The organism is Chryseobacterium cupriresistens (assembly GCF_046614675.1).
In the GTDB taxonomy this organism is placed as follows: Bacteria; Bacteroidota; Bacteroidia; order Flavobacteriales; family Weeksellaceae; genus Chryseobacterium; species Chryseobacterium cupriresistens.
In genome coordinates this window covers 1-57671 of the sequence record NZ_JBKKJT010000002.1, presented here as the reverse complement: position 1 = coordinate 57671, position 57671 = coordinate 1, and the positions used below count along the sequence as shown (strand labels likewise).

45 protein-coding genes and 2 rRNA genes (1 of these 47 running past the window's edge) are annotated in these 57671 nt (G+C 37.0%); 26 read left to right on the top strand and 21 right to left on the bottom strand.

Annotation, left to right across the window (positions count from 1 at the left end):
* The 5 genes from ACLI50_RS05495 to ACLI50_RS05475 form a co-directional block, all read left to right on the top strand.
* Positions 1-48: the end of a hypothetical protein gene (locus ACLI50_RS05495; protein WP_047435683.1), read on the top strand. 351 nt of this gene lie to the left of the window's left edge; only the last 48 of its 399 coding nucleotides appear in the window; its start codon lies off the left edge, out of view; it ends in the stop codon at positions 46-48.
* Positions 45-1292 (top strand): hypothetical protein, encoded by a 1248-nt coding sequence (locus tag ACLI50_RS05490; RefSeq protein WP_411413342.1) that lies wholly within the window; start codon positions 45-47, stop codon positions 1290-1292. Before ACLI50_RS05495 ends, ACLI50_RS05490 begins: the two co-directional genes overlap by 4 nt.
* 257 nt (positions 1293-1549) lie before the next feature.
* Entirely contained in the window at positions 1550-4897 is a 3348-nt protein-coding gene (locus tag ACLI50_RS05485) for a methylmalonyl-CoA mutase family protein (protein WP_202841592.1), read from the top strand.
* Between the two features lie 154 nt (positions 4898-5051).
* Positions 5052-5762 carry a Dph6-related ATP pyrophosphatase gene (locus tag ACLI50_RS05480; RefSeq protein ID WP_411413341.1) on the top strand — a complete coding sequence of 237 codons (711 nt, stop codon included), beginning with the start codon at positions 5052-5054 and terminating at the stop codon, positions 5760-5762.
* Positions 5763-5973: 211 nt separating this feature from the next.
* Positions 5974-7086, top strand: a complete 1113-nt coding sequence (locus ACLI50_RS05475; RefSeq protein WP_411413340.1) for a serine hydrolase domain-containing protein — start codon at positions 5974-5976, stop codon at positions 7084-7086.
* Between the two features lie 17 nt (positions 7087-7103).
* Here ACLI50_RS05475 and ACLI50_RS05470 read toward each other — a convergent pair whose 3' ends face one another.
* Positions 7104-7823, bottom strand: a complete 720-nt coding sequence (locus tag ACLI50_RS05470) for a hypothetical protein (protein ID WP_411413339.1) — start codon at positions 7821-7823, stop codon at positions 7104-7106.
* The gene (locus tag ACLI50_RS05465; protein WP_123279028.1) at positions 7820-8143 is read right to left on the bottom strand and encodes a PadR family transcriptional regulator; all 324 of its coding nucleotides are present in this window, start codon (positions 8141-8143) and stop codon (positions 7820-7822) included. The genes ACLI50_RS05470 and ACLI50_RS05465 overlap by 4 nt, the downstream gene beginning before the upstream one ends.
* 81 nt (positions 8144-8224) lie before the next feature.
* Here ACLI50_RS05465 and ACLI50_RS05460 point away from each other — a divergent pair, with 81 nt between their 5' ends.
* Complete coding sequence (locus tag ACLI50_RS05460) at positions 8225-8749, top strand: 2'-5' RNA ligase family protein (protein WP_411413338.1); 525 nt, start codon at positions 8225-8227, stop codon at positions 8747-8749.
* A 29-nt stretch (positions 8750-8778) separates the two neighbouring features.
* On the opposite strand, the gene ACLI50_RS05455 is transcribed toward ACLI50_RS05460, so the two are convergent.
* Together ACLI50_RS05455 and ACLI50_RS05450 are read right to left on the bottom strand one after the other, a co-directional pair.
* The gene (locus tag ACLI50_RS05455; RefSeq protein WP_411413337.1) at positions 8779-10137 is read right to left on the bottom strand and encodes a T9SS type A sorting domain-containing protein; all 1359 of its coding nucleotides are present in this window, start codon (positions 10135-10137) and stop codon (positions 8779-8781) included.
* A 2-nt stretch (positions 10138-10139) separates the two neighbouring features.
* Entirely contained in the window at positions 10140-10625 is a 486-nt protein-coding gene (locus ACLI50_RS05450) for a hypothetical protein (protein WP_137905656.1), read from the bottom strand.
* A gap of 101 nt (positions 10626-10726) precedes the next feature.
* On the opposite strand from ACLI50_RS05450, the gene ruvC reads away from it, so the two are divergent.
* The 5 genes from ruvC (at position 10727) to ACLI50_RS05425 (ending at position 14265) form a co-directional block, all read left to right on the top strand.
* Positions 10727-11281, top strand: coding sequence for a crossover junction endodeoxyribonuclease RuvC (gene ruvC, locus ACLI50_RS05445; RefSeq protein ID WP_034692903.1), 555 nt, complete (start codon positions 10727-10729; stop codon positions 11279-11281).
* A 152-nt stretch (positions 11282-11433) separates the two neighbouring features.
* Entirely contained in the window at positions 11434-12504 is a 1071-nt protein-coding gene (locus tag ACLI50_RS05440; protein WP_202841599.1) for a DUF4407 domain-containing protein, read from the top strand.
* A gap of 173 nt (positions 12505-12677) precedes the next feature.
* Positions 12678-13271, top strand: a complete 594-nt coding sequence (locus tag ACLI50_RS05435; protein WP_137905655.1) for a phage tail protein — start codon at positions 12678-12680, stop codon at positions 13269-13271.
* A 5-nt stretch (positions 13272-13276) separates the two neighbouring features.
* On the top strand, positions 13277-13969 hold the full coding sequence (locus tag ACLI50_RS05430; RefSeq protein WP_411413336.1) for a T9SS type A sorting domain-containing protein: 693 nt from the start codon (positions 13277-13279) through the stop codon (positions 13967-13969).
* A 98-nt stretch (positions 13970-14067) separates the two neighbouring features.
* On the top strand, positions 14068-14265 hold the full coding sequence (locus ACLI50_RS05425; protein ID WP_110011496.1) for a KTSC domain-containing protein: 198 nt from the start codon (positions 14068-14070) through the stop codon (positions 14263-14265).
* Between the two features lie 53 nt (positions 14266-14318).
* Here the strand turns inward: ACLI50_RS05425 and ACLI50_RS05420 are convergent, their stop codons facing one another.
* From ACLI50_RS05420 to ACLI50_RS05385, 8 genes are all read right to left on the bottom strand, one after another.
* Entirely contained in the window at positions 14319-16187 is a 1869-nt protein-coding gene (locus ACLI50_RS05420; RefSeq protein WP_411413335.1) for a GEVED domain-containing protein, read from the bottom strand.
* A 349-nt stretch (positions 16188-16536) separates the two neighbouring features.
* Positions 16537-17997, bottom strand: a complete 1461-nt coding sequence (gene guaB, locus ACLI50_RS05415) for an IMP dehydrogenase (RefSeq protein ID WP_110011687.1) — start codon at positions 17995-17997, stop codon at positions 16537-16539.
* Between the two features lie 188 nt (positions 17998-18185).
* Complete coding sequence (locus tag ACLI50_RS05410; protein WP_411413334.1) at positions 18186-18890, bottom strand: hypothetical protein; 705 nt, start codon at positions 18888-18890, stop codon at positions 18186-18188.
* Between the two features lie 87 nt (positions 18891-18977).
* On the bottom strand, positions 18978-20264 hold the full coding sequence (locus ACLI50_RS05405) for a DUF4252 domain-containing protein (RefSeq protein WP_228406597.1): 1287 nt from the start codon (positions 20262-20264) through the stop codon (positions 18978-18980).
* A 16-nt stretch (positions 20265-20280) separates the two neighbouring features.
* On the bottom strand, positions 20281-20970 hold the full coding sequence (locus tag ACLI50_RS05400) for a hypothetical protein (RefSeq protein WP_343642415.1): 690 nt from the start codon (positions 20968-20970) through the stop codon (positions 20281-20283).
* Complete coding sequence (locus ACLI50_RS05395) at positions 20945-21454, bottom strand: RNA polymerase sigma factor (protein WP_002976192.1); 510 nt, start codon at positions 21452-21454, stop codon at positions 20945-20947. Before ACLI50_RS05395 ends, ACLI50_RS05400 begins: the two co-directional genes overlap by 26 nt.
* A gap of 99 nt (positions 21455-21553) precedes the next feature.
* Complete coding sequence (locus ACLI50_RS05390) at positions 21554-22714, bottom strand: putative sugar nucleotidyl transferase (protein ID WP_202844178.1); 1161 nt, start codon at positions 22712-22714, stop codon at positions 21554-21556.
* 104 nt (positions 22715-22818) lie between these two features.
* Positions 22819-23070 carry a type B 50S ribosomal protein L31 gene (locus ACLI50_RS05385; RefSeq protein ID WP_062702555.1) on the bottom strand — a complete coding sequence of 84 codons (252 nt, stop codon included), beginning with the start codon at positions 23068-23070 and terminating at the stop codon, positions 22819-22821.
* Between the two features lie 185 nt (positions 23071-23255).
* On the opposite strand from ACLI50_RS05385, the gene ACLI50_RS05380 reads away from it, so the two are divergent.
* The 5 genes from ACLI50_RS05380 (at position 23256) to ACLI50_RS05360 (ending at position 28428) form a co-directional block, all read left to right on the top strand.
* Positions 23256-24665, top strand: coding sequence for a hypothetical protein (locus tag ACLI50_RS05380; protein ID WP_395971839.1), 1410 nt, complete (start codon positions 23256-23258; stop codon positions 24663-24665).
* On the top strand, positions 24665-24991 hold the full coding sequence (locus tag ACLI50_RS05375) for a nucleotide pyrophosphohydrolase (RefSeq protein WP_047385875.1): 327 nt from the start codon (positions 24665-24667) through the stop codon (positions 24989-24991). Before ACLI50_RS05380 ends, ACLI50_RS05375 begins: the two co-directional genes overlap by 1 nt.
* A gap of 69 nt (positions 24992-25060) precedes the next feature.
* Positions 25061-26281 (top strand): 3-phosphoshikimate 1-carboxyvinyltransferase, encoded by a 1221-nt coding sequence (locus ACLI50_RS05370; protein ID WP_411413333.1) that lies wholly within the window; start codon positions 25061-25063, stop codon positions 26279-26281.
* Between the two features lie 78 nt (positions 26282-26359).
* Positions 26360-27040 carry a hypothetical protein gene (locus tag ACLI50_RS05365; protein ID WP_411413332.1) on the top strand — a complete coding sequence of 227 codons (681 nt, stop codon included), beginning with the start codon at positions 26360-26362 and terminating at the stop codon, positions 27038-27040.
* A gap of 389 nt (positions 27041-27429) precedes the next feature.
* A complete protein-coding gene (locus ACLI50_RS05360) occupies positions 27430-28428 on the top strand; it encodes a phosphatidylinositol-specific phospholipase C (protein ID WP_411413331.1) in 999 nt (332 codons plus the stop codon).
* A gap of 219 nt (positions 28429-28647) precedes the next feature.
* Here ACLI50_RS05360 and ACLI50_RS05355 read toward each other — a convergent pair whose 3' ends face one another.
* From ACLI50_RS05355 to ACLI50_RS05340, 4 genes are all read right to left on the bottom strand, one after another.
* Entirely contained in the window at positions 28648-30474 is a 1827-nt protein-coding gene (locus ACLI50_RS05355) for an alkaline phosphatase (protein WP_411413330.1), read from the bottom strand.
* Positions 30475-30585: 111 nt separating this feature from the next.
* A complete protein-coding gene (locus tag ACLI50_RS05350) occupies positions 30586-32094 on the bottom strand; it encodes a RagB/SusD family nutrient uptake outer membrane protein (protein WP_330744017.1) in 1509 nt (502 codons plus the stop codon).
* 25 nt (positions 32095-32119) lie between these two features.
* Positions 32120-35008 (bottom strand): SusC/RagA family TonB-linked outer membrane protein, encoded by a 2889-nt coding sequence (locus ACLI50_RS05345; RefSeq protein WP_411413329.1) that lies wholly within the window; start codon positions 35006-35008, stop codon positions 32120-32122.
* Positions 35009-35302: 294 nt separating this feature from the next.
* The gene (locus ACLI50_RS05340; RefSeq protein WP_411413328.1) at positions 35303-36001 is read right to left on the bottom strand and encodes a hypothetical protein; all 699 of its coding nucleotides are present in this window, start codon (positions 35999-36001) and stop codon (positions 35303-35305) included.
* Positions 36002-36253: 252 nt separating this feature from the next.
* Between ACLI50_RS05340 and ACLI50_RS05335 the strand changes: the two genes are divergently transcribed.
* The 10 genes from ACLI50_RS05335 (at position 36254) to ACLI50_RS05290 (ending at position 51699) form a co-directional block, all read left to right on the top strand.
* Entirely contained in the window at positions 36254-37048 is a 795-nt protein-coding gene (locus tag ACLI50_RS05335; protein WP_411413327.1) for an SDR family oxidoreductase, read from the top strand.
* Positions 37049-37170: 122 nt separating this feature from the next.
* The gene (locus tag ACLI50_RS05330) at positions 37171-38775 is read left to right on the top strand and encodes an autotransporter assembly complex protein TamA (RefSeq protein WP_120232918.1); all 1605 of its coding nucleotides are present in this window, start codon (positions 37171-37173) and stop codon (positions 38773-38775) included.
* A gap of 302 nt (positions 38776-39077) precedes the next feature.
* The gene (locus ACLI50_RS05325) at positions 39078-42218 is read left to right on the top strand and encodes a SusC/RagA family TonB-linked outer membrane protein (protein ID WP_411413326.1); all 3141 of its coding nucleotides are present in this window, start codon (positions 39078-39080) and stop codon (positions 42216-42218) included.
* A 20-nt stretch (positions 42219-42238) separates the two neighbouring features.
* The gene (locus tag ACLI50_RS05320) at positions 42239-43759 is read left to right on the top strand and encodes a SusD/RagB family nutrient-binding outer membrane lipoprotein (RefSeq protein ID WP_411413325.1); all 1521 of its coding nucleotides are present in this window, start codon (positions 42239-42241) and stop codon (positions 43757-43759) included.
* 83 nt (positions 43760-43842) lie between these two features.
* Complete coding sequence (locus ACLI50_RS05315; protein WP_411413324.1) at positions 43843-46188, top strand: phosphocholine-specific phospholipase C; 2346 nt, start codon at positions 43843-43845, stop codon at positions 46186-46188.
* 173 nt (positions 46189-46361) lie between these two features.
* Positions 46362-46940 (top strand): hypothetical protein, encoded by a 579-nt coding sequence (locus tag ACLI50_RS05310; RefSeq protein ID WP_110011703.1) that lies wholly within the window; start codon positions 46362-46364, stop codon positions 46938-46940.
* 103 nt (positions 46941-47043) lie between these two features.
* Complete coding sequence (locus tag ACLI50_RS05305; protein WP_202841619.1) at positions 47044-47844, top strand: WxL protein host-binding domain-containing protein; 801 nt, start codon at positions 47044-47046, stop codon at positions 47842-47844.
* On the top strand, positions 47837-50590 hold the full coding sequence (locus ACLI50_RS05300; protein ID WP_411413323.1) for a COG1470 family protein: 2754 nt from the start codon (positions 47837-47839) through the stop codon (positions 50588-50590). The genes ACLI50_RS05305 and ACLI50_RS05300 overlap by 8 nt, the downstream gene beginning before the upstream one ends.
* Complete coding sequence (locus ACLI50_RS05295) at positions 50587-51120, top strand: hypothetical protein (RefSeq protein WP_411413322.1); 534 nt, start codon at positions 50587-50589, stop codon at positions 51118-51120. Before ACLI50_RS05300 ends, ACLI50_RS05295 begins: the two co-directional genes overlap by 4 nt.
* A gap of 9 nt (positions 51121-51129) precedes the next feature.
* On the top strand, positions 51130-51699 hold the full coding sequence (locus ACLI50_RS05290; protein WP_202841621.1) for a hypothetical protein: 570 nt from the start codon (positions 51130-51132) through the stop codon (positions 51697-51699).
* Positions 51700-51838: 139 nt separating this feature from the next.
* On the opposite strand, the gene ACLI50_RS05285 is transcribed toward ACLI50_RS05290, so the two are convergent.
* The 5 genes from ACLI50_RS05285 to ACLI50_RS05265 form a co-directional block, all read right to left on the bottom strand.
* The gene (locus tag ACLI50_RS05285; RefSeq protein WP_411413321.1) at positions 51839-53734 is read right to left on the bottom strand and encodes a SusD/RagB family nutrient-binding outer membrane lipoprotein; all 1896 of its coding nucleotides are present in this window, start codon (positions 53732-53734) and stop codon (positions 51839-51841) included.
* A 15-nt stretch (positions 53735-53749) separates the two neighbouring features.
* Entirely contained in the window at positions 53750-56404 is a 2655-nt protein-coding gene (locus ACLI50_RS05280; RefSeq protein WP_411413320.1) for a SusC/RagA family TonB-linked outer membrane protein, read from the bottom strand.
* Entirely contained in the window at positions 56405-56647 is a 243-nt protein-coding gene (locus ACLI50_RS05275; protein WP_411413319.1) for a hypothetical protein, read from the bottom strand. It lies immediately after the preceding gene.
* A gap of 643 nt (positions 56648-57290) precedes the next feature.
* A 5S ribosomal RNA gene (rrf, locus tag ACLI50_RS05270) occupies positions 57291-57398 on the bottom strand.
* A 144-nt stretch (positions 57399-57542) separates the two neighbouring features.
* Positions 57543-57671 (bottom strand): 23S ribosomal RNA (locus ACLI50_RS05265); the annotation flags it as partial.

Sequence of the window (57671 nt, the reverse complement as noted above, 5' to 3'; positions counted from 1 at the left end):
GGCAAGTTTATCTATGGTGTTTATAAATACATAAAAGTTGAGCTATGAAAAAGATAGTACTACTAGCAGCGCTGATGTCTAATATGACATTATTGTTTGCTCAAAGCAAAGAAATCAGTGCAGAGTTAAACAAACTCGAGCTTTCCAATGCACCAAGTGTAATGCTTCTCGGCCTGGCAAGTTCTGATCTGGAGACCCCGAAATCAAAAAAGGCTTTTATGTCCAGTATTGTCAATTCATTCAGCGAGAACGACGGTCTTCCCAATGCCTATGCAGTAGAACTTACTCCTACTCATTTATTTCCACTGACGGAAATGGATGCTTTAAAGTATGCCGGCATTAAAAGCATTAAAAAAACAGATAATAGTTATGAGTATAAAAATAACATTTTCAGTGAAGCCAAAAACGTTTCTGTCTCATTTGCCTTTCTGAGAAATTATAAAATTGAAGATCTTGACACTGAAAATCCTTCGGTATCTTTTTCATTACGTACCACAGTATTTAAAATAAGAAATAAAAAAAACATAGAGGCTATTACAGACTCAAATAAAAATATTTCAAAGGCCTTAACTGATATTCAGACAGAGTTTGAAAAATCAAAGGAATATAATGATATAGAAGCATCCAATGCCAGTCCGGATGAAAAAAACGAGAAGAAGGCAAAAGCATTTGAAAAATTTGCCACAGAGTATTACAAAGCGGAAACTGAAAAATATAAAAAGTACCTGGACGAAAAACCTGCTTTTCAGCTGGATGTCGCTTCTGCCTACAGTACTTTCTTTTTAGACAATCAGTTTAAGAATAATCAATTCGGGAAATTGGGATTCTGGATGACCATGAGTTCCGGGATCAATCTGGAAAGAACAAAAACTCCACAGAAAAAAGAAGATCAAAATAATGAAAAATCAAAAGTAATCATCAAAGAAGCCTCCACCACAGATGCTTCAAAGATCGAAAAAAGATTAAATTTCTATGCCGTTGCGAGATACATGCAGGATAAAACGGTTTATGATGCAGGCAGCGGATTCAGCAGGACTGATAATTATGATTTCGGTGGCAAAATAGAGCTTGTATACAATAGATTCTCTATTGGCTATGAGTTCATCTACAGAAGCAGCGATCTGGATGATACCTACCGTTCCAATGGAGTCATCAACTATAAAGTGTCTGACAGTGTGTATATCAATGCTGCCTTTGGAAAAAATTATGGTGACAAGAATAATCTTATTACATTTTTAGGATTAAACTGGGGGCTGGACAGCAAAAGAAAAACACTTTTTTCAGAAAAATAATAATAGAGATTTTTTATGAAATAAAGGCCAAACTTCATGACACAAAAGAAAAAATGTCAGCGGGATATTATCTGCTGACATTTATATTTTTACAGAATAGTGTAGTAATCTGTAAAATACAGACCCAGCCTCTAACAAAGTATTTCGAACTTAAAAAACAATTATCATAAACGTTTAAAAATCAGAATTTTACCCTACAATACGAGGTTTTTATTTTATTGCTATATTTGAGAACTTAGAAACTGTCTAGAATTTTTATGGAAACCCAAAAATATACTCCAACCAACAAGGTAAGAATCGTAACTGCTGCCTCATTATTTGATGGGCATGATGCTGCGATCAATATTATGCGTCGTGTCATTCAGGGAACAGGATGCGAAGTGATCCACCTGGGACACGATAAATCAGCAGAGGAAGTTGTAAATACAGCCATCCAGGAAGATGCCAATGCTATTGCATTAACTTCATATCAGGGAGGTCACAATGAATATTTCAAATATATCTATGACCTTTTGAGAGAAAAAAACTCACCGCAGATCAAAATTTTTGGTGGCGGAGGCGGTGTAATCCTTCCGGAAGAAATCAAAGACCTTATGTCTTATGGTATCGACAGGATTTATTCTCCGGATGACGGCCGTGAGCTTGGGCTTCAGGGAATGATTGATGACCTGGTACAACGATCAGATTTTGCAACAGGAAAAGATGTTACAGCAAAAGATCTTGACAATATCAGCTTTGAAAATCCATCAAGTATTGCACAAATCATCTCAGCCGTAGAAAACTTTTCGGAAGAAAAACCTGAACTTGTAAAAGCTATTGACGAAAAGTCTAAAGATCTGACTATTCCAATCATTGGTATTACAGGTACCGGAGGAGCAGGTAAATCTTCATTAACGGATGAACTGGTAAGACGTTTCTTACGTTCCAATACAGACAAAAAAATCGCTATTATTTCCATTGACCCTTCGAAAAAGAAAACCGGAGGTGCTTTATTGGGAGACAGAATCCGTATGAATGCAATCAATGATCCAAGAGTTTATATGCGTTCTATGGCAACCAGAGAAAACAACGTTTCTGTTTCTCCATTTATTCATTCTGCACTGAATGTATTAAAACTGGCTCATCCGGATGTCATCATCCTTGAAACTTCGGGAATCGGGCAGTCTGGTTCAGAAGTTTCTGATTTTGCAGATGTTTCCATGTATGTAATGACTCCTGAATACGGAGCTTCTACTCAGCTGGAAAAAATCGACATGTTAGACTATGCGGATCTGGTAGCATTGAATAAATCTGACAAACGTGGAGCACTGGATGCTCTTCAGGCCGTAAGAAAACAGTTCCAGAGAAACCATTTGCTATGGGAAAGCCCATTAGATGATATGCCGGTGTATGCTACCAAGGCGTCTCAGTTTAATGATCATGGAACAACAGAATTATACAACAGATTAATTTCAAAAGTAAACGATAAATTCTCCGGATTGAATCTAAAAACTTTTGTAGAACAGGAAGTGACAGAAGAAGTAACGATTATTCCTCCAAAAAGAGTCCGTTACCTTTCTGAAATTGTTGAAAACAATAAACAATACGACATCAATATTGAGAAACAGGCTGAACTGGCCAGAAAAATGTATCATATTGAAGGCGTAAAAAATATCATTTCCAATGATATTCTGGATGCTGAATACCAAAAGGCGGAAAAAGAGCTGCAACAAGAAAATATCGATTTCCTGAAGACCTGGGATGATACAAAAAAAGCATTCCATGCAGAGTTTTATTCTTATTTCGTAAGAGGAAAAGAAATTAAAGTTGAAACTTCTACTGAGTCTTTATCTCACCTGAGAATTCCTAAAATTGCATTACCAAAATACAATGACTGGGGTGATCTGATCAGATGGAAAGGCCAGGAAAACCTTCCGGGAAGCTTCCCTTACACGGCAGGTATTTATCCGTTCAAGAGAACCGGTGAAGATCCTACAAGGATGTTTGCAGGAGAAGGAGGCCCTGAAAGAACCAACAGAAGATTCCATTATGTTTCTGCAGAAATGCCTGCAAAACGTTTATCTACTGCATTTGACTCTGTAACCTTATATGGTCAGGATCCTGCTTTACCACCGGATATTTATGGTAAAATCGGGAATGCGGGAGTTTCTATTGCAACACTGGATGATGCTAAGAAATTATATTCCGGATTTGATCTTGTCAACGCACTAACTTCGGTTTCAATGACGATCAACGGTCCTGCACCGATGCTGTTGGCCTTCTTTATGAATGCTGCCATCGATCAGAATGTTGAAAAATATATCAAAGAAAACGGTTTAGAGTCTAAAGTAGAAGCTAAGCTTAAGGAAAAATTTGACGATAAAGGGTTAGAAAGACCTAAATATAACGGTGAACTTCCTCCATCCAACAATGGTTTGGGATTACAGCTTTTAGGATTAACCGGTGATGAAGTGATTCCTGCTGATATATACGCAGAAATTAAAGCTAAAACAATTGCTACGGTTCGTGGTACTGTTCAGGCGGACATCTTAAAAGAAGACCAGGCACAGAACACCTGTATTTTCTCTACAGAATTTGCCTTAAGATTAATGGGTGATGTTCAGGAATATTTCATCAGAGAAAAAGTAAGAAACTTCTACTCTGTTTCTATTTCGGGATACCATATTGCTGAAGCTGGAGCCAATCCGGTTTCCCAATTAGCATTTACACTGGCTAACGGGTTCACTTATGTTGAATATTATTTAAGCCGTGGAATGGATATCAATGATTTTGCACCGAACTTATCTTTCTTCTTCTCCAACGGTATCGATCCTGAATACTCAGTAATCGGACGTGTAGCAAGAAGAATCTGGGCAAAAGCGATGAAATTAAAATACGGAGCAGACGAAAGAAGCCAGATGTTGAAATACCACATCCAGACTTCGGGACGTTCACTGCACGCTCAGGAAATTGATTTCAACGATATCAGAACCACGCTTCAGGCACTGTATGCGATCTACGATAACTGTAATTCACTTCATACCAATGCTTATGATGAAGCGATCACTACTCCTACCGAGCAGTCTGTAAGAAGAGCGATGGCAATCCAGTTAATCATCAATAAAGAATTAGGATTGGCTAAAAACGAGAATCCGCTTCAGGGATCATTCATCATTGAAGAATTAACGGATCTTGTAGAGGAAGCTGTATATACGGAATTCGACAGAATCACAGAAAGAGGCGGTGTTCTCGGAGCGATGGAAACGATGTATCAGCGTTCAAAAATCCAGGAAGAATCTATGCATTACGAATGGCTGAAGCATACCGGTGAATATCCTATTATCGGAGTGAATACCTTCTTAGGAAAAGATGGTTCACCAACCGTTCTACCGGGAGAAGTTATCCGTTCTACGGAAGAGGAGAAACAGGCACAGATTGAGTCTCTTCACAACTTCCAGCAGGCCAATGAAAATAAGTCTGAGGAAGCTTTAAGAAAACTTCAGCATGCAGCCATCAACCAGCAAAACTTATTTGAGGTGATGATGGATGCTGTGAAGTACTGTTCTTTAGGACAAATTACCAACGCTTTATTTGAAGTAGGCGGTAAATACAGAAGAAATATGTAAGGCTATACAGCAAACATTTTTATAAATCAAACCTCAAAGGATTTCTTTGAGGTTTTTATTTTAATTGTAATAAAAACCAAGAACACTATTTCGTCATCTGATTTAATTTCAAAACCCTTCTTAAATCCTTATTTTTGACAGATTTATTTTTACAATGAAACCAAAAGCATTATTCAACTGGAGCAGCGGAAAAGACTCTTCCCTTGCTCTTTATAAAATACTAAAGGAGGATCAATATGAGATTTCTACACTGCTTACCAGCATCAATCAGGAGTTTCAAAGGATTTCTATGCATGGAGTTCATGTATCGCTTTTAGAAAAACAGGCAGAAAGCCTTGGGATTCCTTTGATCAAAATGGAACTTCCAAAAGAACCATCCATGGAAGAATACCAACAGATCATGAGTAAGACAATGACTGAAATTCAGGCTCAGGGCATTACCCATTCCATTTTCGGAGATATTTTTCTGGAAGACCTGCGAAAATACAGGGAAGACCAATTAAATGTTATCGGTATGAAAGCCTTATTTCCTCTATGGAAACAAAATACAACTGACCTCATCCGTGAATTTCTGGACCTTGGTTTTAAAACGATTGTAACATGTGTGAACGGATCTTATTTTGATAAAAGCTTCGCCGGAAGGATTATTGATCAGCAATTCATTGATGACCTTCCTGAAAATGTAGATCCGTGCGGAGAAAACGGAGAGTTCCATACCTTTACTTTTGATGGACCTATTTTCAAAAATCCTGTTGAATTCAAAATCGGGGAAACCGTCAAAAAGACTTATCCTAAGCCTAAAACAAGTCCTGAAGAAGAAGACGGAGAATATGTTTTCTGGTTCAGTGACCTGATATTAAGATAAACCTGCGAGCTTTCTTCCACAGGTTCTTTCAATGTATTATTTCCTCAGCAACACCCTTATTCATAACATTGAAATATTCCACAAAAGCTGATTAAATCTATATAAAGTTGTTCCAGCAGCCTATCCTAGCACGCAATTTGCTTCTCTTAATGCTCTTCAGGATATTTTAGTATCTTTAAGAGTATAATCATCATTTAAAAATACAACACCTGTGATCAAAAATTTATTATTCCTGTCTTTTTTCTGTTTTTTATTTTCCTGTACAACAACTGAGGGTCCAAAAATTGCCCCGGTTGATAAAAAAGCAATTATAGACTCTACCATCTCAGCTTTTCAGAAAACACTTTTGGAACAACAGATTGATTCTGCTTTTAAAAAGTATCATTTCAATGGAAGCATTGCTGTTTTTAAAGACACCATTCCTCTTTACAGAAGAGAAAACGGATATTCTGATTTTAAGAAGAAAACTAAAATTGACAGCAATACCATTTTTGCGATAGGATCTGTGAGCAAACAATTTACCGCTGTTTTAATCTTACTTCAGATGGAGCATGGAAAACTGAATGTGACAGATAAGGCTTCAAAATACCTGAAGGAATTTCAGATCAAAGAATATGAAAACATTACGATTCACCAACTGTTAAACCACACTTCAGGATTGAACCTGATGGGTGGAAAGCTGATGTTTAAAAGCGGATCAGATTTCTATTACTCCAACGATGGTTTTAATGCACTTGGAAAAATTGTGGAAAAAGTCTCCGGAAAATCCTATCATGAAAATGCATTGGAACTTTTTAAAAAAGCAGGAATGTCCCATTCTTCAACAGGAGACATTTTCAAAGGAAATAACTTTGCCAGTGCTTATGTTGGTACTCCTGCTAAATTCTCTGAGGTTCCCAATATGCCGAAAAGATTAGGCGGGTCGGAAATCGGAACACCTGCCGGAGGAATACTATCTACCATTGGGGATCTTCATTTGTGGAATAATGCCCTGTACAACGGGAAAATTCTAAAACCCGAAACTTTGAAGCTCTTCATGGCCAAAAGTGCGGAAAGACACCATGCTATCTTTGGGAAAATGGGTTATGCTTACGGAATTATGCTTAACATCGGCCAGCCCAATTCCTATTTTCACAGTGGTTATGTAAAAGGTTCTCCTTCTTTAAATATTTATTATCCGGACACCAAAACGTCTGTGATTATTCTGTCTAATATTGCAGATGAAGAAAGAGGAAAAGGCGCGATCTTCAGACCTCATATTGAAGTAAAAAAGATCACTGATCATCTTGAGAATACACTGAACCAACTTCGATCAAAACATTAGTTTTAGCACCCATTTGTTTACACGAGCTTCAGAAATTCCTGCATCTTGACTAAATTCTTTTTATGCTCAAGAAAATTGAATACCGCAAAAGCAAGAGCTGCCTGTAATACAAATGGAAGAATTAAGGTTACCAGAACCCCGGCAACATCTGCATAATTCTGTTCTCTGAAAAACTGGTAGGCATGTTGCCCGTTCCTTATGGCCACCTGCGTCATGGAGCTGGCACACACAACCATTAATCCAAGATTCTGCTGATACATGGTATAGAGACATTTTCCTTTGTATTTAAAGTCTGCTTTTATATACTTCCAGATTTTGTGATTAAAAATCCATATCAATATTGTTGTCACTACAAATGAACCATTCAGAAGTCGGAAAAACAGTTTATATTCTTCCTGATTTCCTGCCATAAAAATTAGTAACAGATTAACAGCAAATGCCAGAGCAGCTACCATCAATGATTTTTTGAAAATCCCTCTGTATTTCTCCCGGATAATTCTTTTGGCAATCAAAGGAATTTTTGTAGGATAAAATAAAAAATAATTAACCATTTTAAACTCATTGCTCCATGATTCTTTTACCTTCAAGAAAGCGTCCTCAAAATTGATATTCTCATTGCTTTGAATATCCAAAATCTGACTGATCATATGATCTCTGATTTCTACCAGAATATCCAGAGACAACTCTTGGACCACCAGATAATCTGTAATTTTATTTTCCTGTGCTTCAGTCATCATATGTTAAATATTGTCTGTAGGTTGAGTAAATAACTTTTCATCTCAGTTTCCTGTTCTGCCTGTTGTTTTTTTCCTTTTTCAGTCAACAGGTAATATTTCCGGTCTCTCCCATTAATCTTTTGAATTTCGGAAGTAATCATTCCATCGCTTTCTAATTTATGCAGCAATGGATAGAGCGCTCCTTCTGTCATTTCAAGTTCACCCAAAGTAAGTTCTTTAGCTCTTTGGGTAATCTGATAACCATACATCTTCACTTCTTTCGAAAGGAGCTTTAAAATAATATTCTGTAAAGTACCCTTATAGAGACTATTTTTTTTCATAGAATGGTTTAAATACCTTACAAACTTATGCATAATTTTCTTATGTATTAAAATTTAATTTAAAAACTTTTAATTTGTCATATGAAAAAAATGTACTTCATAGCCATTTACCCTCCTCAGGAAATTATTGAAGAAATAAAAGTTTTTAAACAGGATCTGGCAACAAATTATGCCAATTCCAAGGCTTTGAAAAACGAAGCACATATTACACTCTTTCCTCCCTTTTCGAGAGAAATTGAACTGGAAGAAGATATTCACATTGTTTTTCAGAAAATCAATACAGAAATTACACCTTTTGAAATAGAGCTGGATGGCTTTGGAAGCTTTCCCAATCCTAAAAATCCTGTCCTCTATATTCAGCCCAAAGAAAGTAGTCAATTAACAGAACTTTATCATAGGGTAAAAGAGCGCTTTAATTTCACAAAGTATTCGTTTAATCCGCATATGACTGTAGGATACAGAGATCTGGCCTGGGAAAATTATCTTAAGGCCTGGCAAAAATATGAAAACATGGAATACAAAACTAAATTCTTAGTCGATAAAATAATACTTCTTCGCCATGACGGACGGTGGGTACCCATAGCAGAGAAAAAACTAGAAAAATAAAACCGGCTCCCAGAGCCGGTTTCGTGTAATTATTCTTTAATGATTTTCTGAGAAATGATCAGGTTTTTATTTTCTTTTACATTCAACAGATAAGTACCTGCCGGATAGTTTTTAATATTAATCCGTATTGCAGAATCATTCAGTTCAAATCTGGATGGGATAAGCTTTCCTGAAGTGTCATACACTTCTACTTTTACATCTTTTGAAAAGCCTTGTTTGCCTTTAATAAAAAATTCTCCATCTGTCGGATTAGGATAAATACTGAAACGGCGCTCTTCCGCTTTTACTTCTGAGAGTTTAAGAGTTGATTTGCTCAAAGTCCAGGAAACATTGGTAACATGGAGTGTACTGTGATTGTCTACTTTTAAAAGCGGATTGTTATCCACTACCGATAATGTCAAAGTATTATTTCCGTTGTTAAGTTGTCCGGGAGTAATCGTTATGCTACTTCCCGTTGCTCCCAGAGCCGTTCCGTTTAAGCTCCATGAATTAACCAGCGTGTTCGGAATGGGAAGAATTTCATTCACAGTGAAGGTAACATTGGATGTAGCATCAACGGCTGTATTATTGGCCGGAGTATAGGAATCCACAGGGGAAACCAGAGTATGAATCCTTTCAATAATTGCCTCTTTACACACAGAGCAGAACTGCTGGTTAAGATATCTCATTTCACAGCTCTGATGGGGTCTGAACCAGCTTGGGCTTTCAGCATGGGCATATACTCCTACCCCATTTAATCCTACCCAGTTTTTCCATTTTATCGTTGCCGGATTAGAATTTTGTGTTTTATTGGGAGATTCCAGCGAACCGGAAAACCAATATTCATCGGCCAATTTTCCAAAGGAATGTCCCAGTTCATGCACTACAATTTCATTGGAAGAACCGTTGAGTGAAGCAAAAGCATAGGTACCGCCACAACCTCCGTATTCTGTAGAATTACCCAGCACATAAGTAATATCATAGTCCGGGATATTGGCAGCCAGAACCTGTCCTACTTTATTGGTAGTATTGCTGTATATACACCTGTGAACTCCTACATCGAAAGTAGACCCAAGATAGTTATTGGGATTAGTTACAGGAATTACAGGCTCTGCAACATCTGCTGCGGTTCCGGGATGCTTTACTCCTGATTCTGTGGAAATTACTTTTACCGCATAGGCATTAAAGTAATTCTTATATTCTGTATAAGGACTTTTCGTAAAAAGATAGTTGATCGTATTCTGAGCCGATGTTGTAAAAGCAGTTTGCTGTGCAGCGGTAAACCCGTCTCCCAACACTGCAATAACAATCCGCTTACTGTTGTCCCCGTTTTGTAATAGCGGAACGGTCTCAAAAGTCTGGGCAAAACAACTGCTTCCTATTAAAAGGGATAATAAAGTTTTTTTCATGATTATAGTTTTTGTGTGAATATTACTTGTGCACCATCCTCAGTTGCTTTTTCAATCTTTACCGACTGTACATTTTCAGAGTAAGAAAACCTGGCACTGAATTCGGTATTTTGAAGGGAAGCTTTATGTCTGGATATTCCCTCTTTTTCATATACTTCCAGTTCAGGATTGAAAGGATCTTTCACCAGCTGTTTACCCATTTCTTTTCCGTCAGCTCCTGTTAATGTAATCACAAGATCACCCTTACGGATGTTGTTTCTTTCAAATGAAGGCATCTGTTTCAATCTGCCATCTGCAATTTTAGTACTCTGGAGAGTAATTTTTGCATTTCCCGACTGATCTTTATCTGCTTTGAAAAACAAATAAATGATCCGTTCGCTCTTTGCTGTAAAAGCTTCTGAATGCTTATTCTGAACTAAATTATTTCTCTCTTTAAGGCTAAACAAGAGAAAGACAGGAACAATTAATACATTAAATACATTTTTCATGATCATTTTTATTTAAAGATATTAAAATTTTAAACATAAACGAAAATCATTACCAATACTTTTTCCACTAAAAAAACATAGAAAGTCCTATCTTTGAAGCAATGATTTCAGAGAAAATAATTTTAGGAATTGACCCGGGGACAACGGTAATGGGATTTGGTATCATCTCCGTAAAAAAAGGAAAAATGGAGATGGTTTCTATTCATGAACTTATCCTGAAAAAATATCCCAATCACGAAACCAAGCTGAAGTATATTTTTGAAAGAACCCTTTCTCTTATTGATGAGTTTCATCCTGATGAAGTAGCTCTTGAAGCTCCTTTCTATGGGAAAAACGTTCAGAGTATGCTAAAACTTGGCCGTGCTCAGGGCGTTGCTATGGCAGCCAGTCTTTACAGAAATATTCCTATAACCGAATATTCTCCAAAAAAAATCAAAATGGCGATCACCGGAAACGGAAATGCCAGCAAGGAACAGGTAGCAGGAATGCTTCAGAACCTTCTTAAATTAAAGGAGTTTCCTACAAAATATTTAGATGCTTCCGATGGTCTTGCCGTAGCTGTATGTCATCATTTTAATTCCGGGACAATAGCAGATACGAAATCGTATTCCGGATGGGAGAGCTTTCTTAAACAAAATCCGGACAGATTGAAATAGGTTCCACATTCTTTTTTCAATTTTTCAAAAACAAAATTTAACATTCTAAAAAACAGCATTTTACCCAAACAAACACAATTACTTGGTAAAACATAATACTATCTTTTACATTGGTATGATTTTTAGTACTACCTTTGTATAAATTTTCAGTTATGAAAACAAACCAACAAACTATAAATCAAGGGACTCATACAATAAACTGGTTCCAAAAGTTTCTGATGGTATGTTCAGGCGGGAACATCCATATTTTAAGAAAAACTCCGAGTGAATGGAACAAGTTTTCCGGTATCGGGGGTATCGTACTTTTCACTGCAGTATTCGCTACTTTGTCTGCAGGCTATGCAATGTATACAGTATTCGACAATATCTGGGCGGCTGTAGGATTTGGAATCCTGTGGGGTCTGATGATCTTCAATCTTGACCGTTATATTGTTTCTTCCATCAAAAAAACAGGAACATGGTGGAATCAGATTCTGATGGCTATTCCGCGTCTCATCCTTGCTACGTTCCTGGGAATTATTATTTCCAAACCTTTAGAACTTAAAATTTTTGAAAAAGAAGTCAACAAACAGCTGAATACCATTATTCAAAGAAATAAAAAACAACTGCAGGGTGAAATGAACGGGCGAATTCTTCAGCAGAGCGGTCCTTTTGAAACAGAAAAGCAGCAGATTTCAGGAAAAATCGCTCAGTATCAGCAGGCATATGATTCGGCTTCGGTAGAGCTTGAGAAAGAAATTCTGGGTAAGCAATCCGGACTTACCAGTGGAAAAGAAGGCTATGGTCCCAATGCAAAACGTAAACAGCAACTGAAGGAGCAACGCAGACTTGATCTGGAAAATTATCAGAAACAAGCGGCTCCAAGGCTGGAATATTTAGACAAAGAAATATCGAAGGTATACACAAATCTGGAAACGGAAAGAAAATCTACAGAAACATTTGAAGATAAATTCAATGGTTTTGCAGCAAGGCTTCAGGCTTTGGACGAACTTGGTAAGAATTCTGCCATCATTGGGCTTGCAGCCACTTTTATCATGGGATTGTTTATCTGCCTTGAGATTTCTCCGGTTCTGGTAAAACTGATTTCTCATATAGGACCCTATGATTATCTTTTAGAAAAAACAGAAAATGATTTCAGGCTGTATTCTAAAGAAAAAATTGAAAAAGGAAATGCATTGACTGATTTCAGAATCGATGATTTTAAAGATAATCTTAAACATTAAAATGGTCATTTAATACATTATTAGCTGTTAAATATTAGAGAAAAAATCTATAATAAATCAATTTTCAATAAATAAAATCTAACCTTTTGTTATATAACGAAAGGTTTTTCTTTTAATCAAGCATTTTATGTAAAATATTTTCTAATTTTATACTACTTAAAATTCTTGCTATCATGAAAAACTTAATTTTTGCATGTACACTGCTGATATGCAGTGCATTTGTTCCCGCTCTAAAAGCACAGGCATCAGAACCATTTTTAGGGCAAATAGCCTTTGTACCTTATAATTTTGCTCCAAAATACTGGGCAGAATGTAATGGGCAGCTTCTGCCCATCGCGCAAAATCAAGCACTTTTTTCACTGTTAGGAACCACTTATGGAGGAAACGGAGTTACCACATTTGCTTTACCTGATATGCGGGGAAGAGTACTTGTTCATAACGGACAGGCACCGGGCGGCCCTACAATGTACACCATGGGAGAAACCGGAGGAACTGAGAGTGTAACATTATTGGTAACACAAATGCCGGCTCATAATCATACCGTGAATGCTGTAACAACGGAAGGAAATCAAAATTCTCCAACCAATAATCTTCCGGCAGACACCAAAACACTTGACAAAGAATATTCCGATGCAGCGGCAAATACGACCATGAAAAACACAATGGTAGGAAGCACAGGAGGAAGCCAGCCTCATGAAAACAGACCTCCGTTTATTACGCTGAAATGTATCATTGCATTAGCAGGAGTCTATCCATCTCAAAACTAATCGTTATGAAAATTCTTTACTTATTATGTCTTGTTATAGGAAGCTCAGCTTTTACACAGACAATAACATTCAGTGGATGTTCCAATCTGTTTGATAGCCCACCTAATACGTATGTATTTAACAAAACAGGAGTAGATGCCTTTAGTAAGAACATCTACATGACCAGTCCTATTGATGGCGGACAGGATTGTAGTGGATTAGGTACCTGTGAATTTAAAATCCAATGGAACAATGCTCTTACAAGATGGGAATTTCTTGGTGATGAAGGAAACGGAACTTTTACAACTCCTTATCTGATTTATTATAACTCAACAGGTAATAATTCTGTTCCGATACCTCCCGGTAACAGTATCGGAACCTGGGTTGAAAATACAGCAATGACTAACGGGCAATGTGGAGGAAATCTTACTGCAGTAAACTCCACCATGACAGGTGATGTACAGACCACTACATTAGGAACTTCAGACCTTTCAAAAAATAAAATTCAGATCTTCCCTAATCCTGTGGTTGATTTTATTACTATTTCCGGTATTGACGATGGGCTAACCATCCAGATTTACAATATTGACGGACGTCTGGTAAAATCAGAAATGTTTGATTCCAAGATTGATGTTTCACAACTTGTTCCCGGAGGATATATATTAAAAATAAATACCCGGAATTTTCAGATACATCAATTTAAATTCATGAAAAAATAGAATGATATTCTGTTTCAAGAAATCAATTACTGAAGCTTTCGGAAATTTCGGAAGCTTTTTATTTTATGGCAAGGAATGTTTTTTGCATGAAATGAAGTATGCCTTCAAGTGTTGTCAATCATTTCATCTATTTTCCGGATACTGAAATATTAAAAATTATATATCAGTCGGGAGCAGTTTATGATTATCTTAAGGTACCTCCTGATATTGTTGAAAATTTTAGAAAAGCTAGATCTAAGGGGCAATTTCTTAATAAAGTTATTAAGCCAAGGTTTAAGTACAGGAAGATGGAATAAAAAATGTCCCCATTACAATGGAGACATTTATATATACCTGAATGAAGATCAGTTTATTTAATGATTAATTTAGAAGACTTACTGTCTTTTCCATTAGAAATCTGAATCATATAAACTCCTTTTTCTAATTGCTGGTCCACTTTATAAACACCGTTTCCTTCTTCAGTCACAGCTGGACTTGCCAACAATCTTCCTGACATATCAGAAATAGAAACCTTCAGATTTTTACCATTTTTAGCTTTAATGAAGATTTTATCTCCGGTTGCTACCGGGTTAGGATAAACTGTTAAATCACCATTATCTGCTTTCACTTCGCTTGTTCCCAGATTGGTAACAAATTTTACAGTATAATCTTCAACCTGCCCATACATTAATTGCCCACAAGGAGTCATATTAGGGTTCTCATCATCAACAAGAACTCTCATTCTTAGTGGAGTGTTCAATACTACTGAGGCTGGGGCTGTAATCGTTGTACTGTACGTACCTATTAAGGTAACCGGATCCGCAATAATGTTATCAGCTGAACCTACAAGTTCAGAAGCTTCAAAAGTACCATTATTATTGTAATCGATCCATATTCTTACATCATTATTTGAATCTGAAACATTCACCTGAAGATTATGAGTTCCCGTTGCAGAAAGCTCAGTTGATGTTGCTCTTAAGCAGTTTGCACCTGTATAATCTTCATAAAAATTAGCAGCAGCCTGCCAATATCCTGTTGATGCATTATTAATATTTCCCAGTTTTACTAAAGTAGGGCCTACAAAATAGTTACTTGGTGTAGTGATACCTGTTGGGTTACATGCAGCAGCAATAGGAGTTCCAATTGCAGCTCCTGCAGAAGGAGCCGTTGCACCTAATGAAGTACTCAACCCTCCTTTCATCAAGAAAAAGTAAAGAGCTGCTCTGTCATGCTGTCCATTTGTAAATTTAAATGCTATCGGATTGGTATAGTTCATCATATTATACTGTACGCCCTGATAGTTTGTTCCTGTACAATAATTCATATCATTGTTGGTTGGCGCAGGATCGTTTAGCAAACTTCTTGATCTTTCTGTATCACAAACCTGATCATCGTCTTTGTTACAGTCATTATTAGTCATTGGTGGACAGTAGGTCGTAGAAGTAGTTCCTTGTGGCGGCTGAGCGTTAGCATTACCAAATGTATGAAGTAATCCCATACTATGTCCAAACTCGTGAGCCAGAGTAATATCATCCTGTAAAGTAACTACAAAAGATTTCATAAAGGATTCGTAGTTAGCATCGGCATTTTGAGGCAGCCCTGCCCATCCCATGATACCATATGTTCCACCTCCATCTACTTTATTCATGATATAGATATTAAAGTAAGACGCTTCCGGCCAGTGTGGCGCAATAGTCTTTACCTGATCCGTAGTAACCCCATTTGCTCCACTACGTTTTACCCCATAATCATCATATCCTGCAAGAGTTCCTCCGTTGTATCTAACAATTCCTGTAGTAGCATTACAATTAGGGTCTCTTTTAGCTAATACCAGTTTAATTGGCATCGTAGCAGCAGTACCAAAATCTGCCGGAACTCCCTGAGCCCATTGATAAGTTCCTGCATACATCTCATTACAATGATCCAGCCAGGCCTGAATTTGTGCATCACTCTTATTGTAAGCAGTACCAATAGCCGCACCCGTAGGTGCTATTACGTGTACAACTACAGGAATTTCATAAACTCCATTTACAATTTTGTACGCACTTCCATTTTTAGCAGTAGTATTTTGATTACTGCTAATAACTTTGTTACGGATATTACGAATCATTTCATCAATTTCCGCATTCTGTTTTTGGTGTACTCTCTGTTCATTATCAAAGTCACACCACTCTTTTTTTTGCTGTGCAGATACTGAAAGGGATAGTAACAAAGCCCCACAAAGGATAGTTTTCTTCATTTTACTAATTTAAAAAATTAAACAATTTAAAAATTTACAGCCTTTACATTCTTACCCGTGATACTCACAACTAAAACAAGCAATAAATTTAAAATTTCATTACAGTTAGTAGAAAAAAACTAAATATTGTTACATTCAAATCATAAAATAAAATTAACGCGAAACCAAATACAATAAACTTTATTTATATTATAATTATAAAAAACGGAAAAATAAAACCAAATCGATAATTTAATAAACAGATAATTTAAAATTAACACCCTGTCAACCAGACTATTAAAACAGAATCATACAATAAAAAAAACCGCACATATTGTGCGGTTTTTCATATTTAAATTCAATTATAATTTTATAAAGAATAATTTGGAGCTTCCTGCGTGATAATTACATCATGAGGGTGGGATTCTTTCAATCCGCTTCCTGTAATCATTACCAGTTTGGAATCTTTTTGAAGTGTTTCAATATCTTTTGCTCCACAGTATCCCATACCGGCTCTCAAACCTCCTGTCAACTGGAAGATCACATCCTCCAGTTTTCCTTTATGCGGAACTCTTCCTTCAATTCCTTCCGGAACAAATTTTTTAGCTTCACTCTGGAAATATCTTTCTTTACCACCTCTCTTCATTGCTGAAAGACTTCCCATTCCCTGGTAAGATTTGAATTTTCTTCCCTGGAAGATAATTTCTTCTCCCGGAGCCTCATCTGTACCTGCTAAAAGAGAACCAAGCATTACTGCTCCTGCACCACTCGCAATAGCTTTAACGATATCTCCTGAAAGTTTGATTCCACCATCAGCGATTACCGTTACATTTTTTGACTTAGCATATTCGTAAACGTTATAAATAGCAGATAGCTGAGGAACACCTACTCCTGCAACTACTCTTGTTGTACAGATGGAACCCGGTCCTACTCCAACTTTAAGCACGTTGGCTCCTGCTTCAATAAGGTCTTTAGCAGCTTCTGCAGTTACGATATTTCCTCCTACAACATCAAGGTTCGGATATGCTTTTCTGATTTCTGAAATTTTATCTAAAACTCCTTTAGAATGACCATGTGCAGAATCAATGGCTACAATATCAACTCCAGCCTGTACTAAAGCCTCAATTCTCGCTAATGTATCTTCTCCTACACCTACTCCGGCTCCTACGATAAGACGTCCGTTTTGATCCTTATTAGCATTAGGATATTCCAACTGATTATCGATATCCTTTATCGTAATTAAACCTACAAGTTTGTTATCTTTATCTACGATAGGAAGTTTTTCAACTCTGTTTTTAAGAAGGATTTCTTTAGCCTTTTCAAGGTTGGTATCTTTATCTGAAGTGATCAGATTATCTTTGGTCATAATCTCTTCCACTTTCATATCAAGATTTTCCTGATATTTTACGTCTCTGTTGGTAATAATTCCGATCAGAACATTATCAGCATCCACTACCGGAAGGCCGGAAATCTTATATCTTGACATAAGATCTTTAGCTTCCCCTAAAGTATGATCTTTAGATAGCGTAACCGGATCAGATATCATTCCGTTTTCGGAACGTTTTACACGGTTTACCTGAGCTGCCTGCTCAGCAATTGTCATGTTTTTGTGGATAAATCCTAACCCTCCGACTCTTGCTAAAGCAATGGCCAGATCAGCTTCAGTAACAGTGTCCATCGCAGCGGAAACTATCGGAACATTCAGCGTGATTTTGTCGGTAAGTCTTGATTTTAATGAAACCTGGTTAGGTAAAACTTCTGAATAAGAAGGGACTAGAAGAACGTCATCGAAAGTGATGGCTGTCTCTACAATTTTGTTATGAATAGACATCTTTACTTTCTTTGCAAAATTAGGTTATTTTGGTGAGATATGAAAATCCTTTTTGATAGTTTAAATAAAATTTAATAATCAATAACTTAAATCGAAAAACCGCCCTTTTGTAAGAACGGTTACGGTACAAAATAATTGAATAAGTTTGAAACTACTTTATTTATAGGTTAAATATGATCATGTAAGATCTATTTGATGAGACTTCCATTTTCATCAATATTCTCAATATGGGTCTGATTATTTTTATCGATGTATAATTTTAATCTTACTTTCCCTTTATTATCGCGGATAAATATGCCTACATCACCATTGGCTGTCTTGCCTGCAAAAAAGCGTTCACTTCCCAGTTTACCTTTTTCCTGTAGTTGTGCGAATGCTTTTTTAGAAGCTTCCGGATTTTTCAGTTTCCTGATAGAATCAGCAGCCTTAATAATATCCTCCATCGGGAAATCATCAGGTCGATCCCAGAGTTTTAAACCATATACTCTTTTTTTGTCTTTTCCTGAACCTTCAAAATACTGAAGCTGCATAATCTGATCTGTATTTCTCTGGTCTACAGAATAGACCATTCCGGATTCTTTCTCATTGCCATCATACACAAGCCCTCCACATTCATCTCCCAGGGAATTGAAAAAAATAAGTCCTGCTTCTCTTTCACGGGGTTTCATTTCCTTATGATTCACCAATCCGGGATGCTGACGCTCCTTATTACTGATAACCATCTTTAAAGTTCCATCTTTCTCAACGATATTGATACGTTCTACATCTATTTCTTTGAAACGTTCGTTGGAAGACTGATTTTTAAAAGCAAGAAGGAAAAACATTACACATAGTACGGTAAGTACAGCGGCGTAGATTTTAAGGACCCGGACTTCTCTTATTAATTTCTCCATGCGGTAAAAGTTTTGGGGATTAGTTATCAGGATTATTGAACAGCAACGGAATTAATCATTTTGGGATGTTGATATCATTTTTAGTTTTTACTTGATTTGCCTTAAGCTTCCTCCTGAAATTTTATCCACTTTAGCATCCAGCTCAGGGTTTCCTTTCAATTTTACATCGGCTCCTGAAGAAACATTTACTTTCAGTTTGTCTGTAACCAATAAGGAAAGACTTGCTCCCGAAGTAGATTCAGCTACTGCCGTGGCAATTTTAAGGTCATCTGCTTTACACGAAGCGCCACTGCTCGTTTCTATCACGGCGGAAACAGCTTCTCCGGATAAGCTTACACTTGCTCCGCTTGAGGTATCCAAAGCCAGTTTCTGTGTGGTAAGTTCAGCAGTCAAAACAGCTCCGGAACTCGCTGTAACATTGGCAGCCTGTCTCGCATTAAAAGTTCCTTTAATAACAGAACCTGACTCTGCTTCAATCTCCATACTATTTTCATTAACAGGATTTACTGCTGTAAAAATACTTCCGGATGAAGTTTTTATACTTTGAAGAGAAGGAGCAGAAACATTAACATTAAGATTTTTAAATCTCAGATTACGGACTCCCTTATTGTCTACGTATATTTTCAATACTCCGTCTTCCACCTTGGTGATAACATATTGAAGTTTATCTGCATCTGCAATTACTTTTACACTGCTGGTATTTTCCTGCTTGAAGGTAACATTTACTCCCACGCTGGCATCTATTTTTGAAAATTGGCCTACATTCCTGTTATCTCCATTCAGATAAGAAGAGGTATTGCCTGATGTAAGGTCATTTCTTACAGAACTCGTCACAGAAGATGTAGTTGTTTCACCAGAATTAATGATCTTATTAACATCCGACAGCTTCATCTTTCCATTGAGGATAAAAATGATATTCTCTTCTTTGGAATCCACATTAAAAACCAGATTCTCCAGATAGTTGTCTTTTTCTTCTTCAGCCAGAAATTTCATAGAAGTTCCGTCACTGCTCATGGACATCAGCTCATTGAAGTTGAGAGCGTTTAAAGCCTTGTTTATTCTCTCTGTTTTTTCTTCATTCATTTTTATGTTCGCAAGATTTTCATCTTTTAAACGATCCGGGAAAGTAATTTTAGGAATAATCAGAATTTTAAGTCCTTCTACATCGTTCAGTATAGGTTTTATCTTTCCGATATAGGCATCATTAACATCAATGGTATTCAATAGCTTGAACATCGGTTTTTTGATGTTGATAGAGGTTACTCTTCCTCTTTTTTCAAAATCCTGAAAAAGCTTGTCTAATTTCTCAGTCTGTGCAGAATAAGTTGCAAAGCTGCTCAGCATTATGGCTATTATAAAAAATATTTTTTTCATGAGATTGATCTGATTTTTAGTATTCGCTGTCAAGATTTTCATTTTTTTGAGAAGATGCTACTGTTTTTTTTAACTCACTTCCTAACTTCATAAAGGAGTATTTTGCAACATCTATAGCTTCTTTTTCACTGCTGATTCTTTTTCCGTTTACAATGACATAAGAATCATTGTATGCTGTTGCAGAATCATTTAAATTTTTACCCAGGAAGGAAGAATTATCAACATATCTGGGTTTTCTTTCTTTTTTAAGCCTTCCTCTTTTTGGCAGAATTTCATCCATTACATCTTTCTCTGCCACCTGGTTATCCTGAAAAACAGAATCTTTTTTCACTCCGGAAATAGAATCGGTATGATTCACCGCTACTTGTTCCTGGTGATCACTGTTTTCTTCCATAAACCCGGACTTTTGTTTTAAGATTTCATCTTTTACGAGTTTTTCTCTGTCCTGCACATCTGCTGTGCCGGAATTATTATCATTAAGAAATAAGCCGATTCCGAATACCAACATCACACTGGCGGCCATCCAGAACCATTTGGGAAAAGAGGGTTTCTTTTTTTCGTCCAATGGAATAATAGGTACAGCATCCTGTTCAGCTTCCGTACTTTCTGCAGTGTGAAGAAAGTCCTCAAAGCTCCAGTCCATTTTTTCTTCCTTGATCTCCCGGAAGACTTCGTTGTATTTATCTTGTAATTGATCTTTTTTCATAGCTCATCAGTTGTGAAATTTGTTCTTTTACTTTTTGTCTCGCACGCATCAGGTTTACCCTTACTGCATTTTCCTCCATTTCCAGCATTTCAGAAATTTCGGAAACATCATATTCTTCTACATCTTTCAAGTGGATGACCATCTTCTGTTTCTCAGGGAGCTGATTGATAAATCCTACAATATGTTCCTTAAGGTTATCAACTTCCATACTATAAAGCTCCGAGCGGTGAAGCTGCATATCCGCAAAACCGATCTTTACGTCGTGATGCTTCAATCTGTTCAGGCATTCGTTCCGGACCGACTTCAGCGCATAGGATTTAAAATTCCCGAATTGCTCAAGCTCATCCCTCTTCTGCCAAAACTTCATCATGAGATCCTGTACTACATCTTCTGCTTCATCACTGCTCATGACAAACCGTTTCGCAAAACGATACATCTCGTCTTTGAGAATAAACACCGTATTCTTGAAAGTTTCTTGGGTCATGAGTTTTGTTTCTTATAGGTAAGACAATTGCAGTTACTTATCTATTACATCAAAAATAAAAAAACTTCAAAAAAATTTGAAGTTTTTTATTTTATTGAATTAATACGTGTCAAAAATATGTTTCAGAATCGCTTTATCCTCTTCTGATAAAGCTACTTTTCTCCTTGCCATGGCTCTTTCTGCTACCTCATATACTTTATCAAGTTTGAATCTTTCATCATCTTTCAGTCCGCCCCATGAAAAGTTTTCCACAAGATTAGGTGGAAATCCTGGTTTGAAGATATTAGAAGCAACACCGATTACCGTTCCTGTATTCAATTGTGTATTGATAGCTGTTTTGGAATGATCTCCCATAATAAGACCTGCAAACTGCAATCCTGTATCTTCAAATGATTTTGTTCTGTAGTTCCAGAATTTTACATTTCCATAATTATTTTTCATGTTTGAAGAATTGGTATCCGCTCCGAAATTACACCATTCGCCAATCACAGAGTTTCCTACAAAACCTTCATGCCCTTTACTGGAGTATCCGAATATAATGATATTATTTACTTCCCCACCTACTTTACAGTGAGGACCAATTGTGGTAGCTCCATAAATTTTAGCCCCAAGATTAAATTTGGAATCATCACAAAGAGCGATTGGCCCGCGAAGATGACAGCCTTCCATCACTTCAGTATTCTTACCGATATAAATCTTCCCTGTTTTTGTATTGATGGTAGAGAATTCAACATAAGCTCCTTCTTCAATAAACAGATCTTTTTTATCACCTAAGAAACCATTGGTTGAAGACAATTCCTGTGAAGTTCTTCCTTTGGTAAGCAGATCAAAGTCAAAATCAATCGCATGATGATTATAGGTAAACAGATCTTTTGGCCTTTTAAAGAAAACAAGATCTTCCTTAATATCTGTCATTTTCTCAATCTGGTTCAGAGAAAAACCTTTCATATTGATTTTTGCGGCGATTAATTCGTCTTCGTACACCAGCGCCTCCCCTTGCTTAAGATCTTTAATTTGTTGGATTACGTTTTCTGTTGGCAGGAAATTCGGAACAAGAAAAAGGCTTTCTTTTTCCTCAGGGCTTTTAAATTTATCCTGAAGATATATTTCTGTGAAATAAGTTACCTCAGTGTTTTCAAGTATTTTCTGCCATCTCTCAGAAAATGTAAGGATTCCGCATCGCATAGCAGCAACCGGGCGGGTAAAAGTAAGCGGAAGAAAATCTTCCCAGTATTGTGCGTCTGAAAATACCAACTGCATCATTCAGTTTTTAAGTTTAAGGTTTAAAATTCAAGATCAACAAATTTACAATAAAAAAAGTCTCCCAAAAATTGGAAGACTTTAATATTTTTAATGTACAAAAATTACTTAGCGAATTTTTTATACTTGTTCATGAACTTATCAACTCTACCTGCAGTGTCAACTAGTTTTACTTTACCAGTGTAGAAAGGGTGAGAAGTTGAAGAGATTTCCATTTTGATTAGAGGATACTCTTGTCCTTCGTACTCGATAGTGTCTTTTGTTTCTGCAGTAGACTTGCAAAGAAACATCTCGTCGTTACTCATATCTTTGAAAACAACAAGTCTATAATTTTCTGGGTGGATTCCGTTTTTCATAATACTATTTTTAAAAAAATTAAAGTTTGCTTTCGAAATAGTAATGGATATTTCTCTGCTAAATTTTAGGTTGCAAAAATACAACATTTTTTTAAAATTCCAAATACTGAATTCAATATTTTTTTATTGATAAGAAATTTAAAGTATTTTCGTTAAATTTGGAACTTACTTAAACTTTAATTTCAATGAAATTCAAATTATTACTGGCTTTTTCCTTCTGGATGTTACTTGTAGCAGTATCATGTAATAAAGATGACATAACGTTTGACAGCCCTACGCAGGAACTTCGTTTCTCAAGAGATACGGTATTTTGTGATACGGTATACCATCAGGTACGTTCAGAAACTTATGTTGTAAAAGTATATAATAATGAAGATAAGGATATTATGATCCCAAGAGTGAACCTTGAAAAAGGAGCCGCTTCATTATATAGAATCAATGTAGATGGAAAACCGGGATATGATTTTAAGAATGTTCCTTTAAGAAAGAAAGACAGTCTTTATATTTTTGTTGAAATTGCCCCGGAAGCTACAGGACCAGAGGCCATAGCAGAAGACAAAGTTCTTTTTACCGGTCCAACAGGACAACAGCATGTAACTTTATTTTCTGTCGTTCAGGATGCAGAATTTTTTATTCAGACTCCCGGCAACCCGAATGTAATTACCAGTTCCACAACGTGGAATAATGATAAAGCAAAGATCATCTACGGAAATCTTACCATTAATCCTAATATAACATTGGATATCAATCCCGGAACGAAAGTATACTTCCACAAAAACAGCGGAATGAAAGTTTCTTCCGGAGCTTTTTTAAATATCAACGGTACTCAGGCCGATCAGGTGATTCTTCGCGGAGACAGGAATGATCCTTATTATGATACGATTCCTAAAAACTGGAATTCTATTAAAATGGAGGCCAATTCTACCCTTAAGATGAACCATGCAAGACTTTTCGGAGGTACAAGAGGACTGGATATGAAGCAAACCAATGCTACCATTACCAATTCATTTATCCATACTTTCTTTGAATATGGAATTTATGCCGTGGGTTCTACCGTGAATGCCAATAATCTTGTCATGAACAATTGCGGTTTATCATGTATCGGTATTTTCCTTGGTGGAAAACATAGCTATACTCACGCTACGATTGCCAATTACTCCAGGACGATGAGTTCTTTTGACAGAGCAGGAATTTTTGCAGCCAATGAATGGAAAAATGATGCGGGGCAATCACAGCAGGGCGCTTTGCAGCTTCTTGACATCAAAAACAGTATTGTGTATTCTGACAGGGATGATGCTGTTCATTTTGAACAAACCCCAGGGCAGCAGTTTGAATTCTTACTTCAAAATTCATTAATCAAATATACCAGTGCAACAGGATCCGGTTTCACTTTTGACAATAATCCGAATGTGATACAAACGGTCAAGAATGCAGAACCACAGTTTGTCAATTATTTTATGGCTAAAATGAATTTAAGGGTAAAACCTGGTTCTCCGGCTCTTGGAAAAGGAAATGCGGCTGTTGCAGCAACGGTACCTTTTGATATCGTTAATGTTTCCAGAACCACTAACCCAACTTTAGGAGCTTATCAATAATGGAAATTACACAGTTACAGCAGCAGGTAGATGAATGGATCAAAACCATCGGTGTAAGGTATTTTAATGAGCTTACCAATATGGCCATGCTGACAGAAGAAGTGGGTGAAGTAGCAAGGATCATTGCCAGAAGGTACGGTGAGCAAAGCGAAAAAGAAAGTGATAAGACTAAAGATCTTGGGGAAGAACTGGCAGATGTACTTTTTGTTACGTTATGCCTGGCCAACCAAACCGGAGTCAATCTGCAGGATGCTTTCGACAGAAAAATGAAAATAAAAACTGACCGTGATAAAGACCGGCATCAGAACAACGAAAAATTGAAATAAATATAAATGATGAGTTATGAATACTACATCAATTTGTAACTCATTATTTTTTTAGAAATGTAGATCATAATGAAGCTAGAAAAATCAAAATTATCGGGAGATAAAACAGTACAGATCAGCGGTTCGAAGAGTATTTCGAATCGTTTATTGATTCTGGAAAGCCTGTTTAGTAATATAAAAATCGGGAATTTATCCAATTCCCAGGATACTCAGCTGCTGAAAAAAGCATTATCTGAGAACACAGAAACCGTGGACATCCACCATGCAGGAACGGCAATGCGTTTTCTTACTTCTTATTATTCTATTCAGGAAGGAAAGACAACTGTTCTTACAGGTTCCGGAAGAATGAAGGAAAGACCTATCAAAAATCTGGTAAGTGCTTTGAGAGATCTTGGAGTGGAAATTGAATATATGGAGAATGAAGGTTTTCCCCCTTTAAAAATTACAGGAAGAAAAATCACCCAGACTTCGGTAAATGTTCCTGCGAATATCTCAAGCCAGTTTATCACTTCACTGCTACTTATAGCAGGAAAACTTGAGAATGGATTGGTGATTAATCTTGTGGGTGACGTTACTTCAAGATCTTATATTGAAATGACGCTTGATATCCTGACCAGATTTGGTATTCAAAGCAGTTTTGAAGGAAATACCATCAAAGTAGAACCTTTCACTCCTGACAATTCCGCAGTAGTACATTATGAAGTGGAAAGCGACTGGAGCTCGGCTTCTTACTTCTACTCTATCTGTGCATTGGGAAGAAAAACAATCCATCTGAAAAGTTTTTATAAAGAATCCACACAGGGAGATTCTGCCATTGCTGATATCTACGAAAAGTTCTTCGGGATTAAAACTACTTTTTCTGAAGATGAGCATCAACTAACGCTTGAACCTCAACCCGACTTTTCTTTCCCGGAAAAAATCGTCCTGGATATGAACGACTGTCCGGATATTGCACAAACTCTTTGTGTAACAGCCGCCGCTTTAAAAATTCCTTTTGAGATTTCCGGACTGGGGACCTTAAGAGTAAAGGAAACCGACAGGCTTCTGGCTTTATATAATGAGCTTAAAAAGCTGGGTACCGAAACAGAGATCACAGATTTGACGATTAAATCAATCAGTTTTGGAGAGCCACAAAGCCATATTTCTATTAAGACCTATCAGGATCACAGAATGGCCATGAGTCTTGCACCATTTTGTCTGATCGGCGAGCTCAATATTGAAGATGAAGATGTAGTGGAAAAGTCTTATCCAATGTTCTGGAAAGATCTTGAAAGTATACTGACTCATTAATTTAACAATATAAAAATGTGGTAATTTGAAAAATGATTTTTATTTCGGATTACCACATTTTTAATAATACTGATAATCATGAAATCTGTCATTCACTTTTTGATATTCTTATCTGTGACGAACTTATCTGCTCAGAAGCTGAAAAATTTTTCGGTTCCGAAAGGTTATACTCAGATTGCAGAAGCCAAAGGCGATCTTGACAAAGATGGAAAAGATGAAACTATCCTGGTATTTAATACGAATATAAAAGCATCATACAAGCAGAACCCGGAAGGTATAAGTGACTATAAAAGGGTTTTCTATATTCTGAAAAAGGAAAACAGTAGTCTGAAAGTATGGAAAGAAAATTCTGACATCATTTTTTCAAGCGGATTCGGATTTTATCCTTCCGATAATACTCTTTCAATCAATATAAAAAATAACTGTCTTGTTATCGAACAGCTGTTTTTTACCAATTCAAGGCATACCCAGAAATATAAACATACCTTCAGATTTCAGAACGGAGATTTTTATCTGATAGGTTTGTACGATCATTTTGAAGATACCTGTGATTTCAGTTTCACCAATGAAATCAATTTTTCTACAGGCCAAGTAATTGTTGACAGAGAATATTCATCCTGTGATGATGAAACCAAACTACCCGAAAACTCGCATAAAGAATTTACTCATAAATTCCCGGCTCTTATTAAAATGAATGATTTCTTTATCGGAGACCACAAGTTCAAAATCCCCGGGTTGAAGGAGGATTTTGTGTTTTAAGAGAGGAGATTGAAGCTGGACGCTATAGGTTACTCTTTGACGGTGAACTTCAATATTCATTTATTATGATTTTTTATAGCTACATTTCTTTAACGCAAAGTAAAATTAATTCTAATGTTATAGTAAAGTGAGCTAAGAGGCCGACATACGTCGGTCATGAAGCTTTCTTTTATACCTCCGCTTAGAAAGAATCAATTTTATTGATTTCATCTTTGCTTCCTCTACATTTCCGGAATTAAAAATAATCTTTGCGTTAAGAAAATCAAACTTCCATCATCCATCCTCCAGCTACTTGACTTTAAACCAACTTAATTATCTCTTAAAGTTAAATTAACTCCTAATGCTTTGATATATTCTTATTTTTAAGCTACTTTAAAAATAGAAAAACTATGTTCAAACAAAGCATGAAACGTATGACAGCTATCACTCTTGGAGTGGTTACTGCATCCATCTTTTTTTCCTGTGCAAACGACAGTATCCTGGAAAGGGATTCCAACGAAAACAATGTCGCTTCTTTAACAAAAACAGCTGGCAGAGCTTCATTACTGCCTGTTTCTCTGAATAGCTGGATGGCCGGTCTTCAGGATAATATTTCTATTTCAAAAATATCAATTCCCGGTACTCATGATTCCGGAGCACGTATAGATGCCCCTCTTGTATCAGGTACGGCTAAAACCCAGGACCTCAGCATTGCAGAACAGCTGAATGCCGGTGTACGTTTTCTGGATATCCGCTGCAGACATATTGACAATGCTTTCACTATTCATCATGGTGCAATTTATCAGAATATGAATTTTGATGATGTACTGAATGCCTGTTATACGTTCCTTCAGAACAATCCGTCAGAAACCATTATCATGTCTGTTAAAGAAGAATATGATGCTTCCAACACCACCAGAACTTTTGAGCAGACTTTTGATTCTTATGTTCAGAAAAATCCGTCTAAATGGGATCTTGGAGCTAATATTCCCACGCTGGGTGCTGTAAGAGGAAAGATCAAGTTATTAAGAAGATTCTCTTCAGGAACAACTAAGGGAATCAACGCTTCACCATGGGCTGACAATACTACTTTTGACATCAATAACTCAGGCGTACAGCTGAAAGTTCAGGATTATTACAAGGTAACCAACAATGATGATAAGTGGAATGCAATCTCCAGCCTGCTTAACGAAGCTAAAACTGATACGAATGGCAAACTTTTCTTGAATTTCACCAGCGGTTATAAACCAGGAATCTTCGGGATCCCAAGCATTCCTACCGTATCCAATAATATCAATCCAAGACTTAAAACATTCTTCCAGACCAATACTAAGGGAACATTCGGAATAATGCCTATTGATTTTGTGAATGCTGAGCTTTCTCAATTGATCGTTAACACCAATTTCTAAATTATTATTTGTTAGATTTATTCAAAGGCTGTCTCTTTGTTAAGGCAGCCTTTTTGTTCTGCTTTTATCTCTCGCAGATTTCACAGATAACGCCGATTATCCACAAATATCTGCTTAATCTGTGAAATCCGCGGGAGCTTTAAATTAATTCATAAAAAAAGACTGTTTCAAAAACGAAACAGTCTCTCTTTGTAAAAGTAAAAAAGTGTAAATCAAAAGCTACTTCTGAATTCCGTAAGCTGCCAGTATTTTGTTGAAGATCTCAGTATTTTCAAACAGTCCTGTAAACTCTTTTGAATTCGGCCCGTACGCAAAAACACTTGAAGGAATAGAAGTATGATCATTCGTACTGAAATTTCCGAATACCCAGCCCTCTTTCAGACTGCCATCCAAAAGTGTTAAACCTCCGGTTTCATGGTCTCCCACTACAATCACTAAGGTTTCTTTATTTTCGTCAGCAAATTTCATAGCTTTCCCTACAATATGGTCGAAATCCAGTAATTCTGTCACCAGCTGTTCTATATTATTGCTATGTCCTCCTCCATCAGTCTGCGACGCTTCAATCATCATAAAGAACCCTTTTTTATTGTTCTTTAAATCATTTAAAGTAAGATCAAAAGCATCTGCAAGCCAGTTTCCTCTTCCATTACTGATTCTTTGTGAGGCCAGAGGATCAATAACCAGCGTACGGTTATTGATTTTCGTTACTGATTTCAAATCCTGATAGAGATCTATTCCGGCATCTTTAAATTTCTGTATATTTTCCTGAGACAAGCCACTTGTAGGGCCACCGATCAGGATTTTAGTTTTTGAAGCTGCAAAATCTTTCAGAATAGGTGCCGAACTGTTTCTGTTATCCGAATGAGCGTAGAAATCAGCTGGCGTTGCATCTGTAACATCTCCGGTGGAAATCAGGCCTGAAACCATTCCTTTTTCAGCAATGATATCAGGGATCTGTGCCAGTGCTTTTCCCATGTTGTCAACTCCGACAAAAGTGTTTTTGGTTTTCACTCCTGTTGCGAACGCTGTAGAACCCGGTGCTGAATCTGTAATGTAGGCATTGGATGAATTGGTCTTGGAAAGCCCTGTGGATTTCATATTGAAAACATTCAGTTTCCCTTTATTAGCTGTAAAGGCAGCATAATATTGCGGCAAAGAAGTTCCGTCAGGAATAAGCAGGATGACATTCTTTACTTTTTTCTCCACTCCGTCTGATTGATACGTTGGAGTATAGGTGCTGTATTCTTTTGTATTTTTATAAAAGTTTTTCGGAATGGTGTTCATGAATTTTTTAAGATCCGGAATATGATCGGTATTGATATAATCTACTCCCAAATCCATCAGATTTACCCATGCATTCGGAAAATCCGGAGCTCCGTAAAAACGAACAGGTTTTTGCTTCACATGAGCTTTGTCAACCACACTTTTAATTTTTGCGGTTTCTTCATCCCTTGGAATTCCTTTCCCGTTCCATTTTACCAATCCCGGAAGATCTTCACTGAACATTCCGATTCTTTTCAACTGATCTGCAGAATAATTTTGGTCAATATCTCCATCAAAGTAAAGATAGTTGGGATAGTTCTTAAAATCTGCAGGCTGAGGTCTTCCTCCGGTAATCACAATTTTAATTCCGGAGTTTCCGGTAATCTCCGGGTATTTTTCCAGTGTACTCACTAAAGCTGCCAGTGAAGTTTTATAATCCTGCTTAATATCAATCAGCAACTGAAGTTTCTTACCAGCATCAGGATAGATATTTCCTTTGTTCAGCTTAATCTGTTTTGAAATATTATCGAGATAAAGACTTTCCAGTGTTCTGTCCGGAGAAAGTTCTTTTTCAGTATGAGCAACCCAAAGCTGGCCTTTTACCGGAAAAACATCTGCTTCTATAGAACCGAAATTGGCATAATATGCCTGCCAGAAAGGGATGTCCTGCATATAATCATTATGCGAATGCGCATTCCCTACATTATACTTTAAATAATTCTGTGCCTGATTTTCAGAAAAAACAGCCAGGGCCAGTACAGCCCATATTTTTGATAGTTTCATTTGTTTAACGTTATAATTTTACAGACCAGATGGAAGGCCTGCCTTTGAAAAAACTATATCATCACAGAAAGTTCTGCAATGATATAGCGGCTTGTAGATAAAGATTAAATTTTACCAGCCTTCATTTTGTTTAATGATCCCATGACTGTTTACGATTTCAGCCTGTGGAACTGCCCAAACATTATGTACAGCCGGATTAAAGTTTCTTGCGGCCCAGACTACCTGTCCGTTGATACCATGCAGAGGCTTAGCATAAGCAGCCTGCGCATCTCCCCAACGTACAAGGTCTCTGTGTCTGTCTGCCCATTCACCCGCCAGCTCGCAACGTCTTTCATGTTTAAGATCAGCCATTGTACATCCGTTTTTAGCAGATAAACCTGCACGTGCTCTGATCATATTGATCTCCTGATCAGCAGATTTTCCCTGCATCAGTAAAGCTTCTGCTTTGATCAGGATCACCTCAGCGTAACGCATGATCGGAACAGCAAGGTCTGTACACGGATAATCTCCGTTGGCGCTTACGTGACCACTTTTCAGCTCATATTTGAAGGCATCCATATATTTATTAAACTGATATCCGGTAAGGGAATTGGTAGAAGCGTATGTTCTTTCTTTTCCGTTAAAGGTAAACTTGTCTCCTATTTTAAGAATGGTAGCACTTCTTCTAAGGTCTCCGGTTTCGTATTCATCAAATAACTCTTTTGTTGGCTGAAAATATCCCCATCCGTTATATTCTCCCCATCCTTTGTTTTCAAGCATTACCCCAGGAAGAATACTTCCCCAGGCAGTAAACTTTGTAGTTCCGGGAACAGACCAGATGTATTCTGAACTGTAGTTATTTTCAGCTTTAAAAACATCTGCAAAATTACCTAATAAGGCTCTGTTTCCTTTGGTCATTACTTCATTAGCCCAGAATTCTGCATTCTTCCAGTCTTTCATAAACAGATATACTTTTGCTAACAATGCCCAGGCTGCCGCTTTATGAGGTCTTCCGTAATCCTTTGCAGGAAGTTCTGCCTGTGCAGGTAATAATTCGGCAGCTCTTTTCAGGTCGTTCACAATGTAAGTATAGTTTTCCATTACGTTGGCTGCTCTTGGAATCGGGTTAGGATCAGGATCTTTTGAACGGTCGATGATAGGAACACCTGCTTTTTCATTTCCATAAGAATAGGCAAGCTCAAAATACATTCTGCTGCTCATGAACAGAGCTTCTCCCAGATATTTATTTTTTGTTGCCTGGGAGGTTTGAATATTATCAACGTTACGGATCACACGGTTCGCAACTCCAATCACATTATATCTTTTGTTCCATTGAGTTTCAAGATCACCTGCCGCGATATAATTGCTGCTGAAGTTTTTGGCGTTATCCGCCTCACTTTTTGCTCTTCCGGTTACCATATCATCACTGGCATTGATAAACCAGAACAAACCTCTTCCGTAAAATTCACCATCGAATAAAGGCTTGTACATGGCGTTTGCCCCGGTAATAAGGTCGTTCTCTGTTTTCCAGAAGCTGGCTTCAGTAGGGGTTCCTTCAGGTTGAACATCCAGTTCGCCTGTACATGACAAAAGCATTACGGATATTCCTGATACTAACAATATTTTATTGAAAAATTTCATTTTTTTACTTTTTGTTGGTTAAAAATTATAATCCGATCTCTACTCCGAAGATGAATGAGCGTGCCTGAGGATATCTTCCGGTATCAACTCCGTAAGAGTTCATTCCTACTTCAGGATCAAATCCTGTATACTTCGTTATGGTAAACAGGTTGTTGGTGGTTACATACACTCTCACTTTGTTTACATCCAGTTTATGGTACAATTCTTTTGGCAAGGAATACCCGATGGTAAGGTTTTTCAGCCTTAAGTAAGATCCGTCTTCTACATAGAAATCTGATACTTTTGAGTAATTTCCACTCGGATCGCCGTGTACCAGTCTTGGGATATCGGTATTCGTATTCTGAGGCGTCCATGCATTCAGGATATCTCTGTCCATATTATAATTCTGTCCCGTTCCGCCCGGGTTCAAAGAAATAAACTTCATTCCGTTGAAAATTTTATTTCCGTAAACGCCCTGGAAGAATAAATTCAGATCAAAGTTTTTCCAGGTCATGTTGTATGAAAAGCCATAGGAGAACTTAGGGTATGGACTTCCAAGATTAACAAAGTCATTATTATTAAGCACTCCGGTATTTCCTTCTTTTTTCAGGAATTTGATATCTCCCGGCTTGGCATTGGGCTGGATAAGATTTCCGTTGGCATCTTTATAATTGTTGATTTCTTCCTGAGTCTGGAAAATTCCTCCGGTCTTATAACCATAGAAAGAATACAAAGGATCGCCTACTTTCACACGGGTTGGCTTTAATACACCTCTTACTCCGTTATCATTGATAAAGATCTCATCCACATTGGCAAGCTGCTTCACCGTATTTTTTAGTTGACTCATCGTAGCTCCTATTGAGAACGTGAAATCACCTGAAACTACTTTGTTATAATTAATTCCCAATTCGTATCCTTTATCCTGGAATAATCCCGCATTCACATACTGATTATTATACGTTGCCGTACTTGGTAAGCTTACATTGAAGATCTGATCTTTGGAATTTTTCACGAAATAATCAAACTGTAAGGAAAGGCTGTTGTGAAGGAATGAAGCATCTACTCCAAAGTTGGTCTGCTCAGATTTCCCCCATTTCAGATCGGGATTCGGACGTGTGGTTGCATAATACGCAATGTTCTGAGAAGGATCCTGACCGAAAATGACATTATTATCTCTGGTCATCAATGGATTCACAGCCTGTGGTGAAATTCCTCCAAGATTCCCCAGAATACCATAGCTTCCTCTCAGTTTCAGACTTGAAAGCCATGAAATCTCCTTCATAAAGTTTTCTTTCGAAACCACCCATGCACCGGAAACCGCATAGTAATTGGCAAATCTGTTTTGTTTTGCTACCAGTGAAGAGCCATCACGTCTTCCCAATAAACTTACAATATACTTCCCGGCATAGTCGTAGTTTACCCTCGCCAGATAAGAAACCAAAGATTGCTTGAATCTGTAACTGGAAACATCTTTATTGGTATCCGCAGCATTCTGAAGGTGCTGGAAAACCTCAGCTTCACTTCTGAAATCATATGATTTTGCCACAAAACCCTCATCAATTGTTTTCTGGAAAGTAAAACCTCCAAGGAAATCGAAATTATGCTGTCCTGCTGAGATTTTATACGTTAACAATTGTTCTGCAAGCGCTGTTGAAGAATTATTGGATTGGTATTCCAGATTATTGGTATCAAAAATTTTCCCAATCTCAAGGACTCTGTATGTAAAGTTTTTTACATCCCCCAGCTTAAAAGTCTGTGAGAAATTGGAACGGAATTTTAAATCTTTCGCCAGTGTAATTTCAGCATAAGGGTTGATTAAAATTTCGTGGGTAGGATTTCTGATGCTGATTCTTTTAAGATAAGCAACAGGATTGATCATATCTCCGTAACCACCTGCCACATCAATCGGCAGTCCTGAAAAAGCACCACTTGGTGTATATACCGGAACATTGGGCGGATAGTACATAGCCGCCACCAAAGCACCTGTATAACCACTTTTGGTATCGGCTGTATTGCCGTCAGAGTAATTATAGTACATATTTTCTCCGATCGTCAGCCAGTCTTTTACTTTATGTTCAGAATTGACTCTGAAATTGTATCGTTTTGCCTGAGTATTCAGTAAAATCCCCTCAAGGCTTCTGTGGTTCATGCCTACAAAATATCTGGATTTCTCACTTCCTCCACTAAGATTAATATTGTATTCCTGAATAGTTCCTGTTCTGAAAATTTCTTTCATCCAGTCTGTTCTGGTAATTCTTCCGTCCGGATATTGATTAGGATTAAAAGCAGTTGGCAGACTTCCCAGTTTCCCCGCATTTTCATAGGCTTTGTACATCACATCCTGAAATTCTGCCGCATTCAGGGATTCTTTCAGCCTCCATGCCTGGTTTACGCCGTACTTAACATCAAAATCTACTGTTAGATTTCCTTTCTTCCCTTTTTTAGTGGTAATAAGAATAACCCCTCCGGAAGATCTTGCTCCATAAATGGCCGCAGATGCATCTTTAAGTACAGAAATATCCTGAATATCATTCGGATTGATAGAGGGTGTTCCATTGAAAACCACTCCATCCACAACATAAAGAGGAGTTTCTCCATTGATTCCTCCCAGACCACGAATATTGACCTTCGGTGCTCCGTTAGGATCTCCACCTTCGTTCACTACAGTTACTCCGGGAGCTTTCCCCTGAAGAACTTCTCCTACTCCGGATAAAGATCTGGAGGTTAGCTTATCCAACGAAGCCTCCGAAACGGCTCCGGAAACTTTACTTTTTTTCTGTGTTCCGTAGCCGACAACAACAATCTCGTCGATGGATTTTTCTTTTAAGCTGTCTTTTTTCTGAGCGAGGAACATCGGTGAAGCCGATATTGCACCAATAAGTAATACCCTTCCCGTTAAATAAGTTACGGATACAGGGATTTTAAATACATTCATGATCTCCTTTTTGATTAGGTGCAAAATTAGATCAGTCTGCTTCCATGCCTCATTAAGGTTTTCTTATGTTTTTATTAAGAAATTTTAGATTTTTTCAGGTACCATCTACCACAAAACAAAATTAAACACCTGTTTTTCAGAAACATATGTAATTAAAAGTAATCATTCCTCCGATGATGAATAATGAATTAATATTAAGTTTGTCTTAAATTTATTCCATGATAGGAATAAAAAAAACGCAATTCAGCGGTTCGAACGAAAAATATTTTAAGAATCTAATTCTTAAAACACAAACTATACTTCTTTTTCTGTATAAAAATTAACTGTTTTTTTCACAAGATTTAACTTAACAATTCCACTTCGTATTCCCATAAAAATATTTTCCTCATCGAATACCACTACAGAGTTTGGATACAGTCCCCCCCAAAACTGTTTCCTGAAAAGGAGTGTCGCTTTTTGATCCACTACTTTATAAAAGCCATGAAAAGAAGCAATGTAAATACTGTCATTGAATATAGTTAAAGTTTCTAATGAATCCCCAAAGGATTCGACTCTATTATAAGTGAAAGCTGAATCTTTTTTTAATTCATACAAACTTCCCCATATACCTGAGCCTTCTGTGAAATAGATCTTATTCTGAAATCTGAAAATATCAACAATGTTTCCAAATTTTATTTCAATTTTTTCTCTATCTTCTTTAGGCTGGAAGTATAGTGCTCCCCCAAATTCTCCTTTATTTTCTCCAATCAATGTTCCATCTTCAATTTCTAATTCAGAATCTTTTTTGTAATAGCTCGTTTTTTCCACAATCAATCTACCATTGTCTTTTTTGACAGCATAACAGTCTTTAGAATGAATAAGAACGAACCATTCCGGAGATTCTACTTTTGGAATAGAATGTTCAGTGAAATTCTCCGGAATTTTAATTTCTTGTCCTGTACAATAAAAGCTAAAATTGAGTATGAATAATATTAGCAGTTCTTTTTTCATCATTAATTTAAAACGTAATTAATTACTAAATTTTACCGGAGTTAAAATATAATAACTTTTCCAACACTGATGGATTATTTCTAAATATTTTAAATCAGTTAGAGAATACATCCAACTTTACAGCTTTGTTCCTATCAAAGTTCATTTTTCTTTTTTTACATTTGCTGAAAATAGATTTACTTTTGAACACAGACCATTAAAAACGTCTCACTGGTATCAGAAGAAAATAAAAACATTAAAAATCATACGAATTCAATGACCATCATTATAACAGGAACCTCATCAGGAATCGGGTTTGCATTGGCAGAATATTTTGGTAAAAAAGGACATCAAGTATACGGATTAAGCCGAAAACATACAGAAAGCCAATACTTCAAATCGATCCCAACTGATGTGACAGACAATACTGCAGTTCAAAATGCTGTAGCTGAGGTTTTAAAAACAGAAACCAAAATTGATGTTCTGATCAACAATGCCGGAATGGGAATGGTAGGAGCCGTGGAAGATTCTACGAAAGAAGATATTCTGAAGCTTTTCAGCCTGAATCTTGCCGGACCTGTACAGATGATGAGTGCCGTACTCCCGAATATGCGTGAGCACAAATTTGGAAAAATTATCAATGTTTCCAGTATCGGAAGTGAAATGGGTCTGCCTTTCCGCGGATTTTATTCGGCTTCTAAATCGGCTCTGGATAAAGTAACGGAAGCGATGAGATATGAAGTTTACCCATGGAATATTGATGTATGCTCTCTGCATCTGGGAGATATTAAAACCAATATTGCAGACAACAGAGTCATTGCACAGGTCTCCCAGCCTTATAAAAATGTTTTTGACAAAGTATATGCGCTGATGAATTCTCACGTGAATGACGGAACAGAGCCTTCGGAAGTCGCAGAATACATTGAAAAACTTTTAGCAAAAAATAAATGGAAAGCGCATTATTATTTTGGTAAATTCGGACAGAAAATCGGGGTTCCTTTGAAATGGATTCTTCCGCAGGGAACTTATGAGAATTTGATGAAGAAGTATAATAAACTGGATAAAAATTAGTTGATTGATAAGGCGCATTGTCATTCTGAACACTGACTGAAAGTCTGCGAACGTAGTTCAGAAATGCAGTGAAGAATCTTTTGTATTTTATAGAGATTCCTTTTCATATTCAGAAGAATAAATTGAAATTACTTTTAAAAATATTTTTTGTACTGTTCTGCGTTTTTACACAAGCGCAGAAGAAGCAGTATTGGCTGATTGATACGGAAACCAAGGTCAGGAAAAAAGTAAAAGATTCTACTTCAGCTGTAAAATTTCTGGATTCATTAGCGCAGAGTAATTATTTCTTCACTCAACTGAAAGACGTAAAAGTAAAAGGTGACAGCACGGAAATTTTCTACGATAAAGGAAAGAATTTCAATGAAACATATGTCAACCTTACAGATTCTCTTGTTCAGAAATTAAAAATCCAGAAAGATTTTTTCACTAAAAATTTAGACTCCACCAAGAAAAGTATCAACAAGACTTATATTGATGAAGGGTATTCTTTCAGCAGAATCAAATCTAAATACAAAGGTCAGAAAAACGGTTATCCAATCGTAGAACTTGACATCAACAAGAATGATAAAAGAACAATCAACGGATTCGTAGTAAAAGGATACGAAAAAGTTCCCAAAAGATTCATCAAAAACCTTGAAAAGGAATTTAAAGGTAAAAACTATGATGACAAAAACCTTTTAGCCATCAACAAAACCTTTCAGAGCCATCCTTTTCTGACCCTTGAACGGCAGCCTCAGACTTTATTTACAAAAGATTCCACCAGTATTTACCTGTTTCTGGAAAAGAAAAAGACAAATACCTTCGATGGGGTAATCGGTTTCGGGAATGATAAAACCTCCAAGTTTACCTTAAACGGGACAATGAATGTCAATTTCAGGAATATGTTCAATGGTTTTGAAACTGTGAATTTATACTGGCAGAGAAACCCTGATAAAGGACAGACTTTCGATCTTAGGGTAGATATTCCGTACCTTTTCAAATCGAATGTCGGGATGGATACAAAAGTAAATATCTACCGTCAGGATTCTACGTTTGCCAATGTAAAATTCCTGCCTGCCTTTTATTACCACATCAACAACCGGAATAAAATAGGTCTGAGAGCAACTCTCGAAACCTCTACTATTATTGATACGCTATACGTTCAGGGAAAAGACTACAACAAAAAAGGGATCGGGATATGGTATGAAATGACTGAGCCTACAGATATTGACCTTTTCCTTTATAAAACAAGGATCAATGCCGGATATGATTTCTTAACGACTACTTATTCAAAAGATAATATTAAAGCCAATCAAAATCAGTTTTATTTCTTTGGAGAACATAATTATCATATTTCAGGAAATCACTTTCTGAACATCAAAGCGGAGGGCGCCATGATGGATTCAAAAATAGAATTCTCTGCCAATGAATTATACCGTTTTGGAGGCTGGAATTCCATGCGGGGATTCAATGAAAACTCCCTCGCCGCCGACTTTTATTATTATGGAAGTCTGGAGTACCGGTACCTTATCGGTAACCAGGCCTTCTTTGATGTCTTTGGACAATATGGGCAGCTTAATAATAAATCTTTAAATGTAAAACCCAAGCTCTACAGTGTCGGGCTCGGTTTCAATTTCTTCATTCCTATTGGTCTGATGAGTTTCCAGCTGTCTAATGGTAATGAGTTCGGAAATCCTTTTAAATTTAATGATATTAAAATCCATTGGGGAATTCTGAGTAGGTTTTAGAAACAAAGAAGGAAGTGGGAAGCTTGATGCCACAAGTTATTGAGGTCACGGTTTCACTATCCTAGTATTTTTAAAAGGTTTTATGTTAATCTTATAACACGATAACAACCTCCAGTACTCCTCTCCAGTCTCCTTCTTTATATTAATATTTATATAATAAAGCAAAAGTCCCTATACAAAGGACATTTTTCATTTTACTTATTTATTAATTCTTATTGTTAAAAAATATTAAATCGTATTTTTATTTTAATACATCATTAAAGTACTGGTAACAGTGCACTGCTAAATTTGCCTTCAAAAAAATGAAGAAAACTCTAGCCACTTTTGCCGTTTTTTTACTTCCTCTTTATTTTTCTGCCCAGGAAATCAATATTTCAGGAAATGTAAAATCAGAAAACGGTTCTAGTGTTTCCGGTGTGAACATCACCGACAAAAACACAGGAAAGACTGCTACTACAGATGAAAATGGTAATTTCACTATTTCTGCAAACCCCAAAGATATTCTTGAATTTTTTGCTCCTGATTTTTCCGTTTATACCGTTGAGGTTTCTTCCAAAAAACAGTATTCCGTTGTCTTAAAAAAGCAAAACGAAAAGCAGATTGAAGGCGTTGTTATTACCGCTTTAGGTATTGCCAAAAAGAAAGAAAAAATCGGATATTCTACTCAGGAAGTAGGAACAAAACAGTTTGAAACCATCACTACTCCAAGTATTGGAAATTTATTCTCCGGACAGGTCGCAGGATTGAACGTTTCCAATCCTACTGGAATGCAGCAGGCTCCACAGTTTACACTGAGAGGAAACTCCAATCTGGTTTTCGTCATTGATGGTGTGATTGTAGAAAAAGAGGTTTTCCAGAATTTAGATCCTAATAATATTGAAAACATCAACGTCCTGAAAGGAGCTACCGCTTCTGCTCTCTATGGTTCAAGAGGTCGTTACGGAGCTGTTTTAATCTCCACAAAAAATGCTAAAAAGAAAGGCTTTTCTGTAGAATTCTCCCAAAACACCATGATTACAGCAGGATTTACCAATCTTCCGAAAACCCAGACTGAATATGGTAACGGTTCCCATGGAAAATACGAATTCTGGGACGGAGCCGATGGCGGGGTAAATGACGGAGATATGATCTGGGGACCAAAATTTATTCCGGGATTACAGATCGCTCAATGGAACAGCCCTATCAGAGATAAAGTAACAGGACAGGTTGTTCCGTGGTATGGAGCAGTAACAGGAACTCAGTATGATGATAAATCAAGATATGAAAGAGTTCCGATTGACTGGAAATACCATGATAACTTAAGTACGTTCTTAAAACCAGCAGTAATCAACAATAATAACTTCGCGATCAGCTATAGAAGCAATAAAGACGTATACAGATTCTCCGGGAATTTCATGAATTATGACGACAGAGTTCCCAATTCTTATCTTCAGAAATATGGAATCAACTTCTCTTCTGAAAACCATTTAGGAGATAAATTAACCTTCGATACAAAATTCAACTTCAACCAGGCTTTTACTCCTAATATTCCCAACTATGATTATAATCCAAGCGGACACATGTACACCATCCTGATCTGGATGGGAGGAGATGTAGATGGAAAAGCATTGAAAAATCATATGTGGATCCCAGGAAAGGAAGGAAGAGCACAAGCCAACTGGAACTATGCCTGGTACAACAACCCATGGTTCGGAGCCGAGTATTACAAGAACCAGAACAGAACCAATATTATCAATGCCCAGACAGGTCTAGAGTATAAAGCGACACAGGATCTATCGGTAAAAGGGAAAATATCTCTTGTCGAAAACCATAGCAAAACGGAAATTCTGAGTCCTTATTCCTATTTCAATTATGATGCACCAAGAAGTGGCGGTTATATTTTGAAGGATAATAAAACATGGAACCTCAATTATGATGTGTTGGCAACTTACAAGAAAAAGATATCTGAAAATTTTGATTTTACAATCAATGCGGGAGGTTCTGCTTTCTATTATAAAAACAACAACAATGAAAGGTCTACGGATGGATTAAAAATTCCCGAAGTATACACTTTTGAGAACTCTATCGGAGCACTGAAAAATTACACTTATCTGAAGGAAAAGTTGATTTACAGTGCGTATTCAACGATTGATATCGGGTTGTACAATGCTTTCTTCATCAATGTTTCCGGGCGTAATGACTGGTCTTCTACACTACCTAAGGCCAACAGATCTTACTTCTATCCTTCTGCTTCCATCAGTGCGGTTATTTCCAACCTGGTAAAAATGCCGGAATCTATCAATATGTTGAAACTTTCTGCTTCATGGGCGAAAGTAGCGTATGACTTCCAGCCTTATTCCATCAGAAATTATTATCTGAACAATGGGGGAATCACATTCAATGGAAACCCTACTTATTATTATCCAACCACTCTGAATGTAGAAAATTCTTTGAAACCGGAGCAGACAAAATCTTATGAATTAGGTTTAAGCGCAGGGTTCCTGAATAACAGAATCACTTTAGACGCTACTTATTTCAGAACATTAGATTATAATAATATTCTCCAGTTCCCTGCTGCAGAATCATCCGGTTTCACTTCTCAATATGTAAACGGAAATGAATATACAACCAAAGGATTTGAAGTTTCCCTTGGTTTAGTTCCGGTAAAAACTTCTGATTTCAGCTGGAAAACATTAATCAACTGGAGTACTTATGAACAAAAGCTGACTTCCATTTATGATAATATGCCGAACTACAAAAATATTAAGCTAGGCGAAAGAATGGATAGCTATTACGACTATACATGGCAAAAGTCTCCGGATGGAAAAGTAATTCTTGATGCGAATACAGGAATGCCGACAAGAGCTAATAACCCAAGTAATCTGGGACATTTCAATCCTGACTGGACTTTCGGTTTCAACAACACATTCAAATATAAAAAATTCACTTTAAACATCGGAATTGACGGAAGCATCGGAGGTGTGATGAGATCCCAGGTTGTGGAAAAAATGTGGTGGGGAGGAAAACACCCTAATTCTGTAGCGTACAGAGATCTTGAATATGCAAATCCGGGAACGTATTATTTTGTACCTGATGGGGTTAACTACAATCCGGCAACCGGAACCTATACTCCACACACAAAAGCTATCAGCTACCAGGACTGGGCGCAAAATTATCCCTACCGTGCAAGAGTAACACAGGACGAAAGCGAAGAGTTTGCTAACGTTTTTGACAGAACTTTCGTCAAGCTTAGATCTGTAGTATTAGAATATGACTTCTCTTCATTACTCAACCCAAGAGGAATGGTGAAAGGTTTCACCGCCAATATTTCTGCTTACAATCTGGCGATGTGGAAAAAATCAAAAAACCTTTATTCTGATCCAGACTTCCAGACAAAAACAGACAATGATATTCAGGATCCATCCAGCAGATGGTTTGGAATCGGATTTAATCTTAAGTTTTAACTAAAAAGTACGTCAAGACAATGAAAAATACTATAAACAAAGTGACAGAGCAAAAAGGTAAAACAGCAAAATGGCTGATGAAATCTTTATTTGCAGCCGGACTTCTGACATTAGCATCATGTGAATCTAACCTTGATACCATCAATGAAAACCCTAATGACCAGGCCAGTATTGATCCCAAAAATCTATTGACTTACGTTGAAAAATATACTTTTCAGGTAAACGGGGACAATATGTATGCCTCCAGAATGATGATTGGTACTGATGGTGAAAATTCATACCAGTATATGAAATGGAATGATACTTCTTTTGAAGTCTATACCAAAGGACTTCTGAACACTGGAAAAATGATGCAGGAAGCTGAAAAAAGAGGAAACAAAAATTATCTGGCCATCGGAAAATTTTTGAGAGCGTATCATTTCTTCAATATCAGTTTAAAAGTTGGAAGTGCTCCTTATTCTGAAGCAGCAAAGGGTGAATCCGGCATTACCCAGCCTAAATATGATACACAGGAAGCTATCATGTCCGGAATTTTATCAGAATTAAAAGAAGCCAATGATCTTATTAATACCACCGATAAAATTGAAGGTGATATTGTCTACAACGGAGATGCTTTAAAGTGGAAAAAACTGATTAATTCATTCCGACTGAAAATTCTGATCACTTTATCTAAAAAAACGACAGTAGGAAGTTATAATATCGCTGCAGAATTTGCTTCTATTGCAGGAAGCCAGTCTCTCATGACCTCTATTGCAGATAACGGTGAACTTAAGTTTGCTGATGCAGCAGACAGCAGATACACGATGTTTAACAACAGTGGATATGGTTCAAGTTTGTACATGGCTGATTATTTTATTAATATGTTCAAAGACAGGCATGATCCACGTCTGTTCACGTTTGCAGCACAGACTACAGGAGCAAAAGAAGCAGGAAAAGCCATCACAGACTATACAGGATATAACGGCGGAAACCCTACTTCTCCGTATTCTGATAATGCAGCACTGATCACTGCAAAAAACATTTCCAAAGTAAACGATCGTTTTTATAAAGACCCTACCAATGAACCTGCTTCTGTATTAAGTTATTCAGAACTTGAGTTTATTCTGGCTGAAGCTACAGCAAGAGGCTGGATTTCCGGGTCGGCAAAAACACATTATGATAATGCGATCAAAGCAAGTTTCAATTTTTATCAGACCTATGTAAAAAATCCGGGACAATATTTCTCAGGCTTTGATGTAAATCAATATCTTGCAACTCCTTTGGTAGTATATAATGATGCTGATCCACTACAAACACAACTGGAAAAGATCATGACTCAAAAATACATGACCATGTTCCATCAGGCACAATGGACTTCTTATTATGATTATCTGAGAACTGGCTATCCAAATTATCCTTTAAAAACAGGAGTTCCGGCGCCTTTCAGGTTCAGATATCCGCAGTCTGAATATAATTACAACAGCAATAATTTAAAAGCTGCTTTAAACGCTCAGTACGGAGGAAATGATAATATCAACTCAAAACCCTGGTGGTTACAATAAAAATCTGATTATTTTTATATAAAAACAAAGAAACCGCAGGAAAATCCTATTAACTTGCGGTTTCTTTCTTATTACGATTGAACATGAACAGAAGAGAATTTTTAGAAAAATCAAGTCTTTTATTAGCGGGATTAGGAACGTCAGGAGTTCTGCATCCTTCCATTTTAAAAGCTTTAGCCATTGATCCGGCTGCCCAGTCTACATTTTATGATGCAGAACATGTTGTGATCCTGATGCAGGAGAACCGTTCATTTGATCATGCTTTTGGCGCTCTTAAGGGAGTAAGGGGCTTTTTAGATAAAAGAGCTTTTATAAAACAGGATGGACATTCCGTTTTTTTCCAAAAAAATAACGAAGGGAAATATGCTTCTCCCGCCCGCCTGGATTTAAGAAATACAAAATCTACCTGGATGAGCTCTTTGCCTCATTCATGGGCAGATCAGCAGAAAGCACTGAACAAAGGGAAATTCGATCAGTGGCTTCAGGCAAAAGCCTCAGGAAATAAAGATTATAAAAATATCCCGCTGACATTAGGGTATTACAACCGTGAAGACCTTCCTTTTTACTATCAGCTGGCAGACGCCTTTACCATATTCGACCAGTATTTCTGCTCTTCACTCACCGGAACAACTCCCAACAGGCTATTCCTTTGGTCCGGAACATTAAGGGAACAGCAAAACGGAAAAGTAAAAGCCAATGTTGTTAATGAAAACATTGACTATGATAAAGCAAGACAGGCCAAATGGAAAACCTTCCCTGAGATTTTGGAAGAACAGAATGTTTCATGGAGAATTTATCAGAACGAAATCAGTCTTCCAAAAGGAATGTCCGGCGAGCAGGAGGCCTGGTTAAGTAATTTTACTGATAACCCGATTGAGTGGTTTTCAAGATTCAATGTTAAGTTTTCAAAAGGATATTATGAAAACATTCCCAATATCATAAACTATCTGAAAAAGGAAATTGAAAAAAATCCTGATCAGAAAAAAAGACTGGAAGCCATGCTGGCTGAAGTTCAGGAAGATCAGGTGAAGTACCATCCTGACAATTATTCAAAACTTTCAAATGAAGAGAAAAACCTGCACGAAAAAGCTTTCACCACCAATGTACATGATCCTGATTACTGGAAACTTGAGATCGGAAAAGATGAAAATGGTGAAAGGCTTGTCGTTCCCGAGGGTGATGTATTATTCCAGTTCCGTAAAGATGTGGAAGAGAAAAAGCTTCCATTGGTTTCATGGCTGGTAGCTCCGGAACATTTTTCTGATCATCCGGGATCACCATGGTACGGAGCCTGGTATATTTCTGAGGTTTTGAATATTCTCACCAAAGATCCTGAAACCTGGAAAAAAACAATTTTCATCATCAATTACGATGAAAATGACGGGTATTTTGATCATGTACTTCCTTTCGCCCCGCCGGTAAATCCAAGTCAGCCTGTTGATATGAACGGAAAAGAAGGGGTGGAATATGTGGATAAAAGTCAGGAATATATGAGCAATCCTTCTTTGAAAAGCTATGAAAAAGTAGAAGGAACTGTCGGATTGGGTTACAGAGTCCCTATGATCATCGCTTCTCCCTGGACAAAAGGAGGTTTCGTAAACTCTGAAGTATCGGATCACACTTCTGTACTGCAGTTTCTGGAGAATTTTATTATGAAAAAATTCAAAAAGAATGTTCATGTTGACCATATCAGTGACTGGAGAAGAGCGGTATGCGGTGATCTTACATCAGCTTTCAATTCTTCCAGTGTAAAAGTTCCTCAGATGGATTATCTTGATCAGAAGGATTATGCTAAAACCATCAATGCTGCCAAAAATAAACCGGTTCCCAACCTGAAATGGTATTCTGAAAATGAACTGAATGAAAATTTACTTGATATTCAGGAAAGAGGCTTGAAACCATCCAATCCGCTGCCCTATCATTTCCATGTCAATCTGGAAGGGGAACAGATAAAAATGACCAATTTAAAAGAGAATGGAGTTCCGCTTTTGGTATATGACAGAACTCAATTCGACAATAATAATTATCATTTTTCATATGCTTTATATGCAAAGCAAACGCTATCCCATACTGTGCATCCGGGAGCTTATGATTATGAAATTTTCGGTCCCAATGGCTTTTTCAGAAAATTTAAGGGAGATAAAACTGCAGAAACAGAGGTGATCTTGACGAATATGGCCTCAAAAAATCAGATTGAATTAATCATCAGAAATCATAAAAAGGAAAATTTTTCCATCCGTCTGGAAGATCTTTATACAAGAAGCGAAAGAACAGTTTCTGTACAAAAAACGGAAGAAAAAATCATTATTGATCTTGATAAATATAAAGGCTGGTATGATTTGAAGCTAAAATTAAACGATCATCTGTGGCACTTTGCCGGAAGAATAGAAACCGGAAAAGTTTCCGTTTCTGATCCGCATTGGACTTAAAAACGCTTATAATATTGATAAAATACTGCACAAAGTTGTGCAGTATTTTTTTTGAGTTATTTCATCTTATAATGCATTACATATGATAAATAAGCAGTTATAAAAAAATTGTGGTATATTTTTTTTAAAACATATTGAATTTTGTTATCTTCACTTTACTAATTAACAGTGTCATGAAAAAACTAAATTTAACTATTGCAGCGTCTTTATTTGCGTTTGCTCTATGCGGGAATCTGAGTGCCCAAGATCTCGCTACAGATAACCATACGGTTACCATTTCTATTCCCGAAGTTGCATTGGTAGATATTGAGCCATCAGCAACAAAAAATATTACCCTTGGATTTACAGCACCTACTGAAGCAGGAAATCCCATTATTCCAGCTGCAGCCAACACGACTTTGTGGCTTAATTATTCTTCTATCAAATCTGTGGCAGATCCTACCCGTAATGTAAGTGTAAAAATGAACGCTATCATTCCTGGAGTAGATCTTAATGTAACGGCGGCGGCGGCCACCGGAGCAGGAGCAGGCACATTGGGAACTTCCGCAGGACTGCTTACATTAACTGGTACTGACCAGACTATTATTTCCGGTATTGGAAGTGCTTATACAGGAAATGGAGCTAATAACGGTCACAATCTTACCTATGCAATCGCTGCAGGAAGTGGTCCTGGAGGGGTAGCCGCATATGCAGATTTACAGGCTACAGCTACTGTTGCTGCTACCGTTACTTATACAATATCAGACAATTAGAATTTAATTAAAATTCTATTTTACGTTTCAAAAACAAGAAGAAATTTGTATCCAGTTTCTTCCTTGTTTTGTATTATTAATGTTTTAACTCCAAACTTATATCATGATAAAGCGTATCCTTATCCTGATTACCCTGATTTTGCAGTTCAGCTTTTTACATGCTGGTATTGTGATTCTCAACGGACTTACGCATTCTTACAAAATAGAAAACGGAAAGGTTTATAAAGGAAAAGTTGCCATTGAAAACACGGGCAGCAATCCTCAAAGTGTAAAAATATTTTTACAGGATTATACCTACCATGCGGACGGAACGATCAATTATACAGCATTACGTACCAATAAACGAAGTAACGGAGAGTGGCTGAAACTCAACACTAATCTTGTTACCCTTAAAGGTAAAGAAAAGACTGAGATCTTCTATGAAATAACCATTCCCAATCAGGCAATGGATCCGGGAAGCTATTGGAGTGTGATTATTGTAGAGCCGGTAGAAGAGATAAAACCCAGCGACGGTAAGCCGGGAGTAAGTATCACTTCTGTTATACGGTATGCCATTCAGGTAATTACAGATTTTGAAACAGAAAAGGCCCAGCCGGACCTTAAGTTTGAAAGTGTAAAGGTGGAAAAACAGGAAGGAAAACAAACGGCAAAGATAGCAATAGCCAATAATGGTAATCTTTACTGTAAACCGACTGCTTCCATAGAAATCTATAACCGAAAAACGGGTGAGAAGGTGGGAACTTATTCAAGTTTAACAATGGGGCTGTTACCCGACACCTCCAAAACATTTTACATTGACATTAGTAAAGTACCCCCTGATAAATACAAAGCAGCTATTATAGCCACCGATGAAGAAGAGAATGCTTTTGCACTCAATGTGGAATTAGAAGTAAAGAATGATTAGAACTTGGACTTTATTTATTATCATATCACTATTCCCGGTATTTATTTTTTCCCAAGAGCAACCCAACAGGTTGATCAGTAAAAAAGATAGTTTATTGCCGGGAATGTCTACTTCTATTCCCTTCACATTCGAAAATAATTCGAAGGAAACCAAAACATATGATATTTCAGTTGTCACATCAAGTTCCTCAATCAATCCTATTCTGGCAAAAGGAGAATTTCAGATTCTTCCGTATGAAACATCAGTATATCTGGTTCCATTACGTGTCGGAACAGAAACAGGACAGGGTACTTATTCTGTAACCCTGAACATTACAGATCGTAGTAATGGAACAGCTTTTACAAAAAATTCAAAAATCGTAGTTTCCGGAAACAGAAAGCTTTTGGTAACGGCTTTAAATACCCCTGAATTTGTAAGAGCAGGCGAAACAATCCGTGCTTCTTTCCTTTTGAAAAATAATGGTAATGTTACAGAAAACATTGTTCTTGAAAGTAAAAATGCTGTAGTTGATAACGAGTCATCCCTTGTTCTTGCCCCCAATGAATCAAAAATTATTACGATTCACAAAGTAACAAGTCCTGAACTTGCTCAAAATGAATTTCAAAACCTAAATCTTTCGGTACACCCGAAGAGTCGTCCCAAAGAAATTCAGGATGTCTACGCAACTACTCAGGTAATTTCAGTAAAGCCATCTGAAAACGATATTTATCACAGACTTCCTGTTGCCCTCTCCCTATCTTTTATCGGAATGCAGAATATGGGAGTTTATCACGATGGTTTTCAGGGTGAAATCTATGGTAAAGGAACACTGGACAAGAATAATAAAAACCAGATTGAATTTAGAGCAGTTACTCACAATCCTGTAGAAATCAATACATTTACTCAATATGAAGAATATTTTGTGAATTATAAACGGAACAATCTTTCTATTCATTTAGGTGATAAAACCTACTCTTCATCCTATCTTACAGAATTTGCAAGATATGGGCGCGGGGCAGAAATTCGCTATGATTTTAATAAAATAAGCTTTGGGGGATTCTACAATCATCCCAGATTCTTCAGAGATATTAAAGATGAATTTAATATGTATTCAGCTTTTAAAATCCGGAAAGAGTCCGAAATTTCTGTGGGCTATCTCTACAAAACCCCGAGGAAGGAAGAAATCAGATTTGGAGATGTAAGACTTGATTCAGATGCTCATCTATCATATGCTAAAGGAAAATTCAAAGTGTCAAAAAATATCAATCTTTCCGGAGAACTGGCATATAGTACAACGAAGAACACTGATGGAACAGCTTATTTATTACAGGCAGAAGCTGTATTTAAAAAATTAAACGGAAGTCTGATGTATATGAGAGCCAGCCCTGATTTTGCCGGATATTTCACCAATACCAATACCTTTAACGGTAATATTTATTATAATATCACCAAAAAAATCAGCGTATTTGCCAATTATATGCAGGATGCCAAAAATTTCCAGAGAGATACATTGCTACTGGCCGCCCCGTACAGAAAGTATTTTCAATATGGAGTGCAATACAAATATATTCCTACTGGTTTCATCATCCTGAATAATGGATATCAAACTTATAAAGACCGTTTGGAACCAAAGCAGTTTGATTACTATGAACGTTACTTCAAGGTGAGTATTAATCAGCAAATAGGAGTTTTCCAGGTCAATCTGGATGGACAATTCGGTAAAACAGATAATTATATGACTGGATTTAGTGGAAATTCCAGTTTTTATTCTGCGAATCTTTCATTTCAAAAATTCAGTACCTCATTTAACATCTTCGGAAGTTATGCTATAAGCTCAAGATATCAGCTTCAAAACCAGAGAAATTTTTATTACGGAGCGAGAATCTTCAGCAAGTTTTCTGATAAGACCAGCTTAAGTATCTTTTATCAGAACAATTACATGCCAGAGGAATATTTTAAAGACAGAAATCTGTTTGAGCTTCTTTTTCATCAACAGCTGTTTCAGGGGAACGAACTTGATCTTTCCGGAAGGTATTCACTACAAAGAGGGGAAATCGGAGATAAAGATTTTATATTTTCCATGCGCTATACCTGGCGCCCCAACGTTCCTGTACAAAAAATTGCCGAGTATATTTCACTGTCCGGAAATGTCAGCAGCTTAGGATTAAAAAAAACAGAAGGAATAAGACTAATACTTGGAAGTTATCTGTCTGTTACGGATAAGGATGGAAATTATATGTTTAAAAATGTTATTCCCGGCAACTATTTTCTTGAAATAGACCGTTCCACGACAGAAATCAATGATATTCCAACCCAGACTTTTCCTGCAGCGCTTTCATTACTCAATAAGGAAAATACATTTAATTTCGGATTAACAACAGCGGCGACTGTTCAGGGGCATGTTAAGTTCCTGGAAACCGGAGATAAAGATCAAAATGATTTTGGCCAGCTGCCATCTGCTAAAGGAAAGAAGAAAAAAGAAAGTATTATTGTGGAAGCTACCAATAACGATCAGACTTACCGTAAAGTATGCAACATAGGAGAAGATTTTGATTTCACCTATCTGCGTCCGGGAGACTGGACTGTGAAAGTTTACCGCAATGGATTGGACAAGCGTTATAAAATTTCAACGGACAAATTTATATTTACTTTACAGCCTTCGGAAACAAAGAAAATAACAATCAATGTTGTCAAACAGCAGATAGAGATCAAATATCAAAAGGAATCCTTGAAAGTAGGATATAATGAAATAAAAAAGAAGAGATGATTCTGATCCGTACCCTATTATTAATTGCATTTTGTGTTGTATCCGGGCCAATCTATTCCCAGACCGCAAATACTACTATTAGTCTTACATTGCCTGTAGTAACTTTAATGGACATTGAGCCTACAGGAAGTATTGTGTTAAATTTTACAGCTCCTACAGAAGCTGGAAATGCTGTTGGAGCACCGACTCCCAATACATCAAAGTGGATAAACTATACATCTGCTATTGCTTCCGGAGGACTTACAAAAAGAATTACAGCATCTGTGAATCAAGTTATTGCCGGAGTCAATATAAGGCTGCAGGCAGCTGCGGCTTCCGGAGCAGGAGGCGGAACATTGGGAACATCTGCAGGACAGGTTACCCTTACTACCACTCCTACTACCATTATTAGCGGTATTGGTGGAGCATATACTGGAAACGGGGCCAATAATGGTCATGGACTTACCATATCGCTTTCCACCAACACGTATGCCAATTTACAGGCACAAGCCAATACAGCAATTGTCATCACCTACACCATCACAGAATAAAATTAAAAAATGAAAATAGAAAGCCCGTTTTTAAAAAAACAGTTCTTAAAAAAATATCTATATATTATTGCTTTAATAGCAGGTGCTTGCCTTAAAGGGCAAACTATAAACATTGCAGGAACGAGCTGGACTGCCAGTGTACCTGCCATTACGGAGGCAGGAAGTAACTATATCGGGACCTATGAGAATCCTTCTCAGTTAACACTATCAGGCAATTTACCAGGATCTTTTCTGAATGTTCTTTCAGCCTCAGGTGCTAAAATATCCATGCAGCTTGCTCCAACGTCCTGGAACAGCTCTTTGAAACTCTATGCGAAAAGAAGTGGAGGTACTACTAAGATAAATGGACTTTGCCTGGGATGCACCGCAACAATTACTGGTGGAACGGCCAATTATATAGAAATACTTCAAGCCAGTGCCGTAACGCTATCAACTATTACTTTTACAGGATTATTAGGAATCAGCAATAGTGTAGATTACTCAGCTATTAGTGTACAATTAGAGATTAGTGGCGTTTCTGTAACAATTCCTGCGGCGGCTTATAGTACTCAGGTAGTTTTTACAATTGGAGCCAATTAAACTCCAAAGCCAATCCATATCCAACTTATCATAATTAATTGAACAATCCATTTAAAGATATATTCAGTCAATTTGTATATAAAAAAACAATCCTTTTCAAAATCAGAAAAGAATTGTTTTTTTTAGTATGTAAATTTAATTAATGTTTGGCCCACCAAAGAGGAGTCAGTACAGCATCCGTACCACCAAGTAATTGCACAGCTTTATCATATCCAGACTGATCAGTATTTCTGAAAGTACTTGGATATCTTAATCTCTGAGGGAAGTTCTGAATAGAATTCGTCATATAGTTCCCTGAGCTCAGATTAGGAAGGTTGGGCAATGGAGCTTCAATGGCAGGGTTTTCAAAAAATGGCAGCCCAAGTCTTCTCTGATCATTCCAGGATTCTAACGGTAACCAAGGCATATTGGCAATATATTTCTGGGTAATAATCTTTGTCAGTTTATCATTCTTTACCGATCCGTTCTTATAAATGGTATTGACAGGATATTTAATTTCAACAGAAACCAAATTCCCGGTTACAGGATCTTTATATTTCATGGTATGGCTTGCTCCCGGTTCTGTAATATGACTATAAGAAACAGAAGTACCGTCACGGTTATAATCCGTTGAAGCACTATATTGACCATAGAATTGTGAAACTCCATTATAAACAAAACTTTCCTGAATTCCTTTATTATATGCAGCTTCATCACTCATTGGAACTGTCCAGCCTTTCAATGCAGCTTCTGCCAGAAGGAAATAGGTTTCCCAACTTGCAAAAAATATTCTTGCATTCTTACTTTCTCTATACTGCTTACCTAAAGCCGGCATACATCCTACTACATTTCTCAAGCCGTTTCTCTGTCCTTTTACGCCCCAGTTTCCAATGGTATAGGCATTCCAGGTATTTACGGTATTTATTGTTATTTTAGAATTGTCTTCAAACGTAAGATCTCCGTGATTGGTAGTTGCCTGATTGGTATAAGTCGGATACAATGAGTAAACCGGGCTTGTAAGATCCCCCGGAATATAGAATGTTTTATAGGCTCTCGGATCTATTTTATTGGGTAATCCGTCCAGCCAGTAGCCTGCACTTGGGTCATTGGTCATTGTAGTGAACTGTTGATCATATTTTATACCGATATAATCAGATGCCTTTACCTGTGCATGTTGAGCTGCTGGTAATTGGTCTGTAGAATTTACTCCTCCTAGTCCAATGTATAAATTATTAAGGGTTGCTGATAAAATCTGAGAGTTCCATTCTCTGGACATTACACCTGTTAGCGCATCCCATCCCGGTTTTTCAGCAACTTTAAAATTATCTGTACTTGTAGCGATAAACATATTTGAATTAGCCGCTGCTTCAAATTCTGTTTTTGCTTTTGAAGGATCTACTTCGGCGATTCTCATAGCAATTCTCATCCTCATAGAGTTGGCATACTTTACCCACTGAGTCCAGTTAAACCCATAAACCATATCATAAGCATTAGCATTTGATGGTACTCCCTGCGTTGTGTCCATTTTTGTGACTGCATCTTTCAATTCTTCCAAAATAAAATAATACACTTCTTTTTCAGAATTAAAAGTAGGATTCGTTCCCTGAAAAGCGTGAATCGGTTGAGGTCCGAAATTGTCCGAAAATTCACTCATTAAATAAGCTCTCCAAATTCTGGAAACCTGAATGACATTATCATAATAAGGTTTTCCCTGTCCGGCCGCCTTTTTTTCATTAGCCAACTGAATGGCCGCATTCGCATTATTCAGCCAGTCCGAAATGTATTTCCAATATTCAGAAGTCCAGGAATCATCGTAAGTTCCACCTGCAATTCCGGTTGTCAAATGCTGTCTTGCTGCCGTTTTCCAGTATAAAACAAAAACACGTTCTGCAATATTAGGATCCTGCTGGGCACCGAGAATTGAGTTATTTAATAAATATTCGGGTTCTGCCTTATTAGCGTCTACGGCAAACGGGTTATTATTAATGTCTTCAAAATCATTGCATGAAGTACATAGTAAACCAATCGTAAAAAATGATAAGATATATTTTTTCATTGTTTCAGTTGTTAATTAAAAGCCTAAAGTGATTGTAAATAAATAAGATCTTGAAGTAGGAAAAGCAAGGTTTTCAAATCCTGTAGCATTAGAATTAATTGCGAATACAGATTCCGGATCGATTCCTTTAGCTTTGCTATAGATCATCCATACATTATTGGCCGTAAAAGCTACTTTAGCACTCTGTAAGGCTAGTTTTTGGAAAATACTTTTAGGAAAATTATAGGTCAGCTGAATATTTCTTAACCGAATATTGGTAGCATCATAAATGTTTTGCTCTGTAATTCCTAAGTTTCCGGATGTCACAGCTCCCCAATAATCCTGTTGAGTAATTTCTTTGGTATTTGCTGTATAACCGCCATTTCCCTCCACTACGGCATCTAAAATCATATTATCACGTTTTCCTCCGGGTGCAGTATCTGCAGCAAGTCCATTCGCTTGTAATGCAGCCTGTGTTGCAGAGAAAAATTTACCTCCGATTCTTCCGTCAATTAAAAATGAAAGTCCAATATTTTTATAAACAAAGCTGTTTGTAAAACCAAATAAAGCTCTTGGGGTTTGATCTCCGAGATAATATTGATCAGGAGTTGCCTGTGGTAATCCGTTTTGATCCACAATCAATTTTCCGTAATAAGGACTGCTGGTATCCTCTACCCTCAGGAATTTCGTTCCGTAAATCGCTCCGTAAGGTTTTCCTACTTCTGCAAAGAAAGCAACGTTATCAAAACCTGATAAAGGGTACTTTGAAACAATTCCATCAATTTTATCGATGTTGCTTTTTAACGTTGAAAAATTGGCATTGACATTCCACACAAAGCTTTCCTTCTTAAAGATATCCGTGTTCATTACGAATTCAAACCCTTTGTTATGCAACCCTCCTGAATTGATCATCATTCTCTCATATCCGGAAAGTGGATTTATCGGAATGGCTATAAGCTGATCGGTGGCATTATTATTAAAATAACTTACATCCAGGGACACTCTGTCAAAAAACTTCATGTCTGCTCCAACTTCAAAAGTTTTAAGCTTTTCCGCATGTAAATCCGGATTAAAAAGTATCTTGTTTCTTGCAAGTACAATATGTCCGTTTGGATCAGTGGAAGCAATATATGTATTGTACAAGCTGTGAGGAGGTAAAGAGTTACCCACAATTGCGTAGGCCGCGCGAAGCTTAGCAAATGTTAAGGCATTTAAAGTAGTACCATTTAATTTTTTCAGCATATCTGTCAAAACTAATGAAGTACTCACAGAAGAATAAAAATAAGACCTGTTATTTATATTCAAAGTAGAAGACCAATCATTTCTTGCCGTAGCATTCAGAAACCAATATCCGTCATAATTAATTTCAGCAGCAGCAAATACTGAATTAATTTTTTTCCACATATCAACTTCGGTTGTTGTAACAGAAGCAAGATCACTCGTATTAGACGTACTGAAAACATTGGCAATAACGAGATTTTGTGTGGAAAAATATAATGCTTTATCCCTGCTTTCCATCATCTGTCCATAAACAGAAAGCGATCCTCCCCATTTACCAACAATATCATCTTTTTTAGCATTAAGACTTATGATATAATTATTTTCATAAAACTTTTCCTGACCGGTAGAGTAAGAATTATTACGTCTGGATCCCGTCCAAACTCTCGCATCCGTATTTAAAGAATAGAAATCCGTTCCTAATCTTACATCTGCGCTCAGCCAGTTATTAAATTGATATTTAAGATAACCGTTTAATAAAAACCTGTCTTTTTTATCAGCGTTCAATGCATTATAAGCAGTCCAATAGGGATTAATTCCATTAGAGGTTATCCAGCGCGATGTCACTCCATTTTGCATCTGCCCCTCACGATAATCTCTTATATCAACATTTTGAGGCATCAGAAGGATTGCTGGGTAGTAATTCCCGTCACCTTGCCCTGCAGAGGGTCTGTTTGTACCTTTAACACTCATATATTGAGCTTTCACCTCAGTAGTCCATCTTTTATTAGCCCCAAAATTAGAATTCATTTTCGCCATAAAATTGAACCTCTCATATTTTGAGTTCGGAATCTGGCTATTACTGCTTAAATAATTAGCAGAAGTGTACAAGCTCGATCCTTCACCAATGTTCTCCTGAAAGCTCAATGTATGCTGAGAATTAGTTCCTGTCTTAAAAAAGTTTTTTAAGTTATCGTGGACTGTCATATTTGAACCTTCAAAAGTCGGTCCCCAGGAAGTTGTATTGTCGGTCCCTTGAGGATTGACCAAACCATTACTTCCTTGTGCGAAACTATGCTGCAAATCAGGTTTCATAAAAATATTTTCAAAACCTAAGCTTGTAGAATATGTAATTCCTAATCCCCCTTTTCTTTTACCGGTTTTTGTAGTAATCAAAATAACACCGTTTCCACCTCTGGAGCCATAAAGAGCAGAAGCAGCACCACCTTTCAGAACAGAAAGACTTTCAATGTCGTCCGGATTGATATCACTTAGACCATTCCCCATATCAAGATCCGGATTCCAGAAATCGTTATTAGAATCTTTTCCATTCTGCTTAGCCTTTGATCCTAAGCTATTACTTAACGGAACTCCATCTACCACAATAAGAGGTTGATTATCTCCTGTAAACGAATTAAATCCCCGCAGGTTAATTTTGGAGGAAGAACCTGGTCCAAAACTTCCTTTAATCACTTATAACCCGGCAACTTTTCCTGCTAACGCATTGGTAACATTATTTTCTTTGGCGTCAACAAGGGTTTGTCCTTTCACATCCTGGAAAGAATATCCAAGCGCTTTTTTTTCTTTTTTTACACCATAAGCTGTAACAACTATTTCGTCAATCTTTGACGCTTTAGTTGAATCACTTTGTGCATACAATCCACCGAAAAAGAATAAGGATTGGAGCAGTCCAACCTTAAAAATGGTTTTTTTCATAAAAATTAGATTTGGTATATATTTAACAATATCACTAGATATTTCAACAAATAAACGTAATTATCATTAAATTAATATACAATCATTAATTATTTATGCCAAATCTATTAATAAAAGCAACCAAATTATTCTAATCACAACATATTCAATCATTACTATGAGTGTAAAGCTTTTGATACTTAAATAATTAAGTAAAATTTAAAGTTAAAAGAGCTCTAGTCTGAATCTTGTACTTTGTGGGGATTGAGTTTAATAAAATAATGGATTTGTCTAGATTCCTATGGAGTGACTGTTGTAAATGATCAGCTTAAATCGTGAGTTCATATATCCCCAATCGTATCATTCCGCAGGAATCCAGCCTCCTTTATTAGAGTCTTTATGATTTTTTTAACTCAGACGGTTTGATACTGTAAAATTGTTTGATGATACTTTGTTGAGACTCCTACGGAGTGACAATTGGAGTGTATGCTGTCCAGCATAAGTGATCAATGATAGGTGATAAGTGATAGTTGATCAATCATAGTTGATTGATGTATCGTTTATCAATTATTATTCATTGCTTATTGCTTATAAGCTTAGCTTGGGTATAAAACAAAAAAATCCTTTATCACAATGATAAAGGATTTTTTAAAAATAAAATAAAAACTGGCGGCGGCCTACTCTCCCGCGTTAGCAGTACCATCGGCGCTGGTGGGCTTAACTTCTGTGTTCGGAATGGGAACAGGTGAGCCCCACCGCTAAAACCACCCTAAAGAAGGTATATAGCTTTAAGCATTAGGCCTGAAGCCTTAAGCTTATTGCGTTTTAAGCGATAAAAACTTTCACAAAGACAAAACCTTCGCTGCGCATAAAGAACTTGTCATTTATTATATTATAATTTCATATAGCAACCATAGGCTATAAATCTACGGGTAATTAGTACTACTTGGCTATGACATTACTGTCTTTACACCTATAGCCTATCAACGTCGTCATCTACAACGACCCTTAAAAGATGTCTCATCTTGAGGCGAGTTTCGCACTT

What these genes read in the sequence shown, in the direction of transcription:
- ACLI50_RS05490 (WP_411413342.1), top strand. Translation starts at nt 45, where the DNA reads ATGAAAAAGATAGTACTACTAGCAGCGCTGATGTCTAATATGACATTA.
- ACLI50_RS05485 (WP_202841592.1), top strand. Translation starts at nt 1,550, where the DNA reads ATGGAAACCCAAAAATATACTCCAACCAACAAGGTAAGAATCGTAACT.
- ACLI50_RS05480 (WP_411413341.1), top strand. Translation starts at nt 5,052, where the DNA reads ATGAAACCAAAAGCATTATTCAACTGGAGCAGCGGAAAAGACTCTTCC.
- ACLI50_RS05470 (WP_411413339.1), bottom strand. Translation starts at nt 7,823, where the DNA reads ATGATGACTGAAGCACAGGAAAATAAAATTACAGATTATCTGGTGGTC.
- ACLI50_RS05465 (WP_123279028.1), bottom strand. Translation starts at nt 8,143, where the DNA reads ATGAAAAAAAATAGTCTCTATAAGGGTACTTTACAGAATATTATTTTA.
- ACLI50_RS05460 (WP_411413338.1), top strand. Translation starts at nt 8,225, where the DNA reads ATGAAAAAAATGTACTTCATAGCCATTTACCCTCCTCAGGAAATTATT.
- ACLI50_RS05455 (WP_411413337.1), bottom strand. Translation starts at nt 10,137, where the DNA reads ATGAAAAAAACTTTATTATCCCTTTTAATAGGAAGCAGTTGTTTTGCC.
- ACLI50_RS05450 (WP_137905656.1), bottom strand. Translation starts at nt 10,625, where the DNA reads ATGAAAAATGTATTTAATGTATTAATTGTTCCTGTCTTTCTCTTGTTT.
- ruvC (WP_034692903.1), top strand. Translation starts at nt 10,727, where the DNA reads ATGATTTCAGAGAAAATAATTTTAGGAATTGACCCGGGGACAACGGTA.
- ACLI50_RS05440 (WP_202841599.1), top strand. Translation starts at nt 11,434, where the DNA reads ATGAAAACAAACCAACAAACTATAAATCAAGGGACTCATACAATAAAC.
- ACLI50_RS05435 (WP_137905655.1), top strand. Translation starts at nt 12,678, where the DNA reads ATGAAAAACTTAATTTTTGCATGTACACTGCTGATATGCAGTGCATTT.
- ACLI50_RS05430 (WP_411413336.1), top strand. Translation starts at nt 13,277, where the DNA reads ATGAAAATTCTTTACTTATTATGTCTTGTTATAGGAAGCTCAGCTTTT.
- ACLI50_RS05425 (WP_110011496.1), top strand. Translation starts at nt 14,068, where the DNA reads ATGCCTTCAAGTGTTGTCAATCATTTCATCTATTTTCCGGATACTGAA.
- ACLI50_RS05420 (WP_411413335.1), bottom strand. Translation starts at nt 16,187, where the DNA reads ATGAAGAAAACTATCCTTTGTGGGGCTTTGTTACTATCCCTTTCAGTA.
- guaB (WP_110011687.1), bottom strand. Translation starts at nt 17,997, where the DNA reads ATGTCTATTCATAACAAAATTGTAGAGACAGCCATCACTTTCGATGAC.
- ACLI50_RS05410 (WP_411413334.1), bottom strand. Translation starts at nt 18,890, where the DNA reads ATGGAGAAATTAATAAGAGAAGTCCGGGTCCTTAAAATCTACGCCGCT.
- ACLI50_RS05405 (WP_228406597.1), bottom strand. Translation starts at nt 20,264, where the DNA reads ATGAAAAAAATATTTTTTATAATAGCCATAATGCTGAGCAGCTTTGCA.
- ACLI50_RS05400 (WP_343642415.1), bottom strand. Translation starts at nt 20,970, where the DNA reads ATGAAAAAAGATCAATTACAAGATAAATACAACGAAGTCTTCCGGGAG.
- ACLI50_RS05395 (WP_002976192.1), bottom strand. Translation starts at nt 21,454, where the DNA reads ATGACCCAAGAAACTTTCAAGAATACGGTGTTTATTCTCAAAGACGAG.
- ACLI50_RS05390 (WP_202844178.1), bottom strand. Translation starts at nt 22,714, where the DNA reads ATGCAGTTGGTATTTTCAGACGCACAATACTGGGAAGATTTTCTTCCG.
- ACLI50_RS05385 (WP_062702555.1), bottom strand. Translation starts at nt 23,070, where the DNA reads ATGAAAAACGGAATCCACCCAGAAAATTATAGACTTGTTGTTTTCAAA.
- ACLI50_RS05380 (WP_395971839.1), top strand. Translation starts at nt 23,256, where the DNA reads ATGAAATTCAAATTATTACTGGCTTTTTCCTTCTGGATGTTACTTGTA.
- ACLI50_RS05375 (WP_047385875.1), top strand. Translation starts at nt 24,665, where the DNA reads ATGGAAATTACACAGTTACAGCAGCAGGTAGATGAATGGATCAAAACC.
- ACLI50_RS05370 (WP_411413333.1), top strand. Translation starts at nt 25,061, where the DNA reads ATGAAGCTAGAAAAATCAAAATTATCGGGAGATAAAACAGTACAGATC.
- ACLI50_RS05365 (WP_411413332.1), top strand. Translation starts at nt 26,360, where the DNA reads ATGAAATCTGTCATTCACTTTTTGATATTCTTATCTGTGACGAACTTA.
- ACLI50_RS05360 (WP_411413331.1), top strand. Translation starts at nt 27,430, where the DNA reads ATGTTCAAACAAAGCATGAAACGTATGACAGCTATCACTCTTGGAGTG.
- ACLI50_RS05355 (WP_411413330.1), bottom strand. Translation starts at nt 30,474, where the DNA reads ATGAAACTATCAAAAATATGGGCTGTACTGGCCCTGGCTGTTTTTTCT.
- ACLI50_RS05350 (WP_330744017.1), bottom strand. Translation starts at nt 32,094, where the DNA reads ATGAAATTTTTCAATAAAATATTGTTAGTATCAGGAATATCCGTAATG.
- ACLI50_RS05345 (WP_411413329.1), bottom strand. Translation starts at nt 35,008, where the DNA reads ATGAATGTATTTAAAATCCCTGTATCCGTAACTTATTTAACGGGAAGG.
- ACLI50_RS05340 (WP_411413328.1), bottom strand. Translation starts at nt 36,001, where the DNA reads ATGATGAAAAAAGAACTGCTAATATTATTCATACTCAATTTTAGCTTT.
- ACLI50_RS05335 (WP_411413327.1), top strand. Translation starts at nt 36,254, where the DNA reads ATGACCATCATTATAACAGGAACCTCATCAGGAATCGGGTTTGCATTG.
- ACLI50_RS05325 (WP_411413326.1), top strand. Translation starts at nt 39,078, where the DNA reads ATGAAGAAAACTCTAGCCACTTTTGCCGTTTTTTTACTTCCTCTTTAT.
- ACLI50_RS05320 (WP_411413325.1), top strand. Translation starts at nt 42,239, where the DNA reads ATGAAAAATACTATAAACAAAGTGACAGAGCAAAAAGGTAAAACAGCA.
- ACLI50_RS05315 (WP_411413324.1), top strand. Translation starts at nt 43,843, where the DNA reads ATGAACAGAAGAGAATTTTTAGAAAAATCAAGTCTTTTATTAGCGGGA.
- ACLI50_RS05310 (WP_110011703.1), top strand. Translation starts at nt 46,362, where the DNA reads ATGAAAAAACTAAATTTAACTATTGCAGCGTCTTTATTTGCGTTTGCT.
- ACLI50_RS05305 (WP_202841619.1), top strand. Translation starts at nt 47,044, where the DNA reads ATGATAAAGCGTATCCTTATCCTGATTACCCTGATTTTGCAGTTCAGC.
- ACLI50_RS05300 (WP_411413323.1), top strand. Translation starts at nt 47,837, where the DNA reads ATGATTAGAACTTGGACTTTATTTATTATCATATCACTATTCCCGGTA.
- ACLI50_RS05295 (WP_411413322.1), top strand. Translation starts at nt 50,587, where the DNA reads ATGATTCTGATCCGTACCCTATTATTAATTGCATTTTGTGTTGTATCC.
- ACLI50_RS05290 (WP_202841621.1), top strand. Translation starts at nt 51,130, where the DNA reads ATGAAAATAGAAAGCCCGTTTTTAAAAAAACAGTTCTTAAAAAAATAT.
- ACLI50_RS05285 (WP_411413321.1), bottom strand. Translation starts at nt 53,734, where the DNA reads ATGAAAAAATATATCTTATCATTTTTTACGATTGGTTTACTATGTACT.
- ACLI50_RS05275 (WP_411413319.1), bottom strand. Translation starts at nt 56,647, where the DNA reads ATGAAAAAAACCATTTTTAAGGTTGGACTGCTCCAATCCTTATTCTTT.